The sequence below is a fragment of the Actinomadura sp. B10D3 genome (genome assembly GCF_039871695.1).
Lineage (GTDB): Bacteria > Actinomycetota > Actinomycetes > Streptosporangiales > Streptosporangiaceae > Spirillospora > Spirillospora madurae.
In genome coordinates this window covers 1-56,430 of the sequence record NZ_JBDPLY010000024.1, presented here as the reverse complement: position 1 = coordinate 56,430, position 56,430 = coordinate 1, and the positions used below count along the sequence as shown (strand labels likewise).

Genomic DNA, 56,430 nt, shown 5'->3' with positions numbered 1-56,430 from the left:
AGGGCGCCCCACCCCCGTACGCCGGACGGGACACGGCTCGCCGCGCGGGCGACCGTCGCCCGGTTCCGCGCGGCCGCGGCCCCGTCCCCCTCACGCCCCCGGGACGGGGCCGCCTCTCGTCTCCCCGCAGGTCAGCCCGCGCCGCGGACCTCCTCCTCGACCCGCCCGGCTGACCCGGGCGCCTCCCGGCCGCTACGGTGACGGTCCATGGCCCCCCAACGCTTCGGCTTGAAGCTCACCCGCGCGCAGGACGTCTCCCGCTGCACGGCCGGGCTGCTGCGCTTCGCGACGCCCGCCGAGATGGACGTGCTGATCGGGATGCTGCCCAACCTGCACGTCCGGCGGGCGGGACGCAGCCACGGGCTGGTGAACAGGGTCGTGCTGGAGGCGCTGCTGCGGCGCGGCGGGCCCGGCGACCTGGACCTGCTCGTCCAGTACGCGCTGGAGGCCGGTGGCCCCCCGTCCCTGCTCGGCCGCCTGCTCGATCTGGACGACCCGGAGGTCAACGCGAACCTGCTGGACGCCGCGACCGCGCTCGGCGGCGTCCCGCGGAACCTGCGGCGCCAGCTCGCCCACCAGACCTCGCGCCGGGACGGCGTCACGCCGCTCCCGCTGCCCGCCGCGACGCGGCAGGGGCTCCTGTCCGGGATGGGCGCGTCGGGCGCGCTCGACCACGCGATGCTCTACTCGGCCGACCCCGACATGGCCGGGACGGCGCTGTGGTTCCTCGGCGCGGGCGCCGATCCGCACGGCGCCGTCCAGGCGTGCCGGACCCTGCTCGACGCGCACCGCGGTCACGTGATCAGGCAGCTCGTCGAGGCGGGACGGCTGCCCGCCTACCAGTGGGGGCCCGCCGAGTCGCTGCCGAGCGTGCTCGCGTACGCGCAGGCGGCGCTGGAGTCGGGGCAAGGGGAGTGGCGGCTGCGCGACCTCTCCGACCAGGCTCGCAAGGCCGAGTTCCTGCGGTCGGTGGCCGAGATCGCCGACGCGGCCGGGTGCGAGCCGTGGCGCGGCGAGCCGCTCGTCCGCACGGTGGTGCACCGCCGCCATCCCGGCATCCCGCGCGTCGGCTGGGACGACGTTCTGGCGGACGAGCCGCGCCGGCGCGCGAAGGAGGGCCCCATCCCCCGCCGCGCCGCCCGGTTCATGGCGAGACGTACCGATGCTCCGCTCGAACTGCAGCGGGCGGTCGTCGCCGACCACCCGGACCTCGCCGCCCTCGTGTGCGACCCGGATCCGGTCCTGCTCGCCGACCTGTGCGGGCACGAGTCGCGTCCGGGCTCGGACGTGCTGGCGAAGGTCGTCGGGAACGGCATGGCCGCCGGGACGCTGACCGCCGAGTTCGTGGTCGCGACCGTCCCCGGGGAGGCGCTGGCGGACGTCGCGGAGTCGCTGTGGCTGCCCGGCCTGCGCGGCACGGCGCAGATCCGGGCGAAGCTCGGCCTGGACGGGGACGTCCCGCTGGCCCCGCTGTTCGTCGACGAGACCGGCGACGGGCGCACGAGGCGCCTGCGGGAGCCGGGGACGCGGCTGCACTGGGACCCCGAGGCGATCTACGGCACGTACGCGGCCCGGGTGCTGCGCGAGGTGGAGGACCCCACCGCCGATCTGGTGCTCTCCGTCGCCGAGGCGGACATGCTGCTCGCCCCGGCCGACGGCGCCTTCCCCGACCCGCGCGTCCTGCGCCGCCTGGCCGAGCACGTCGACCGGCATCTCGGCGGGCGCCCGGACGCGTGGAGGGTGGCGCTGAAGCTGCTGGGCGAAGGGTTCGCCGGGACGCTGCCCGAACTGATCGCGACCGCCGGCGCCGTCACCAGTTGACCACGCGGTAGTCCTTCAGCAGGCAGCCGTACGGCGGGTCGCCGTCGCGCTCGCCGCGCACGATCGGGTCGTACACGCGGGCGGCGGCGTCGACGACGTCCAGCGGCGGGCGGAACCCGGCGGCGGCGCGGCGCTCCCGGTCCGCGGTCGGCTGCTGGTCGGTGAACCAGCCCGGGTCGACGCTGGTCACGTAGACGCCGTGCTCGGCCAGCTCGGACGCCACCGTGCGGGTCATCATGTTCAGCGACGCCTTCGCCATGTTGGTGTGGGGGTGCTCGGCGCCCTTGTAGAAGCGGTCGAACTGCCCCTCGACGGCCGACACGTTCACCACGTACCGCCGCGGGTGCGCGGACCGCTCCAGCAGCGGGCGCAGGCGTCCGAGCAGGAGGAACGGCGCCGTCACGTTGATGAGCTGCACCTCCAGCAGTTCGACGGGGCCGATCTCGTGCACCAGCCGCGTCCAGGAGTTGTCCGTGGACGGGTCGGGGAGCAGGCCCGCCACGTCGACCGTCCCGTCCCGCGTCGCGACCGGCAGGGGCACCGAGCCCGGCAGCGTCACCGAGCCTGGCGAGGCCGTCGAGCCGGGCGGCGTCACCGGGCCCGGCAGGGCGGCGACGCCCTCGCCCTCCAGCAACCGCGCGTACGACTCCGGCGGGTGGCGGAGCGTTTGCGCGGCGTGATTCACGAGGATGTCGAAAGGCTCGCCCTCCGCGACCAGGCCGTCACACCAGCGGACGAGACCCGGAATGTCGCGCAGGTCCATTCCGGTGATCGTGAGCCGGTCCCACCATTCCTCGCGGTCCGGCACCTCGGAGAACCGGCGGCGCGCGTCGGCCGGGAACCGGGTGAGGGCGGTGACCGCGGCGCCGTCCCGCAGCAGCTTCAGCACGAGCTCGAAGCCCGCCTTCACCCGGCCGCCCGTGACGATCGCGCGGCGTCCCGTGAGGTCGGCGCGGGCGCCGCGGCGCTCGTGGTGCTCGTCCGCGCAGGGCGGGCACAGCCGGTGGTAGAAGGCGTCCGCCTCCCGGAAGTTCGCCTTGCACACGTAGCAGCTGACCAGGCCCTTGAGCGGGATCCGCGGCCGGGCGGCCTCCCGGGGCGGCTCCACCGGGACGCCCTCCTCGCGGCCGGGGTCGCCGGTCGCCGTCCCCGCCAGCACCCGCGCGTCCGCCGCCGCGCGCCGCCGCCGGGCCGCCGCCCGCTCCCGGTCGCGGGTGCGTTTGACGAACGCGCCGGCCGCCGCCCGCACCCGTTCCAGATCGGGATGCCCGTCCGGCTCGTCCGCGAGTTCGGAGAGTTCGGCAAGGACGCGCAGGCAGGTCCGTACATCCTCTTCGCGCATACCTGCCATTAAATCGGGTGAATCCGGGCCGGAACGCCCGGCCATTGGATCGGCGGGCGGGCGCCGGGTTAAGATCAAAAAACCGGCGCGCGGATGTCCGGCCTGGCTGGAATTCGCGGGTTTGGCTCTGGCTTCCGCCAATTGTGCCCAAATGGTGGCGCTCCGTTCCCCCCGCGAGGAAGCCGCACGTTCATATCGTCATGTCTGGGGAGCGTGTGCATGCCCGTGGAATCGGAGGGGGCCGTCCTCGCGGCGAGCCCGCATATCGGGGAGGCGGAGATCGAGGCCGCGGTGCGCGTCCTGCGCAGCGGCCGGGTCGTGCAGGGGCCGGAGGTCGCGGCGTTCGAGGAGGAGTTCTCCGCGATCGTCGCGGGACGGCACTGCGTGGCCGTCAACTCGGGGACGTCCGCGTTGCAGCTGAGCCTGCTCGCGCTCGGGATCGGCCCCGGCGACGAGGTCATCGTCCCGTCGTTCACGTTCGCGGCCAGCGCGAACGCCGTCCGCCTGACCGGCGCCGAACCGGTCTTCGCCGACATCGAGCCGGGCTCGTTCTGCGCCGACCCGGACGCCGTCGCCGCCGCGGTCGGCCCGCGCACCGCGGCGATCATGCCGGTGCACCTGTACGGTCACCCGGCGGCGATGGACCGCATCGGGCCGCTCGCGGAGCGGCACGGCCTCGCCGTCGTGGAGGACGCCTGCCAGGCGCACGGCGCCGCCCTCGGCGACGTCCCGGCCGGGGCGATGGGCACGGCCGGCTGCTTCAGCTTCTACCCGACCAAGAACATGCACTCCCTCGAAGGCGGCATGGTCACCACGGCCGACGCCGGGACCGCCCGGACCCTGCGGCTGCTGCGCAACCAGGGCATGGAGCAGCGGTACGCCAACGAGATCGTCGGCGCCAACATGCGGCTCACCGACGTCGCCGCCGCCATCGGCCGCGAGCAGCTCAAGCGGCTGGCGGAGTGGACCGAGCGGCGCCGCGCCAACGCCGCCCTGCTGGACGCGAAGATCACCGCCGCGGTCACGCCGCCGGTCGCGCCCGGGGCCCGGCACGTCTACCACCAGTACACCGTCCGGGTCCACAACCGCGACGCCGTCCGGCGGCACCTGGACGAGCGCAGGGTCGGCCACGCCGTCTACTATCCGACGCCCGTCCACCGGCTGCTCCCGTACCTGAAGGACGGGCGGCCGGATCCGCGCTGGGACCTGCCCGAGACCGAGCGCGCCGCCGCGGAGGTGCTGTCGCTTCCCGTGCACCCGGCGCTCACCGGCGAGCAGCTCGCGCGCGTCGCCGACGCCGTCAACGAGACCGGGGCGGCGCTGTGAGCGCGCCGCTGCGCGCCGGAATCATCGGCTTCGGCGTGATGGGACGCAACCATGCCCGCATCCTCACCGGGCTGGAGGGCGTGGACCTCGTCGGCGTCGTCGACCCGGCCGGACGGCCGGACCGGGTCCCGCACGGTGTCCCGCTGCTGGAGTCGGTCGCCGAGCTGGTGGAGCTCGGGATCGACTACGCGGTGGTCGCCTGCCCGACGGCGCTGCACGCGGAGGTGGGGCTGGCGCTGGCCGAGGCCGGCGCCGGCGCGCTCATCGAGAAGCCGCTCGCGGAGTCGGTGGAGACCGCCGAACGGCTGGTGGCGGCGTTCGAGTCGCGCGGCCTGGTCGCGGGCGTCGGGCACATCGAGCGCTTCAACCCGGCCCTGCAGAGCATGCGCACCCGGCTGGAGGCGGGCGAGCTCGGCGAGGTGTTCCAGGTCGTCACCCGCCGCCAGGGGCCCTTCCCGCACCGGATCTCCGACGTCGGCGTGGTCAAGGACCTCGCCACCCACGACATCGACCTGACCGCGTGGGTGACCGGCCAGGACTACGTGACGATCTCCGCGCACACGGTCGCGCGCAGCGGCCGCCCGCACGAGGACATGGTCGCGGCCGTCGGGCGGCTCGCCGACGGCTCCATGGTCAGCCACCTGGTGAACTGGCTGAGCCCGCTCAAGGAGCGCACCACGGTCGTCACCGGCGACCGCGGCTGCTTCGTCGCCGACACGCTCACCGCCGACCTGACCTACTACGCCAACGGCGAGATGAGCACCGAGTGGGAGGCGCTGCGGGCCTTCCGCGGCGTGTCCGAGGGAGACATGATCCGGTACGCGATACCCAAGCGCGAGCCGCTGCTGGTCGAGCATGAGCGCTTCCGCGACGCGTTCCGCGAGGGCGCCGACGGCCACGTCGTGACGCTGCGGCAGGGCCTGCGGACGGTCGAGGTGTCGGCCGCCGTCCTGGAGTCGGCCAAGCTCGGCAGGACGGTCTCGCTCCCCTCGCAGGTAGCGCAGGAGAAGCCCGAGGAGCCCCAGGAGCCCCAGGACCAGCAGGAGGTGGCGGGTGCCGTCTAAGCCCGACGTGACGGTCATCGTCGCGGTCTACAACACGATGCCGTACCTGACCGAGTGCCTGAAGTCGCTGGCCGAGCAGACCATCGGCCCCGAACGGATGGAGGTCGTGGCGGTCGACGACGGCTCCACCGACGGCAGCGGCGCCGAGCTGGACCGGTTCGCGGAGGAGTACCCGGACGTCTTCACGGTGCTGCGGCAGGCGAACTCCGGCGGCCCGGCGGCACCCAGCAACCGCGCCCTGGACGTCGCCTCCGGCCGCTACGTCTACTTCGTCGGCGCGGACGACCACCTCGGCACCGAGGCGCTGGAGCGCATGGTGGCGGCTGCGGACGAGTGGGGCTCGGACGTCCTCGTCGGCAAGATGGAGGGCGTCAACGGCCGGGCCGTGCGGCGTCCCGAGCTGTTCGCGGAGAACCGTCCCGAGATCGACCTGTACGACTCGGTGCTCCCGTGGGTGCTGTCGAACTGCAAGCTCTTCCGCCGCGATCTCGTGGAACGGCACGGGCTGCGCTTCCCCGAGCACATGCGGATCGGAAGCGACCAGCCGTTCACCCTGGAAGCGTGCGTGCGCGCCCGGCGGATCTCCGTCCTGGCGGACTACACCTGCTACTACGCGGTGCTGCGCGAGGACGGCGGCAACATCACCCAGGGCGCCGTCGACGTCCACACCAGGCTCGAATGCGCGGAGAGCCTCTTCGGTGTCGTCGCCGGCCTGCTGGAACCGGGCCCCCGGCGGGACGCGATCCTGAAGCGCCACACCCGGTGGGAGCTGACGATGCCGACCCGGGAGGGGTTCCTCGACCTCGACCCCGAGGCCCGGCTCGACGTCTGCGCCCGCGTCGGGCGGCTCGTCGAGGAGTACGTGAGCGACGACGTCCTCTTCACGCTGCCGATCGTCCGCCGGGCCAGGCTGCGGCTCGCCCAGCTCGGCGCGGCGGACCTGCTGTGCGAGGCCATCCGGGCGGGACGGGACGGGCACCCCTACCCGATCGTCCTCAAAAACGGCCGGACCTACCTCGCCTACCAGGGCTTCGAGGACTCCGAGCTCGCCCTCCCGGACGAGCTCTACGAGATCACCAAGGGCATGCGCAAGCGGCTGGCCCAGGAACTGCGCACCGTCCGGGCCCGGCGGGACGGCGACATCGTCGAGCTCACCGTGCGGACCCCGTTCACCGGTCCCGATGCCGCGGACCCCCCGGTCGTCCGGCTCGCGCTCGCCCCGCGCGGCGGCCGGGAACTCGTCCACTTGGACGAGGCCGCCGTCACCCGCGACCCTCGCGACGACGGGCTCCACCTGACCGCGCGGATCCCGGTGGCGCTGCTCATCGGACCCGGGCCGGCGCGGCACGACCTGCGCCTGCTCCTCCGCGCGTCCGGCGAGACGCACGACGCCGCCGTCCCCGCGGACCTGCCGGAGCCGGTCGGCGGGCTGGTCTGGCACCGGGCCAGACCGCACCGGCTGTCGGTGACCGGCGACACCCGGCACGGCACGGTGCTCGACACACGTCCCGTCCGCCCGGCCCGCGCGGTCGCCACGCGGGTCCGGCGTGCGGCGTCCTCTGGAGGTGGGTAGCACATGCGGATCTGCGTGGTCGCGCTCGGCAAGATCGGTCTCCCGCTGGCGGTGCAGTTCGCCCGCAAGGGCCACCGGGTGATCGGCGCCGACGTGGACGAACGCGTCGTCGGCGACGTCAACGCCGGCCGCGAGCCGTTCCCCGGCGAGGCGGACCTCGGCGTCCACCTCGGCGAGGCGGTCCGGGCGGGGCTGCTGACGGCGACGTCCGACACGGCGGCGGCGGTCGCCGGCGCGGAGGCGGTCGTCGTGGTCGTCCCCCTGTTCGTGGACGGGACGGGCGCCCCCGACTTCGGCTGGATGGACGCGGCGACCCGGGCGATCGCCGCGGGCCTGCGCCCGGGGACGCTCGTCAGCTACGAGACGACGCTGCCCGTCGGCACCACCCGGAACCGCTGGGCGCCGATGCTGGCGGAGGGGTCCGGCCTCACCGCCGGCGAGGACTTCCACCTGGTGTTCAGCCCGGAACGCGTGCTCACCGGCCGGGTGTTCGCCGACCTGCGCCGCTACCCGAAGCTGGTCGGCGGCATCGACGAGGCGTCCGCCCGGCGCGGCGTCGCGTTCTACGAGCGGGTGCTCGACTTCGACGACCGGCCCGACCTGGACCGGCCCAACGGCGTGTGGGACCTCGGCTCCGCGGAGGCGGCCGAGCTCGCCAAGCTCGCCGAGACCACCTACCGCGACGTCAACATCGGCCTCGCCAACCAGTTCGCCCGCTACGCCGGCACCCTCGGCGTGGACGTCATCAAGGTCATCGAGGCCTGCAACACCCAGCCGTACAGCCACATCCACCGGCCCGGCATCGCGGTCGGCGGCCACTGCATCCCGGTGTATCCGCGGATGTACCTGTGGAACGACCCGTCCGCGACCGTCGTCCGCGCCGCCCGCGACGCGAACCAGGGCATGCCCGAGTACGCCGTCGGCCTCCTGGCCGGCGCCTACGGCGACCTCACCGGCGCCGAGGTCCTGGTGCTGGGCGCGGCGTATCGCGGCGGCGTCAAGGAGACGGCGTTCTCCGGCGTCTTCCCGACGGTCGAGGCGCTCAGGGCACGCGGCGCCGTCCCGTACGTGTCGGACCCGCTGTACTCGGCGGACGAGCTGGCGGCCCTCGGCCTTCCCCCGCACCGGGGCGAGCCGGTGACCGCCGCGATCGTCCAGGCCGACCACGCCGCCTACCGCGAGCTGGGCGCGTCCGACCTGCCCGGCGTCAAGGCGCTCGTGGACGGCCGCCGCATCACCGACCCCGCCCGCTGGCCCGGCGTGGAGCGCGTCGTCATCGGCGGCCCCGCCCGCGGCGCCGGCACGTCCCCGCCCGCCGGTTCCCCCGCCTTCGACGCCGGATGACCCCGGCCGAAACGAGCCCAATCCCTCGCGGAGCGAGCCGGGGGGTGTGGGGGGTCGTCCCCCCTCGAACAACGGAGGAGAAGACCGCATGCAGACCGAAGGCGAGAGCGCGCCGGAGAAGTCGCGCGGCCGCATCGTCATGCTCGTCGACAACGATGTGGTGCGCGACTCCCGGGTGCAGAAGGCGGCGAAGTCGGCCGCCGAGGCGGGCTGGGAGGTGCATCTCCTCGGCTGCACCGCGGCGAAGAAGGGGCGCTCCTGGACGCTCGGAGGCGCCCGCGTCCGGCTCCTGCCGCTCCAGCACACACTGCAGAGGAGGAGGAGGCACAGCGCCCTGCGGGCCACGCTCCGCCGGCCGCTCGCGTACGCGCACCCCGACGTGGCGGACTACCGGCGCCGGCTCGTCCAGTCCCGGCGGGCCGACCTCGCCGCCACCCGCCTCGCGCCCGGGGCCGGCGGGCCGCTGCGCAAGGCGTGGCTGCTGGTGCGGCGCGTCGCGGCGAAGGCCCAGTCGCGATGGGTGGCGCTGCGCGCCCGGCGGACCGACGCGCTGGCCGAGGCCCGCAGGGACCCGCAGGCCCTTGCGGAACGGCTGGCGATCAAGTTCTGGCTGACGGTCCTCGGCGACCGCGCGTGGCGCGTCCTCGACCGCAACCTGTGGGACTGGGAGAGCGCCTACGGGAAGGTCATCGACAGGCTGGGACCCGACATCGTCCACGCCAACGACTTCCGGATGCTCGGCGTCGGCGCGCGCGCCGTGCGGCGGGCGCGCGCCAAGGGCCGGCGGACGAAGCTCGTCTGGGACGCCCACGAGTTCCTGCCGGGCATCCGGCCCTGGGCGATCGAGCCGCGCTGGCACCCCGCCATGTGCGCGTACGAGCGCGAGTACGCCGGCACGGCCGACGCCGTCATGACCGTCTCGGAGGCCCTGGGCGACCGGCTCGTCGAGCGCCACGGCCTGCGGCACCGGCCGACGGTCGTGCTGAACGCCCCGCTGACCGGCGGCGAGCCGTCGACCGGCGACCCGGTCCCGGACATGCGGGAGCTGTGCGGCGTCGGCCCGGACACCCCGATCGCCGTCTACAGCGGCAGCGCCTCCGTGCAGCGGGGCCTGGACATCATGATCGAAGCGCTTCCCCGGCTGCCCCGGCTGCACGTCGCCCTGGTCGTCTCCTCGGCGCGGTCGGACTACGTCCGGGGCCTGCTTTCCCGCGCCAAGGAACTGGACGTCGCCGACCGGGTCCACACGCTGCCGTACGTGCCGTTCGACCAGGTCGTCCCGTTCCTGGCGGCGGCCGACATCGGCGTCATCCCGATCCACCACTGGCCGAACCACGAGATCGCGCTGATCACGAAGTTCTTCGAGTACTCGCACGCACGGCTGCCGATCGTCGTCAGCGACGTGCAGGCGATGGGCGACATGGTGAAGTCCACCGGGCAGGGCGAGGTCTTCCACGCGGAGGATCTCGACGACTACGTGCGGGCGGTCGAGACGGTGCTCGCCGATCCGCGGCGGTACCGGGCCGTGTACGACGACCGGCCCGACCTGCTCCGCGGGTGGACGTGGGAGGCGCAGGCCGAGATCCTCGACGGGGTCTACACCCGGCTGCTGAACGACGCCCGATGACGGCCGGCCGAGCGGGGGACCGGGACGTCGCCGTCGTCACCCCCTGGTATCCCAATCCGACGCAGGTGTGGGCGGGGTCCTTCGTCCAGGCGATGGTCGAGGCGACGGCGCCGGGCTGCGGCGAGGTCACCGTCTACCACACCGAGGCGTGGCTGATGAACCGGCCGCGGGAGGAGGTGGAGGCGGCGCGGGAGGCGCACCGGCGGCTCCTGCCGGTCGCGCTGCACCCCGCACCGGCCGCCGCGGGCGCTCGGCTGCTGCGCGTGCCGGTGCCGACGGTGCCGGACCACACGTTCGCCGAGCTCGCCCGGGAGCATGCGTCCTGGCTGCGCGAGGCGCTCGGCGGCGAGCCGATCCCGGCACCCGTCGTCCATGCGCACGTGGGGTTGCGCGGCGGCTGGACCGCCCTGGAGAACGCGCGCCCGGACGCCCGGGTGTTCGTCACCGAGCACGCGTCCTTCCTCGACAAGGTCCTCGACCAGCCGGACTCGCTGGAGCTGTACGAGCAGGTCCTGGAACGGTGCACCGGTTTCTTCGTGGTGACCGACGTGCTGCGGGACAGGCTCGCCGAGGCCTTCCCGGCGCTCGCCGGCAAGATCGAGATGATCTCCAACCCGATCTCGTTCGCGGTGGCCCGGCCGCGTCCCGTCACCGAGCTGCGCCGCTGGCTGTACGTCGGCACGCTCGTCGAGCGCAAGGGGGTCGGCCTGCTGGTCGAGGCGTTCGCCGCGTGCCACGCCGAGGACCCCCGGCTGACGCTGACCGTCGCCGGGGCGGGCGGGCTGGCCGGCCGGCTCGCGGAGCGGGCGGCCGAGCTCGGGATCGGCCACGCGGTGTCGTTCCTCGGCGAGGTCGCCCCCGACGAGGCCGTGCGGCTCATGCGGGAGCACGATCTCCTCGTCCACGCGGCCCGGTGGGAGACCTTCGGAGTGTCGATCGTCGAGGCGGTGGCGGCGGGGATGCCGGTGCTCGTCACCCGGTGCGGTGGTCCGGAACGGACACTCGCAGGAATAGAGAGCGCCGCCGGGGAAATGACCGAGGTCGAGGAGGACCCGGAATCGATCGTCGCGGGGTACCGCCGGCTGCGCGATCGCTTCCCGGACGGCCTCGACCTCGTGAAGGCGCGCGCGGTCCTGGACGAGCGCTTCGGCTACCGCACGGTCGCCGAGGCGCACCACCGGCACTGGTTCCGGGATGCCGGCACGGGGGACGCCGGCAAGGGGGGAGATGCGTGAACGTGCTGTTCGTGGCGCTCGGGGCCACCCGCCGGCCCGCGGTCGTCAGGGAGTCGGCCCGGGTCGTCGCCGACGGCGGCAGCGCCATCGTCCTCGTCCGCAAGCCGTCCGCGTGGGCGCGGGATCCGCTCGCGGACGGGGTCGACACCGTCGAGCTGCCCGAGCTCGAACGCCGCTACCGTCCCGCCGCGGCGCGGATCCTGCTGTACCGGATCCCGCGGCTGCTGCTGCGCGCGTGCCTTCCGGGGCCGCTGCGAGGGGTGCGCCTGCGGCTCGACTCCGCGTACCGCCGGCGCGTCGCCGGCCCCGTCGACCGCCGGCTGCTCCGCTTCTACCGGCGCGACCCCGCCGCGGTCCGGCGGCGGGTGGTCCGCCGCGAGCTGCTGCGCGGCCGGTCCATCGACCTGGTCGTCGTCGCGGACCCGCAGTCCATGGTGACCGTCTCCGAGCTGGTGGGCGTCATCGCGGACGCGGGAGCGCGCCCCGCCTACTCCATCGACCACGAGGTGCCCCCGGCCCGTTCCGCCAGAGGATGAGCCAATGACCGGACACCGTCCGCGCCTGCTGTATCTCGCCTTCTACTTCCCGCCGTCCCGCGCCAGCGGGGTGTACCGCCCGCGGGCGACCGCCAACCGGCTGACCGAGCTCGGCTGGGACGTGACCGTCTTCGCGGCGCCGCCGGCCTTCCTGTACGGCACGCTGGACTCCGTCGACGACGAGCTGCTGAAGACCGTCGACCCGCGGATCACGCTGGTGCGGCCGGAGCTGAACCGGTTCGCCTGGCAGACGGACCTGCGCGAGTACAGCAGGTTCCGCGGGACGTTCCCCCAGCTCGCCCAGTCGCTGTACACGTGGGGTCAGAAGCACGTCTTCCCCGAGCACTACGCGTCCTGGGCGCGGGCCAGTGTGCGGCAGGCGTTGAGGATGCACGCGCGGTGCAGGTTCGACGTCGTCCTGGCGACAGGGAACCCGTTCGCCTCGTTCGCAGCGGCCTGGCTCTTCCACCGGCTGACCCGCACCTCCTACGTCATCGACTACCGGGACTCCTGGACCCTCGACCAGTTCACCGAGGAGCGGAGGTTCGAGGACGGGCATCCCGCGTGGCGCTGGGAGCGCCGGGTGCTGAGGTCGGCGGCGGCGGCGCTGTTCGTCAACGACGCGCAGCGCGCCTGGCACGCCGAGCACCATCCCCCGGCGGCCGGGCGCATGATGACCGTCCTGAACGGCTGGGACGCCGACACGCTCCCGCGGACCGCCGAGCCGCCCCCGGCCGCGCGGGCGGTCGAGCGGGCGCCCCGGTTCGCCTACGTCGGGACGGTGACCGACCAGCAGCCCATCGAGGCGCTGGTCGAGGGCTTCGCCCGCGCCCGGGAGCTTCCCGGCATGACGGACGCCGTCCTGGACTTCCACGGGTACTTCGGGTTCTTCAAGAACACCGACCGGCGGCTCCGCAAGCGGTTCGCCGCCGCGGCGGACGGTGCCGAGGAGGGCGACGACCGGGTCCTCGCCCCGGGAGTGCACTACCGGGGCCCGGTGTCCAAGACCGCGCTCGCCGGCGTCTACCAGGATTCCGACGTGCTGGTGTTCCTCAACGGGGGCGGGCGGTACGTGACGTCCGGGAAGATCTTCGAGTACATGGCGGCGGGACGGCCCGTCGTGTCGGTGCACACGCCCGGATCGGCGGCCGAGGAGCTCCTGCGGGACTACCCGCTGTGGTTCAACCCGGGCGGGCTCGACCCGGGGGACATCGCCGCCTCGATGGCCGCGGCGGCGAAGGCGGCCGCGGGCCTGGACGAGCGGCAGGTGGCGGAGGCCCGCGCCTACGCCGGCCGCTTCGAGCGGAACGTGACCCTGGAGCCGCTCGTGGAGCGACTCACCGACCTGGCCGCCCGCGGGCGCGCCGCGGTCAGGTGACCGCCATGGCAGGCACGGGAGCACCGCGGGTGCTGGTCCTGGCCATGGACCCCGGGCTGACCATGGACCCCGATCGCACCGTGCCCGCGAAGCGCCAGTACGCGCGCATCATCGCGCTGGCCGGCCACTTCGCTGAGGAGGAGGGCGCCGAGGTCCATCTGGTGACGGCCGAGGGGGACGGCTGGCAGGACCTGGACGAGCGGGTGCGCCTGCACCGGCTCGACCGGGTGGAGGGCAGGCATCCTCTGCCCTGGCTGGAGCACGCCCTCGTGTACCGGGTGCCGCGCCTCGTCCTGCGTCCGGTGACGCGGCTCGGCGCCCCCGGCGCCCGGCTGAGCCACGTGCGGAGCAGCGCCTCCCATGGCGTCCACCGGCGGCTGTTCGTGCCGTTCTACCGGCATGTCCGGCCGCTCCTGCTGGCCCGGATCGCGCGGCGCCGGCTCCTGCGCGACATCGGCACCGGCCGGCTCGCCCGCGTCATCGTGATGGACCGGACGTCGGTACCGCTCGGGTGGCGGCTGGCGCGCCTGCATCCGCACCTCGCCGTGACGACGCGGCAGGACCGGAGCCTCGACGGCAGGCCTTAGCGGATCAGCGCTTCTCGATGAGCAGCGTCGTGCCGGGGGCGCCGTCCGCGGGCACCTCGGCGTAGCGCTCGCCGGTCCGCGGGCACACCCACGTCCCGTCCGGGCCCTCGGTGAGGCGGGCGCCCGCGCGGCCCACCCAGCCGATCCGGCGGGCGGGGACCCCCGCGACCAGGGCGAAGTCGGGGACGTCGCGGGTGACGACCGCGCCCGCGGCGACCATCGCCCAGCGGCCGACGCGGACCGGTGCGACGCACACGCTGCGGGCGCCGAGCGACGCCCCCTCGGCGACGTGCACGCCGACGGCCTCCCAGTCGGCGCCGCGCTTCAGCCTGCCGTCCGGGTCCACCGAGCGGGGCTCCCGGTCGTTGGTGAGGACGACGGCGGGGCCGACGAACACGCCGTCCTCCAGCACGGCGGGCTCGTAGACGAGGGCGTGGTTCTGCAGCTTGACGTTGTCGCCCACGCGCACGCCCGCGCCGACGTAGGCGCCGCGTCCCACGATGCAGCCCGCGCCCAGCCGGGCGCCCTCGCGGATCTGCGCGAGGTCCCAGACGGTCGTGCCGTCGCCGAGCTCGGCGCTCGGGTCGACCTGGGCGCTCGGTGTGATCCGGTGGGTCATGGGCCGCCTTCCTGGACGTCGTGATCATTGTCCCGTGTCCGGAGCCGGATCGCGAGGCCCCGGCGGGCGCGTCGCAGCCGTGCCCGCAGCGGCACCGTGACGTGCACGGTCAGCGGGCTCCGGTCGAGCCGGACGTGCATGCGGCGCGGCGGCACCAGCGACGCGCCCATCGGCCCGAGCGTCCCGGCGGCGTCCCCGAGGCGGACCGGCACGGGCGTCCCCACGCCGTCGATCTCGAAGGACGCCCGCCAGGGACCGGGCCGGGCACCGGCGAGCGAGACGTCGGCGTGGCGGCGGGCCGGCTCGTCCGGATCGGCGACCAGCGGGGCGCGGAGCACGGTCTCGTCGCCGGACCGCCGGAGCAGCAGGCTCATGCGCGGCGGCGGTCCGGACGCCAGAACCGGCGGCGGTTCGGCGAGCACCCGGAGGCGCAGCCCGGGGCCCCGGCGCAGCTCCACGCCCTCCAGGTCGGCAGAGGTGAGGTCGGCGCCGACCTCCAGCGCGAGCGTGCCGCGCCCCCGGCCGGGCAGCGGGCGGACGAGACGCCGGCGGCCGTCCGCTTCGACCAGGCAGGCGCGCGGGACGCTCATCCACCGCGGCTTGACCAGCTCGACCGTGAGGATGTGCCCGTCGAGGACGGCTTCCAGGCCCATCGTCCAGCGGCCGTCGGCCCAGGACCCGGGCGCGGGCGCGAACGTCGCGGTGAAGGCCGTCGTCCGCCCCTCTCCGGTCAGGTCGCCGGGGGTGGCCGTGCAGCCGATGCGGTGGCGGACACCGCCGCTCTCCACGACCAGATGGATTTCCGGGGACCCCTGGTCCACGTCCCGGATCACGACCGTCCCGTCGATCCTCAGCCCGGAGCCGTTCCAGGCGACGCCGGTCAGCGCGGACTTCAGCCTCGGTGACGTCTCGTAGCACGCGTCGGGGATGCCCGCGGCGCCGTCCCGGAAGAAGGGGTACCGGGCGTACGCGCGCCCCGCCTCCAGCAGCACGGGCGGGCGGGCCCCGCTCCGGTGGAACCGCAGGACCTCCTCCAGCTCCTCGACGAGGTCGTGCCGCAGGCAGTGGGCGAGCACCCGGCGCATCGGGTTGTAACGGGCCAGGAGGCCGGGGGTGAGCCAGGTGTCCAGCAGGTCGCGGCTCCCGGTGAGGGCCGCCTTGCGTTCTTCGGCGGAGGAGTCGAGGTAGAGGCGTTCGAGCCGGCCGAACACCTCCAGCTGGAGGTAGCGGTGGTGCAGGCGCTCCCGCAGCTCGCCCGGTTCGGCGTGCTCGGCGACCAGCGCCATCGCGCGGTGGGCGATCGCGTGGACGTCGGCGGTGGGCGCGCCGCCGACCTGGGTGCTGCTCGTCCCGTCCGCCCTGGCGGCCCAGAGATAGCAGTCATGGTCGGCGAGGACGGAGACGCCGCCGGCGTTCAGGTAGGCGCCGGCGGTGAAGAGCTGGTCCTCGTGGGAGAGCAGCCCCTCGGTGAACCGCAGCCCGGCCCGCTCGATCAGCGACCGGCGGAACAGCTGCAGGGCGGCCATGGACATGCGGGGGAACAGGTCGCAGTCCGGGTCGAGCACGTGGGTGCGCTCGATGGTGCGGTCGAACACCTTCGGCACCCTGCGCCCGCCCGTCCCGACCTGCTTGCCGAGGACGATGTCGGTGCCGTTGCGCTCCGCCATCGCCGTCATCCGCTCCAGCGCCTCCGGGCCCAGCCGGTCGTCGGCGTCCAGGAAGAACACGAACGTCCCGGACGCCAGCTCCAGCCCTCGGTTGCGCGGCGCGCCCGCGCCCCCGGAGTTCGGCTGGTGGACGACCGTGAGCCGGTCGCGGGCGCGGGCGAGCCCGTCCAGCAGCTCGCCGCCGCCGTCGGTCGAGCCGTCGTCGACCGCGATGATCTCGATCCGCTCCGCCGGCAGGGTCTGGGCGAACACCGACTCCAGGGCGCCCTCCACGGTGTCCCGGCAGTCGAAGACCGGCACGATCACGCTGACCAGGGGATGCGCCATGGGCCCTCTGCCGTCGGAGTCCGGATGTGGCCACCACTCTAGGCCGGGCCCGGGGCCCCGGTGATCGCCGGGTCGGCCGTGGCGTACAGGGTCGCGCGGGGCCCGGACTCCGCCAGCGCCTCGACGGCGGCGGCGAACCGCGTCATCGCGTCCGGGTGCTCGGGGCCGAGCAGGTAGTCGCGCAGCGTGCGCCGCTCCGCGGCGAGGGGGTCCGCGCCGGGCGTCGTCGCGACGGCGAGGATGTCGGCCAGGTCGGCGCAGGCCGGGCCGAGCAGGTAGGCCGCCGACGCTGACGGGAATTCGGCCCGGAAGACCGTCTCGTCCATGCCCTCGGGGTTGGTGACCACGTACGGCTTCAGGCTCGGGATGTAGTCGGAGATGACGCTGGAGATGTCGGTGACGAGCATGTCGGAGCGGTTGAAGCATTCGTAGAGGGAGGCGTCCGCGCCGGTCACCACCTGGTGCGCGCCGCCGTCCCGGTTCGCTTCCTCGATCATCCGCACGAGCCGGTCGTGCACCTTGCCCGCCTGCGGCAGCCGCCGGCCCGTGTAGGGGTGCGGCCGGTAGATCACGCGAATCCGCGGGCCCTGGTCCAGCAGGGCGCGGACGATCCGCTCGCCCATGGAGAGCAGCGAGCTGTAGCCGTCCTCGTTGTCCCAGCCCTCCCAGGTGGGGGCGTACAGCACGGTCGGGACGGGCCCGCCGGACGGCTCGGTGGTGATCTCGCCGAGCTGCGGGCGGCCCACCTCGACGATGGCCTCGTCGCGGACTCCGGCGTCGGAGTTGCGGTAGCGGTCGCGGCCCGCGGGCCCGGCCACCCAGACCTCGTCGAAGACCTTGCTGACCGGGTTGGAGCTCGGCCCCTTGTCGCTGTCGCCGTGCCCGACGAACACGTGCTTGATGTGCTCCTCGCGGAGCAGGTGCAGGTTCTTGCCGGTGTTGCCCGGGTACAGCGCGACCTTCACGGTGCCGAGGTCGAAGTTCATCATGTCCTCGGCCTTCGTGACGCACAGCACCGGCAGCCTCGTCGGGGCGAGCGCCCCGACGACCTCCGCGGACCGGACGAGCACCAGCGCCTTGCGGTCGAGCCGCTCCAGGGCGTCCAGCCACATGTTGGCCTGGTAGACGGTCGCGGGCGGGCCGGTGAAGTACAGGACGACCTCGGGCCGGTAGCGGTCCACGAGATCCTGGACGTCGCGGCCGACGTGGTCGGCGCTGAGCAGCGTGCGCATCCGGCGCAGCCGCCCCGCCTGGCCCGCGTGGGCGGCCACCGCCGCCGCCGTGGTGGCGAGCAGCCCGGCGGCCACCAGCGCGGGAACGCCGGTCAGCAGGCCGGCGATGCCGAACAGGAGGGGAAGGAAGTCGGCCCGGCTCTCCAGGAGGCCGGTGAGGCGCGTCCGCCACTCGGGCAGCTCGCGAGGGAGCGCCGGTTCGTTCGGGCCGAGGTTGCGGGAGACGAACGGCAGCCGGTTGACGCGGCGGGCGGCGACCGCGCCCGCGAGCGCCACGGCCCTGACCCAGTCGAGGAGCACGAATCCGGCCGCCGTCAGCGTGACCGTCGGGGTGCCGGCGTCCTCGTCCTGGACGAGCAGCAGCACGAAGGCGGCCTGCCGGGCCAGCACCCGTGCGCCCGCGGGCATCTGCCCCCAGCGCAGTGCGCGGGCCGCGTCCGGCGTCACCCGCAGGACGGCCTGCTCGGCCAGGTAGCACAGGACCATGGCGCCGAGGAAGAAGGCGGGGGAGCCGGACGCCCCCGCCACGGTCAGCAGGACGAGCGTGACGGGAAGGGAGAACACCGTCGAGTAGTGCAGGAGCGTCGAGTACCGGGAGACGAGTCGCCGCACGGCACACCTCCGTCTGGTAGGCACGGCCTGTCGAGGCCGGGAAGGTGGGAGAAAGGAGGGCCGGCCGGGCGCGCCCGCGTGCCGGGCGCCGCCCACCGGGCGGGGGAGCGGGCTCAGCCGGCGCGCACGCCGGCGAGCGGGTCCTCGCGGCGCACGTCGATGACCTGCCCGGTCAGGTCGGACAGCAGGACGTTCAGCGACGTCCTCGCGACCTGGCCGGCGCTGAGCAGGGTGTGCGGGGGCTCCTGCCCGAACGCGGCCGTCCGCATGGGGGTGCTGGTCCGTTCCGGGTTGATGCAGTTGATCCGTACCCCGTCGGCGGACCACTCGTCCGCGAGGGCCTGGGTCAGGTTGACCGTGGCCGCCTTCGCGGACGAGTAGAGGCTGTAGTCGGCGCGGCCGCGCGTGTACGAGCTGGACGTGTAGAGCAGCAGCCGGCCGCCGGTCTTGGCGAGGTACGGGAACGCCGCGCGCGCGATGTGGATCGGCGCGAGGTAGTTGACCCGCAGCGCCTCCTCGACCGCCTCGGAGCTGATCGTGTCGAGCCGGCCGATCCGCAGCACGCCCGCCGTGTTGACCACGTGGTCGACGCGCCCGGTCGCCGCGTACGCCTGCGCCAGCGCCCCGGCGACGTCGTCCGGCCGCTCCACGTGGGTGCGGGTGGCGCCGCGGCTGTAGCCGAAGACGCGGGCGCCGTACTTCCGGGCCAGCTCGGAGACGGCGGCGCCGATGCCCTGGCTGGCGCCGAACACGACCATCGTCTTGCCGGCGAGCGCCTCGGCGTACTCCTCCTCGGACAGGTCGGGGGCGTCGGACGAGGCGAGCTGGAACAGCTTGTCCGCGACGAACATGTCGACCGGCGCGGTGACCTTCATGTTGTGCTCGTCACCGGGGACGACGTGGATCGGCGTGCCGGGCAGGTAGCGCAGCACCACCGAGCAGTCGTCGGTGGCCTCGAACGCCTCGTCCCGCCACGCCTTCTCGTAGGCGGCGCGGATGGTGGCGAGCCGGAACCCCTGCGGGGTCTGCCCGCGCCGCAGGTTCGACCGGCGCGGCACGTCGACGATGACGCCGTCCTCGACCTGGATGATCGTGTCGGCGGAGGGGATGGCGACGTCCACGGCCCGGTGCTCGCGCAGGGCGGTGACGCAGTCGTGGATGATGCGCTGCGACAGCAGGGGGCGCACCGCGTCGTGGAAGAGCACGCTGGTGGTCTCGCCCGGGTGGTCGGCGAGGGCGTCGAGGGCGAGCTGCGTCGTCGCGTTCCTGGACGTCCCGCCGGGGAGAACGGCCGTGACCTTGGTGCAGCCGGCCTTCCGGACGCACTCGGCCGCGTCCTGGAGGAATCCGGGATTCATCAGGACGAGGATCTCGTCGATGTCCGAAGCTTCCTCGAACACGCCGAGCGTGTGCTCCAGAATCGTTTTTCCTGCGATTTTCAGGAGCTGCTTGGGGGTGCTGAGCCCCATCCGCTGACCGCTGCCGCCCGCCAGTATGACGGCGACGGTGCGATGTTCGCCCTGCGATGCCTTAGCCAATGCGACCGTCCTTCTTCCCCAATGGCATGCCAGAACGGCGTACCAATCGAACGTGTTGCAGTCGACCTGTGGGATCCGAAGGGGCGCGAGTAGCGCAGTGGTCGCAGGGCTAACGACCCACACAGGGAGAGAACTGCCGTCCACAGTACCCCGGGGCTGTGGGAATTTGCGCAGAATTCAGTGATCTTGGAGTTTGCCGTGATCTTTTCGTTATCTAGCGGAACGGTCAGTGACCTACTGGTCACATCCTGCTGAACAATGGCCGCAGATCGGGCTCGACGGCCCAGCGCGTCACCCGCCGGACCGGTTTCGTGCTCAGCAGCGTGACCGCGGCGAAGCAGACGGCCACCGCCGACAGGACACCGGGGACGGTGTCGAACCAGCCGAGGTCGTTCCACCCCTGGAAGGTGAAGAGCCTCGTCAGGAACCCGTGCAGCAGGTAGCCGTACAGGGTCGCGGCGCCCAGGTCGCTGTACCAGGTGCGGCGGGACGGGATGACCGCGAGGAACGCCGCGATCAGCACCGCCGCGGTGGCGAGCAGCGCCATCCGCATCAGCGTGCCGGTCAGCTCGTCCACCCCGAGCTCGGCGTTGGAGGTGTCCCAGTTCAGCCAGCGCGCGTTCATGCGGTCGTGGGTGAGAAAGGCGAGGCCGAATCCGGCCACAAGGGCAACCGCCCCGGCGACGCGCACGGACGGCCGGCGCAGGCGCGCCAGCAGCTCGGGCGACAGCGTCAGCCCGAGGACATAGAACGGCACCAGCCCCAGGATCCGGTACATGTCCAGCGTGCTGCCGATGTCGGTCATATAGCCGAGGAGGCAGACGAGCACGGCCGTGGCCAGCGGGTACCTCAGCCTCCGCCACACCGAGGTGAGCAGCCGCCACACGAACAGCGCCAGCAGGAACCAGGTCAGGTAGTACGGGTCCAGGACGTCGACCTTGAACTCCCGGCCGCCCACCGCCCAGGCGAACAGGCTGTAGGCGCACTGGAAGACCAGGTACGGCGCGAGCGTCGAGCCGACGAGCCGGGCGACCTTGTCATCGGTGAGCGTGAACCTCTTGGACAGGTAGCCGCTGATCATGACGAAGAGCGGCATGTGGAACAGGTAGAAGAAGTTCCAGATCGCCGCGGCGAGCGGGACGTCCCGCAGGCCGGAGAGGCCGTGCCCGCCCGCGACCAGCAGGATCGCCAAGAACTTGGCGTTGTCCAGATGTGGATCGCGGCCCCGCGGTGCCGGAGCGCCCCCCGGCGGCTTCTCCTCCGGGCGCCCGGAGGGGCGTTCCACCGCCGGGACGGCCTCGGCGGACGCCTCAGATGTCTGTGTCATGGAGGAAGTCGGTCAATGGAGAACTCGAATCCGCGGGGTGGGCTGGGAGCATATCGCGCGATCTAGACCTAGCGTTGAAACCGCAGGGGCGTGCGCGGGGTACGGACCTGCCTGGACGGAGGACGCGCATTGGGGTACGGGAGGAGCACCAAGCGCGGCTTGGTGCTGGTCGGCGGGGGCGCCGTACTGCTGACGGGGATCGCGCTGCTGGTACTGCCCGGGCCCGGGCTACTGCTCGTGCTGGCGGGGCTGCTGATCTTGGCGCGCGAGTTCCCGACCTTGGACCGGTACGTCGAGCCCGTCCAGGAGCGGGCGATCCAGGCGGCCGAGGAGAGCGTGACCTCGTGGTGGCGGCTCACGGGGTCGATCCTGACCGGGCTGGCGCTGATCGGGGCGGGCGTGGCCTGGGGCCTCGTCCCCGAACTGCCGCTGAGCGGGTGGAGCACCGGGTCGGGCCTCATCCTGTCCGGGCTCATCCTCTACGGGCTGCTGCTGTGGAGCTACCGGCGGGTCAGGGCCCGCCGAGGCCGTGACCCGGTCGTGTGATGGCCGGGTCTTGCCGAAATGTTCCGGACGGTTGATCCGGCGAGCGGGTATCACCGTGCAATGGGTATGGGCATTCTTCTTCGACTTCTCGTGGCCGCGGGACTGGCGGCCGACGCGATCGTGCACTGGCGGTTCGCGCCCGACATGGCCCCCGGGCCCAACACGCCGGACGACGTGATCCCCGGGGACGACCTGTTCCGCGCGCAGGCCATCGCGGCGGCCGTGGCGGCGGTGCTCGTCCTCGTGTGGGCGAGCAAGTGGACGTACGCGATCGCGTTCGTCGTGGCGGCCAGCGCGGCGGGCGCCGTGCTGCTCTACTACTTCGTCGACTTCGGGCAGCTCGGCCCGATCCCGCGGATGTACGACCCGTCGTGGTACGCGGACAAGACGATCAGTTTCGCCGGGGAGGCGATAGCGACGATCGCCGCGCTGGTCGGCTTCTTCACGGTCGGACGGAAGGAGCGCGCGGAACCTCGGTCGGGCGCCCACGTCGGATGACCTCGGACGGGTCGCCGAACTCGTCCGGCCCGGCGGGCCACGGGCCGGCGAGGTCGGCGGTCCCTTACCAGCCGACCCGTTCCGGCGCGGGCTCGCCGTGCGCCTCCTCCCAGGAGACGACGGGGTTGCGAAGCGTCCCGACGCCCTCGACCCACGCCTCGACGACGTCGCCGGGACGCAGGTAGAAGTCGAACGGGTCCGGCTGGACGGCGGCGACGCCCGAGACCGTGCCGGTCGTGAGGAGGTCGCCCGCGCTGTAGGTCTGCGGTGAGTGGTAGGCGACCAGGTGCGGGATCGACACCCGCATCTGCCGGGTGTGCCCCGTCTGCCGGGTCTCCCCGTTCACCCGCAGCTCCATGGCGAGGTCCTGCATGTCGTCGATCTCGTCGGCGGTGACGATCCACGGGCCGATCGGGCAGAACGTCTCGATGGCCTTGCTGAACGAGAACACCCCCGACTCCATCTCGCGGCGCTGGATGTCGCGGGCCGTGACGTCGTTGAAGACGGTGAACCCGGCGATGTGCTCCAGCGCCTGCTCCGGGCCGAAGAACCTGCCGGGCTTTCCGATGACGACGGCCAGTTCGAGCTCGTAGTCCAGCTCCCGGGTGAGGTGCTCGGGGTGGACGATCGGGTCGTCCGGGCCGATGATCGCGTCCACGTTCTGGAAGAAGACGATGCCCTTGTGCACCGGGTGCGACCAGTTGACCGCCTGGAGCTCCTCGTGGTGGTCGGCGAAGTTGCCCGCGGTGTGGAAGAACTTCTTCGGGCGGATGGGCGGGCGGAGCCGGACGTCCGCCAGCCTGAGCCGCTCCCCGGTCTCCCCGGCCGTCCCGCCGCGCTCGAAGAACGCCCGCGTGGACGGCACGTCCAGCTCGATGACGTCGTCGCCGTCCAGCCGGCCGACCCGCCCCTCGTCGAAGGTGATCAGCTTCATCAGGCGCCGACCATGTTGAAGCCGCCGTCGGCGAGCATGTAGGCGCCGGTGATGTGCGCGGCGTCCTCGGTGGCCAGGAACAGGGCGGTGCCCGCGACCGCCTCGGGCGGCGGGATGGTGCCCATGGGCGTCTGCGCGATCAGCTTCTCGCGGCGCCCGGACTTCCAGTCCTCGCGCTCCAGCGTGGCGCCGGTCTCCATGAAGCCCGGCGCGAAGGTGTTCACGCGGACGGACGGGGCGAACGCCGCCGCGTACGACTTGGTGATGCCGAGCAGCCCGTACTTGGCGGCGGCGTACTGCGGGGCCCGCGCGCTTCCCCGCACGACGACCGTCGACCCGATGTTCACGATCGCGCCGTGGCCCTGGTCGAGCATCCGCGAACCGAACTCGTGCGTCATGAGCAGGGTGCCCTTGACGTCCACGTCGATGACGCGGTCGAGCGACTCCTGGGTCAGCGCGCGCCACGACATCTGCTCGGTCGCCACGTCCCCGACGTTGTTGACCAGGACGTCCAGGGTGCCCGCCTGCGCGAAGACCTCGTCGGCCAGCCCGCGGATCGCGTCCCAGGACGAGATGTCCGCCTGCACGACGAAGGCCTCGCCGCCCGCCTCCCGCACGCGGTCCGCCGTCCGCGCGGCGCCCTGCCCGGAGCTGTTGTAGTGCACCCCCACCCGGGCGCCCTCCCGCGCCGCGCGGACGGCGATCTCCGCGCCGAAGCCGGTGCCGGCCCCCGTGACCAGCACCGTCTTCCCGGCGAACCGGGGGAAGATCTTCTGCTCCGTGCTCATACGCCTTCTCCCTGTCGTGTCATGCCGCGCCGAACGCGGTGGACAGGTTGGTGCGCAGCACCCGGTCCCACTCGGCCTCGGTGAACTCCAGGATCGGCCGGCGGTCGTTGACGCCGACGCAGTGCAGGAGCACGTCCAGGCCGCCCATAGCGTCCACCGAGCAGGAACGAGAAGAAGGTGGAGACTTGCGGTCCCCCACCTTCGCCGCTACTTTCACTCTATGAAAGTGACTTTCGGCAAATAAGAGTATGGAGGGGGGCATCGTGGCGTCAAGCGATCGGGGCGCGGGCGACCGGTCGCGCTACCACATCGCGGCCCTCGCCAAGGGGCTCCAGGTGCTGAGCCTGTTCGAGGGGTCGACGCTGTCCCTGCGCACCAGCGACATCGCCGCGCTGACCGGCATCCCGATGCCCACCGCGTTCCGCATCGTCTCCACGCTGGAGGACCTCGGGTATCTGGAGCGGCGGCACGACGGGTCCGTCCAGCCCGGGGTCAAGGTGCTCACGCTCGGCTCGGCGGCCATCCGGGGATCGAGCCTGGTGCAGCTCAGCGACCGCCCCCTGCGGCTGCTGGCGGAGGCGACCGGCGAGACCGTCAACCTCGGCGTCCTGGTGGAGGACCGCGTCCTCTACCTCGCCCGGCTGCGCAACGCCGACCTGGTCACCGCCAACGTGCACGTGGGCTCGACCCTGCCCGCGACCTACACGTCCATGGGCAAGGTCCTGCTCGCCCACCTGCCTCGCGAGGACCTGGAGCGCCGCATCACGGAGGCGTCGTTCACGCCCGGCGCGGGGCCCAACGCCGTCGGGGGCCCGGACGAGCTCTACCGGCAACTGGACGAGGTCCGCCGCAACGGGTACGCCGTCCAGGACGAGGAGCTCGCGCAGGGCCTGCGGTCGATCGCCGTCCCGGTGTTCGGCGCCGGGGACGTCCCGGAGGCCGCGGTCAACGTCGCCGTGTCCGCGCAGCGGCGCTCGGAGCACGACCTGCGCGGGGACATCCTGGACCGGCTGCGCGAGACCGCCGCCGGCATCACGACGAGACTGAGGACGCGATGACACGCCGCCACGCCTTCACGCCCGCCGAACTGGAAGGGGACCGGCTGGCCCTCTACTCCATGCTCGCCCTCCAGATGCGGGCGTTCCGCGTCTGAGGCGCACCCTTGACCCATCAAATGAACGGTCGTTTAATTCCCGTATGGGACGCATCGCGGGCGTTACCCGGGCGGAGACGCGCGAGCGGCTGCTGAGCGCGGCGGCCGACGCGTTCGCCGCGCGCGGCTACGACGGGACGCGCGTCGCCGACATCGCGCGGGCCGCGGGTGTGAGCAACGGCGCCCTCTACGCGCACTTCGGCTCCAAGGCGGAACTGCTGGTGGCCGCGCTGCGCGTGCACGGGAAGCGGCTGCTCGCCGAGCTGTTCGCCGCCGACCCCGACCGTCCGGTCATCGACCTGCTGCTCACCATCGGTCGGGGCCTGCCCCACCGGCAGGAGCCCCGCGCCCACCTCGTCGTCGAGGCGCTCGCCGCGGCCCGCCGGGACGAGGACGTCGCCCGGCCCATGCGCGACTACGTGGGCGAGCGCGCCGGCTGGCTCGCCGGCCTGATGGACATCGCCCAGGCGGGCGAGGAGATCGACCCGGCGCTGTCGCCGAACGCCCTCGCCCATTTCTGCCTGCTGCTCGCGCTGGGCGCGGCGCTCGTCCCGGCGGACATGCACGAGGTCGGCGACGAGGAGTGGGCCGCGCTGCTCACCCGGATCGTGGCGGCGTTCGCGCCGCCCGGCCCCACACCCCAGGCGGGAGGACCACAGTGAAGGTGCGGATCGATCCAGAGCGCTGCCAGGGCCACGGCCGCTGCTACGACCTGGCCCCCGCCGTGTTCGGAGAGGACGAGGAGGGCTACGGGACGGTCCTCGGCGACGGCGTCGTCCCCGAGGGCGGCGAGCGCGACGCCCGGCTCGCCGTCGCGAACTGCCCGGAACGGGCGATCGACGTCCTCGGGGAGGGCTGAGATGGCCGCCGACGACCGCTTCGCCAAGAGCTTCGAGGAGCAGCGGGAGAGCCGCCCGGAGGGCACCCGCAACGAGGTCGTCACCGGCCCGGTGGCCGACTGGGCGACCGACTTCTCCCACCTGGAACCGGAATGGGCGGCCGACCCGTACCCCATCCAGGACGACCTGCGGTCCCGCTGCCCGGTCGCGCACACCGGGCGGTTCGGCGGCGGCTGGCTGCCGACCCGGTACGAGGACGTCGCGGCGATCGCCTACGACACCGAGCGCTTCACCTCCCGCTCGGTCGTGATGAGCAACTTCCGCCCCCCGCGCGAGGTGGAGCCGGTCGGCGTCACGCCGCCGATCTCGTCCGACCCGCCGTTCCACCACGACGCGCGCAAGCTGCTGCTGCCCGCGTTCACCAAGTCGGCCGTGCGGCGCCTGGAGCCGGCGACCCGGGCCTTCTGCCACTCCCTCATCGACTCCTTCGAGGGCCGCGACACCGTCGACGCCGCCCAGGAGTACGCCCAGCACATCCCGATCCGGGTCATCGCCGACATGCTCGGCTTCCCGCCGGAGGACGGCCCGAAGTTCCGCGAGTTCGTCGAGAACACCCTCGAAGGCGTCAACCTCCCGCCGGACGAGCGCATCGCCCGCATGGACACGCTCTTCGACTACCTCCTCGACCAGATCCGCGACCACGTCGACCACCCGCGCGACGACCTGACCGGCTACCTGATCGACGCCGAGCTGTACGGGCGCAAGCTCGACCCGTCCCACGTCTCCGGGACGATGGCGCTGCTGCTCATCGCCGGGATCGACACGACGTGGAGCGCGATCGGCGCGTCCCTGTGGCACCTGGCGAAGACCCCGGCCGACCGGGAGCGCCTCGTCGCCGAGCCGTCGCTGCTGCCCACCGCGATGGAGGAGTTCCTGCGCGCCTACGCCCCGGTGACGATGGCGCGCCTGGTGCGCGAGGACACGCGCTTCGGCGGCGTCCACATGAAGGCCGAGGACTGGGTCCTGCTGTCGTTCCCCGCGGCCAACCGCGACCCCGCCCAGTTCGACCGGGCGGGCGAGGTCGTCATCGACCGGGAGGTCAACCGGCACGCCGCGTTCGGCCTCGGCATCCACCGCTGCCTCGGCTCCCACCTGGCCCGCATGGAGCTGCGGGTGGCCCTGGAGGTGTGGCTCGAACGCCTTCCGTCCTTCACCCTGGACGACCCGTCCGCGGTGACCTGGTCCGGCGGGCAGGTCCGCGGCCCCCGCACCCTCCCCATCCGCCTCGACCCGGGACCGGACGCCTAGCCGGCCGCCACCCGGACGAGGGCGGCGAGGGGCCGGGAGCGACTGTGCGGGGGCCAGGCGATCACCGTGGTCACCCGCGGGGCGTCCAGCAGCGGGACGGTGGTGAGGCCCTCGTGCAGATGGGTCCGGACCGACTCCGGCAGGACCGCCGAGGCCCGGCCGAGGGCGATCAGTTGCAGCAGTTGCGCGTGGTCCCGCACCTCCGGGCCGGGGCCGTCCGGGTACGTGCCGTCGAGGCGGGGCCAGCGGGGCAGCGGCAGGCCGGGCAGCGCGGTGACGTCGGCCATGCGCAGGTGGGGCTCGGTGCTGAGCGGGTGCCCGGACGGCAGGACGACCACCTGGCCCTCCGTGTGGAGCTCCTCGGTGTCGAAGCCGGCCACCGAGTCGAACGGGCGGTGCAGCAGCGCGACGTCCGCGCGGCCGTCGCGGAGCAGCCGTTCCTGCTCGCCGGGGCCGCACAGGAGCACCTCCACGGTGACCGAGCCGGGCTCCGCGGCGTACGCGTCGAGCAGTTTCAGCAGCAGCTCGCTGGTCGCTCCGGCCTTGGAGACCAGGACCAGACCGGGTCCGGCGCGGGCGGCGCGGCGGGTGCGGCGGTCGGCGGCGGCGATCGCGTCGAGGGCGGCCCGCCCCTCGCGGAGCAGCACCGATCCGGCCTCGGTGAGCGCGACGGTGCGGTTGGTCCGCTCCAGCAGCGTGACCCCGAGCCGCCGTTCGAGCTGCCGGATCGCCCGCGACAGCGGCGGCTGCGCGATCCCGAGACGCTCCGCCGCGCGGCCGAAGTGCAGTTCCTCGGCGACGGCGACGAAGTACCGCAGCTCCCGCGTCTCCATGGTCATCACGATACCCGCCGGGTATCGCGGCCTACTCAGACGGTGTTGGAGCCCTCGTCCCGGGTGCGCGCAGGATGAACCCATGAGCGAGAAGACGATCGCGCTGGTGACCGGCGCGAACAAGGGGATCGGGTACGAGATCGCGGCCGGGCTGGGCGCCCTCGGCTGGAGCGTCGGCGTCGGCGCCCGGGACGGCGGGCGCCGGGAGGCCGCCGTGGAGAAGCTGCGCGCGGGCGGTGCCGACGCCTTCGGGGTCCCGCTGGACGTGACCGACGACGCGAGCGTGACCGCCGCCGCGGAGCTGGTCCGGGAGCGGGCCGGGCGCCTCGACGTGCTGGTCAACAACGCCGGCGTGACCGGCGCCGCGCCGCAGGAGCCCACCCGGATCGCCCCCGAGACCATGCGGACGGTCGTGGAGACCAACGTGATCGGCGTCATCCGCGTCACGAACGCGATGCTGCCGCTGCTGCGCCGGTCGTCGTCACCACGGATCGTGAACATGTCCAGCACCGTCGGCTCCCTGGCCCGGCAGAACGATCCCGGCGCCCAGACGGGCCCGATCTCGGCCGGCTACTCGGCGTCGAAGACGTTCCTCAACGCCGTCACCGTCCAGTACGCGAAGGAGCTGGCGGACACGAACATCCTGATCAACGCGGGGTGCCCCGGCTTCTGCGCGACCGACCTCAACGGCTTCCGCGGCCACCGCACCCCGGAGCAGGGCGCGGCGATCGGAATCCACCTGGCCACCCTCCCCGACGGCGGCCCCACCGGCGGGTTCTTCGACGACGACGGCCCGATCCCCTGGTGAGACCCGGCGGCCCGCTCCTGGACGCGGGACGGTCCCGGCGGCTATGAGAGAACGCATGACTCTCGTTTTCGTGGGGCCGTCATGAGCGGCGATGCCTCGATCTCCGTCCACGAGACGCTTCCGGTGCGTGTCGTGATCGGGCCGGGGGCGGTCGAGCACGTCGGCGCGGAGGTCGCGCGGCTCGGGGAGCGGCGGGTGCTGCTCGTCGCCACCCCGTCCGCCGCCGGCGGCGCCGACCGGGTCGCGGCGGCGCTGGGGCGGCGGCTGGTGGCGCGGTTCGACCGGCCGGCGCCGCACACGCCGGTCGCCGTGACCGCGGAGGCCATGGACGTCGCCGGGGACGCGGACTGCGTCGTCGCGATCGGCGGTGGGTCCGCGATCGGGCTGGGCAAGGCGCTGTCGGCGCGGACCGGGATGCCGCAGGTCGCCGTCCCGACCACCTACGCGGGCTCGGAGATGACGCCCGTCCTCGGGGAGACCGAGGACAAGGTGATGACCACCCGCCGCGACCCCGCCCTGGCGCCCGGCACGGTCGTCTACGACCCCGGCCTCACCCTGGGCATGCCGCCCGGACTGACCCGGACCAGCGCCATGAACGCGCTCGCCCACGCCGTCGAGGCCCTGTGGGCGCCGGACGCCACCCCGGTCAGCGACGCGCTCGCCACGGAGGCCGTCGCCGGCATCCTGGGCGCGCTGCCCGGCGTCCTGGACGACCCGTCCGGCCTCGAAGGCCGGGCGCGCCTCCAGTCGGCGGCGTGGCCGGCCGGGATCTGCCTCGCACAGACCCGGATGGGCCTGCACCACCAGCTCGCCCACGTCCTCGGCGGCGCGTTCGGCCTTCCGCACGCCGAGCTGCACACGATGCTGCTGCCGCACGTGATGGCGTTCAACCTGCCGTCGGCGCCCGCCGCGTCCGCCCGGCTGGCGCGGGTGACCGGGCCCGACCCGGTCGCCGCCGTCGCCGAGCTCGCCCGCGCCCACCAGGGGCCGACGCGCCTCTCCCAGCTCGGCGTGCCCCGGGAGAGGCTGCCGCGGATCGCCGAACGGGTGGTGGCCGAGCCGTACCCGAATCCCCGGCCTCTCGACGTCGCCGCGGTCACCGAGCTTCTCGACGCCATGTGGTGACCCATACCGTTCGCGCCGTTCCGCTGTGTTGGTGTTGATCAATGCCCTACGATCGCTCCCCATGCGTGGACCACTGGTGCGAATCACGTCCGTCCTGCTCGCCGGATCGTCGGTGCTCGCCGCGCCGGCGGCACACGCCCAGGTCACCGCCGCACCGGCCGCGGCGCCGGTCGCGGCCCCGGGGGATCTGGCCAAGGATCTCGACGCCATCCTCGCCGACGAGCGGCTGAAGGGCGCCACCGTAGGCGCCGTGGTCCGCGACGCGAAGACCGGTGCCGTCCGGTACGCGCGGGGCCCGAAGAACGCGGTGCTGCCCGCCTCGAACAACAAGATCTACACCTCCGGCGCGGCGCTGTCGCTGCTCGGCACCGGCTACCGGTTCCGGACGGGCGTGTACGCCGGGAAGGTGGCGGGCTCGTCCGTCAAGGGCGACCTGTACCTCAAGGGCACCGGCGACCCGACGACGCGGGCCGCCGACTACGACCGGCTCGCCGCCGAGGTCGCGGCCCGGGGCGTCAAGCGCGTCGAGGGCGACCTGGTCGCGGACGACTCGTGGTTCGACGCCGTCCGCGTCCCCTCGCACTGGGACCCGACCGACCTGCAGTACGCCTACGCCGGCCAGACGTCCGCGCTGACCGTCTCGCCGAACGACGACTTCGACGCCGGCTCCGTCAACGTGTCGGTGTCGCCGGGTGCCGAGGGCCGGCCGGTGAAGGTCGCGCTCGCTCCCGCCACCCACGTCGTCAAGATCGACAACCGGGCGGTGACCGGCGCGCCGGGCTCGCCGTCCACGCTGTCGGTCAACCGGGACAACGGGACCAACACCATCGTGGTCAGCGGCGCCTACCCGGCCGACGGCTCGACGTACACCACGCTGCGCACGGTCGAGAACCCCACCATGTACGCGGCGGACGTCTTCCGCACCGCGCTGAAGGCGCACGGCGTCCAGGTCAGCGGCACGACCGAGCGCGGCCGGACGCCCAAGGGCGTCACGCCGCTCGCCTTCCGCTCATCGGCCCCGCTGTCGCAGCTGATGGTGCCGTTCCTCAAGCTCAGCAACAACATGATCGCCGAGACGCTGGTCAAGGCGATCGGCAAGGAGAAGAAGCGCAGCGGCAGCTGGACGGCGGGCCTGCCGGTGATCGAGAAGTACATCGCCGGCCAGGGCGTCCCCGCCGCGCGGCTCGACATGGCCGACGGGTCGGGCCTGTCCCGCGAGAACCGCACCACGTCGCAGGACATCAGCACCGTGCTGACGAAGGCGCAGAAGGCGCCCTGGTACTCCACCTGGTACGCCGCGCTGCCGATCGCCGGCCGGCCCGACCCGCTCGTCGGCGGGACCCTCGCCGCGCGGATGCGCGACACCCCGGCCGCGGGCAACGTGCACGCCAAGACCGGCACGCTGACCGGCGCCACCGCGCTGTCGGGCTACGTCACCGGCCAGAACGGGCGCAAGCTCGTCTTCTCCGTCGTCCTCAACGGCTACCAGGGCGCCGCGCCCAAGGACATCGAGGACAAGATCGCCGTGCGGCTGGCCGGGGGAGGCTCCGCCGCCGCGACCCGGACGCTGCGCACCGCCCAGACCGGCCCGCAGCTGGAGTGCTCCTGGATCAAGCGCTGCTGAGCCGCCGCCCCTGACTACTTCTCGTTGCGGGGGACGTACAGGCGGATGTCGTCCACGTACGCCTCCCCCTCGTAGTAGTTCAGGTGAGGGTCGCCGATGATGAACGAGTCCGGGTAGGCCGAGCCCTTCGGCCACGCGTGCTGCGTCGTGTACGTCCCGGCGGGGCCCTTGTGGACGAGCCGGCGGTCGAACCGCCCGTCGTATTCGCCGGGCGTCTGGTTGTAGTGCCAGATCGGGCGGCCGTTCTCCACGAAGTCGTGGTGGACGCGCAGCGTCCGCTGCCCGGAGTGCAGGAACGGCCCGCTCATCTCCAGCGTGTACCCGGTGCGGTCGCGCTCGATGGCGAACCGGTAGGCGGCCTTGGGCAGCAGTTCCGGGCGGATCTCGGCACTGGTCAGATGGCCCTCGTACTTGCCGCCCGGCCCGTACCGCTCGTCCATCGACGCGTTCCCGCAGGCGGTCTTGGCGTAGTACTCGTTGCTGATGTTGTTGTTGGCGGCCTCGCGGAACCGGTCCCCGCGGGGGAACAGCGCGTTGATGCCGTTGAAGGTGCCGTCGAACGTCCGGTACATCCGGCGGGTCTTCGGGTTGCAGGTCGCGGCGTTCTTCCAGCGGGCGTCGTCGCTGTAGTAGCCGTCCATGATGACCTTGCGGCGGAAGTGGATGCCGGGGTTGCCGTGCGGCGCGGGCGTCGCGTAGTCGAGGATCGTCAGGTAGTAGAAGCCGTTCTCCCTGGTCACGTCCGGGTACTCGCAGCGCTTCTTGCCGGGGATCGCGCCCTGGAACGTCCACGGGTACCGGGTCTTGCAGGGCTCCCGGGTGTAGCCGTTGTGCCGGCCGTTGTAGTCGAACGTGCCGTGCCGCTTGCCGCCGAAGTCGATGCCGCGCAGCGTCATCTCCACGCGGTAGTGGCGGGGGAGCGGGCGGGTGGGCCGGATCAGCACCCCGGCGTCCCAGCTCGGCTCGGAGATCCGCGCGACCTTCTGGCCGCCGGGCAGCGAGGCCCGGGAGACCCCGGGACGGGAGTCGGGGCGCCCGTCCCCGTCCTTGTCGACGGCCGCGACCTCGGCGGTGAGCCATCCCTTCCGCCCGAACGCGACGCGCTTGCGGAACACGTTCAGCGTGTCGAGCTGCCGCTGGAACCGCGGGCCGCTGATCTTCTTCCAGGCCTCGCCGTCGTCGTCGAACGCGTCGACGTGCCACGGGCTGCGCGGCCCCTGCGGGTCCAGGCGCCATGCCGCGCCGTCCACCCCCGGTGGGCGGTCGAACCCCTCGTGGGCGACCAGGACCCATCCGCCCTCCGCCGCCCTCGCCGGCCATCCGGCGGAGACGGCCGCCACCGCGACCGCCCCGACCGCGGCCGTCACCTTCCCGCATGCCCTCATGGCGGGCCTCCCCCCGAACGCGACCGCACCGCGCCCGGCCGGCGCGGCTCGCACGGACCCTACGGCCGCCCGGCCGCCGGCGGCGGCGCCCCGGCCCGTCCGAGACGACCTCTTGCCCGCGCCCTTAACCGGCCCATGCGCGTCCGGGCGGGCCATTGACCCGGGAACTCCGGCATGCCTAGCGTGTCACTGGCGTAATCGGCTATGTCAGTGACGACAGGGAGGGTGAGGCGATGATCCTGCGCGCCGCACGGCAGGACGACGTGCCGCGGCTGGCTCCGCTCTGGCGGGCGGCCTGGCTCGACGGGCACGCCGGCCATGTGCCGGACGAGCTGATGGAGGTCCGCGGGCCGGAGCACTTCGAGGTCCACGCGGAGAAGTACGCGCCGTCGACGATCGTCGCGGTCGACGAGGAGGACCGGCTGCTCGGGCTGATCATCCTCGGGGACGACGACGGCGAGGTCATCCAGCTGGCCGTCGACCGGTCCGTCCGCGGGGGAGGCGTCGGCGGGGCTCTGCTGCGCAGCGCGGAGGAGCGGTTCGCGGGGCGGCACTCCGAGGCGTGGCTCGCAGTCGTTCCGGGCAACACCCGGGCGCGCCGGTTCTACGAGTTCCACGGATGGCGCGACATGGGGCCGATGACCTACTCGGCGCCCACGGCGACGGGCAGCGTGGACGTTCCCGTGCACCGGTACGTCAAGCCCCTCGAATGACGCGGACGCTGCCCTATTGACGATGTCGCCGAAATTGTTAACTATCTCGGCATCAGCCATGGCGACATAAGGGACAGGGATGACCGAGCATCCGAAGCCGTCCGTCCGCGCCAGGGAAGTCGTCCGGGGCGGGTACGACGTGCACATTCACGTGGCCCCGGACGTGATGCGGCGCCGCATCGACGACCTCTCGCTCGCGCCGAGGTTCGCCGAGGTGGGACTCGGCGGATTCGTGCTGAAGTCGCACTACTTCCCCACCGCGGAGCGTGCCGCCGTGGTCCGCGCCGTCCACCCCGGGTTCGGCGCGGTCGGGGCGATCACGCTCAACGGGTCCGTCGGGGGCATGAACCCCGTCGCGGTCGAGCTGGCCGGGCGCGCCGGCGCGCGGTTCGTGTGGCTGCCGACCGTCGACAGCGCCAACCAGCGCGAATGCACGGCGCGCGACCCCGAGGGAGCCCGCCCGCCGATGTGGGCGCGGCTGCAGGACGAGCTGCGCGCCGACGGCATGGCCGCCGACCCGGTGGACGTCGTCGACGCGGTCGGGAAGGTCACCGACGCCACCCGGCAGGTGCTCCGGGTGATCGCCAAGCACGACATGACGCTCGCCACCGGCCACCTCGGCACCGCCGAGATCGGCACCGTCGTGGACGCGGCCGTCGAGGAGGGCGTGCGGCGCATCGTCGTCACCCACCCCGAGTTCACCTCCCAGCGGGTCGGCGTCGAGCGGCAGCGGGACCTCGCCGCCAAGGGCGCCCTGATGGAGCGCTGCTTCACCACGCCCTACACGGGCAAGGTCTCCTGGGACGTCTGGGTGGAGAACATCAGGACGGTCGGGCCAGAGCACTCCGTCCTGTCCAGCGACCTCGGCCAGCCGTTCAACCCGCCGGTGGAGGACGGCCTGGCGCTCATGGCGGACCGGCTCCTCGCCGAGGGATTCACCGAGGACGAGGTGCGGACCATGGCGGTCCGCAACAGCCGCCACCTGGCCGGTGCCGATGATGCCGAGGGGGCCCGGCGATGACCGAGGTCCTGAAGATCAAGAATCCGAGCAAGCAGTTCGTCTAGCGGGACGTCCGGCGCAACATCGAGATGCCGGTGGAGCTGCGGAAGGCGGGTCCGGCCCGCGCGGCGCGGCGCGAGCCGGACCGTCCAATTCCCGCCCCGGGTGTCGGTGGTTGCTCCTAGGATGCGCCGGATGGAGGTAGGTGATCTTGAACGTCCGCCGGCGGGGGTGACCGTCCTGCGGCACCGGGACGGGGCCGCCACGAAGGTCGCCGTCGAATGGTCGGACGCGGCGCCCGCGCTGATCGGGCGGGTCCTGCGCGGACCGTCCGTCACCGCACTGCGGATCACGGCGCCGAAGGGCGGGGAGGACGACCACCTGTACTGGGAGGACGACCTCGACCCGGACGGCGAGCCGACCCCCGCCCTGACCGTCGCGACGGGCGCGCTCGCGACGCTTGACCTCGGACGGCTCACCGAACTCGACCTGTCGTACATGCGTATCGGCGCGCTGGGCGCCAAGACGCTCGCCGTGTCGGCCTACCTGCGCGCCGAGGCCGCCGACCTCGGGACCGACGCAGGTCACCGGCTGGAGACGCTTGACCTGCGGTACTGCCGCATCGGCAACACCGGCCTGGAGGCCCTCGCCGCGTCCCCCCTCTTCAACGGCGTCCGCCGCCTGCGCCTCCAGAGCAACGTGATCACCGCGAAGGGGGTGCGCGCGCTGCACCGCTTCACCGGCCTGACCGACCTCGACCTGCGCTACAACGAGATCGGCGCGGACGGCGTGCGGGCCTTGCTCGCGGCGCCGTTCGTCCCGTCCCTTGAACGGCTTCTCATGTATCGCTCGGACGTCGGTGACGAAGGAGCGGCGCTGCTCGCGCGGGCTCCGCAGCTCTCGCCCGTACTGCGCAGCTTCTGGAGAAGCGCATGAGCCTCGAACTCCGCGACCGGTTCTTCGCCCTGTCGACCGGCGACGCCCCCGCCGGCGAGGTCGCCGAATACCGCGGCCGGGTCGACGCGACCGACGCCGAACCCGCCGCGACCGTGGACGGGCTCGCCGTCTCCTGGCATCCGACGGCCCGGTTCAAGCAGGTGCGTTTCGTCGATGCGGACCGCATCGACGCCGAGGTACGGGACCTGTTCGCTCGTCCCATCGAGGCCATGCCGGATCTCGCCGCCGTCTTCGCCGACCCGCGCGAACTCTCGTTCCGGACGTTCGAGAACATCCTCCCGCTCGACCGCCTTTTCTCGGACGTCCCCTTGGAATTGGATCTTACCGAACGCGATGAGTTCGCGAAAAGCGCGTACACGTTCTCGCTCGGGCTCCCGGCGCCCGCCAGGGCATGCTTGGAAAGCCTCGACGAGCTGAACTTGTACGTCCCGCCGCTTAACGCCTCGTCCCGGGGCGGTGAGCGCTTCATCTTCCATTCGGGGCTGCTCGCCGAGGCGCTCACCGAGGCGGTGCGCAAGGCGATGCCGGACTCCCTGCTCGACGGTTTCTCGCACGTGAACCCCGTCTTCCGCTGCAACCGTTTCGAGCCCGGCGACGCCAACTTCCATCCCCACCTCGACACGCCCTACTACGACGCGTCGCGGAGTCACGTCTCCCGCTACACCGTGCTGCTCTACCTCACCGGCGGAGAAGGAGAACCTGCGCTCCACCTCGCCGAAGGCGGCGCGCTCACCGCGATCGAGCCCTTCACCTGTGTCGTCTTCGACCAGCGTTACGAGCACACGGGCAAGCCCTACCGCGATGGCCGCAAGGTGTTCCTGCGCACCGAACTCGTCTTCACCGACGAAAACTTCAAGCACGACCCGGAGATCGGTGCGCTGTTCGCCAAGGCGTGTTACTGGACGGGCGAGAGCGTCTTCGCACCGGAACTCGCCCGCCACGCCGACAGCTACTACAACCGGGTCGCCGCCGCGCACTGGAACGGCTTGACGCCCGCGTCCGGGAGCGAACCGTTCGTCCACAGGAACTTCCGCGGCGTGCACTATGTCGCGAACGGCTACGACTTCTGGTTCGAGGCAAAGGAGGGGCTCTCCCCGGCCGAATGCGCCGCCATCGCGCTCCTGGACTACTTCAACTGCAAGATCGGTGACGACGCCTTCCGCACCCTCTGCGACACCGAGGTGATCGAGGCCGACGGCACGGATTGGATCCCGGGGTTCCTCAAGGGCAAGAGCGGCAAATCGCCCGTCATGCCGTTCGACAAGTCCACGCTCTTCCCCGAGCCGGAGGACGCCGACACCGGCACCCTTCCCGACTGCGCCTGCGGGATCTGCGCCGGGGACGTCCTCGGCCGCGAATTCGACACCACCCGCAACGCCGACATCATCGAGCACTACGCCCGCGCCCAGGACGCCGCCAAGGCCGACGTCATGCCCGCGCCGATCCTGATGCTCGGCGAGGACGTCCTGCTCGACCCGGACATGTTCGTCGTCGAGGGAAACCGCATCCACGTCCTCGGCAAGCGGTCGCCGACACCGGTGAACTTCGCCGCCTGTCTGGGCGGCCCACCGTTCCCCCCGCCTGAGACATGGATCTCCACGGCCGTCACCGTTGAGGCCGCGCATTTCCTCGTCCCGCCGATCCTGTTCGCCGAGGCCGACGGCTGCCGGCACCTGAAGTTCGACTTCTTCCGCAACACCTGGACGGTCGACCACGAGCGGTCCACCGTGCCCATCCCGATGATCCGCCAGTTCGACGACGAGAACGACCTCATCTGGCCTGACGATTATGAGGAGGATGAGGAAGACGACGAGGACTACGACGAAGACTTCGAGGACGAGGACGAGGACGAGGACGAGGACGAGGACGACGAGGACTAGGACTAGGACGCCTCGGCCATCTTGGCGAGGGCCTCCACCCAGAAGCGCTGCCGCTCCGGGGTCTGCCCGACCAGGTACGTGGCCCGCAGCTTCGGCGGCAGGTACCGCAGGAGCCGCGCCACGGCGTCGAGGTGCCGTTCGAGCTGGGACACCTCGGCGTTGGAGAACACCTGGTGCACCAGGTCGGTGTCGTCGGTGCCCTCGGCGGACGCCTCGGCCGCGGCGGCGAGCCGGGCCTCCCAGCTCGCGCGGTTGCGGGCGAGCTCGGCCAGGCCGATCTGGGGGCGGCCGGCCAGCCGCGCCTCCAGCGCGGACAGCGGCACCGGGGCGTACTCGCCGTCACCGAGGTAGATCAGCCCCGGCTCCAGCGGCATGCCCGCCTCGTGCAGTTTGATCAGCCGCTCCAGGGTGCGCTTGGTGATCCAGTCGCGGCCCTCGTCGTCGATGTCGTTCTTCCACCACTCCAGGACGATCTCGGCCGTCTCCCCGTACGTGGAGATGAGCCACTCGTTGGCCGGGATGTCGTCCGGGAGCACCTCGTAGCTGATCGTGAACCGGCTCGCCTGGGCCACGTTGTTGCTCGCGACCAGCATCTTGCGGCCGAGGTAGTACGGCGGGTTCTGCAACGCCACCTGCGCGCGGAGGTTCGGGATGCGGCGCCCGGCGAGCGTCCACTCCTGCGTGACCTCCATCAGCTTGGCGAAGGTCGCCTTGTCCTTCGGCCGGTTGTACTCGTCCCAGACGAGCACCTTGGGCTCCGGGTCGAGCAGCGACCGGGCGAGCATCGCGGTCAGCGAGCCGTCCGGGGCGGGCACCGGCACGCACAGGTCCTCGACGTTGGTCACCGGCAGCGAGAAGTAGACCGGGTCGCGGCCCGTCTCCTCCCGGGCGATCTGCTTGGTGATCTCCGTCTTGCCGCAGCCCGGCGGACCCTGGAGCAGCACCGCCCAGCGGTTGGTCATCGCGGCCCGCAGGATGCGGCGGACCGGGTCGGCGACGGTCGCGGGATTGCTCACCCCGACCGCGGCGGCGATGGCGTCCAGCACCTCCGCCGTCCGGTCGGGACCGGGCCCGCCGTCCTTGCCCTCCTCGGTCAGCGCCAGCCGGGAGCCGTTCAGCAGCGGCAGCCCCCAGGCGAGCGGGAAGCCGGCGCGGGCGCAGTCCAGGACGTGCTCCAGGGTGCGCGGCGAGAGCAGGTACCGCAGGCGCGGGCTCAGCGCGCCCCACTCCCGGAACACCTCCCGCAGGTCCCACTCGGGGAACCGCGCGGCGAGCGCCTGCCGCCACGCCGTGTCGTTCGGCGTCAGGCGGATCGTGACCATCCGGTCGAGGATCGCGAGGTCGGAGCGCCGGACGCTGGTCTCGGCCAGCGACTCGTTGTCGGTGAGGAACACGCCGACGCAGCCCAGTTCCCGCAGGTCGTGCTCGCCCAGCGTCCAGTTGCAGGCGATCTGCATCAGCTGCGACTGGACGGTGCTGCCCGCCTGCAGCGAGTCGTCGATGAGCAGGACGAACGGCTTGCCCGGGACGAGCTGCCGCATGACGAGCTGGCGGAGCACCAGCTCGCCGCTGTCGTCGTCCCGGACCGGGGCGTTGACCAGCAGGTCGTCGGGGGTGAGGTTCGCCGCGGGGATGACGACGAGGGTCGTGCCGGGGAACCGCCTCGGGATGTACGACACGAACGTGGACGTCTTGCCGATGCCGTGCTCGCCGAAGATCTGCCCGGTCTGGCCGGTCGCCACCATGGCGTCGATGAACTTCTCGAGCTTGGCGGTCGGGCCGTCGTCCGGGGGCTGCGGGTAGGTGGCGTTCCGCCTCCACCGGCGGCGGCCCACCTTGCGCTTCGCCTCGGACGGCTCCGTCACGGTCACTGGTCTGTCTCCTCGCTCCTCATCCGGGCGTGACGCGATGGCAGGCCATCGGGGGATCGTGCCGGTCCGGCCAGTCGTCGCCGCCGTCGGTGATGAGCCAGATCCACCGATCGGGGTGGGCGGGGGTGACGGCGGGCGCGTACCCGTCGGTCACCATGATGATCGCGTCGGGCTCGACGTCCAACCGTTTTCCGTTCACCTCGGCCCGGCCCTCGGCGTAGTCGACGACGTTCTGGAAGTTGGTGCCGCCACCGCCGACCACCCGCTCGCCCGGCGAGAACGGCGTCACGACGCCGTCGAAGCTGAGCCAGTGGCTCTCCACACCGTCGGTCTGCCCGACCAGGGTGGTGAGCCACTCGACCACGGCGTCCGGCATCGACCCGGACGTGTCGAGCGCGATGACCACGACCTTCGTCCGCTCGGGCCCGCGCCGGGCCAGCATCGGGTCGTGGCCCAGGGCCAGCAGGACCGCGCCGTGCTTCTTCGGGTAGATCAGCCGGTCGCTCTCGGTCAGCTTCGAGGCGAGCACGTCGACCAGCCACCGCTGCCACCAGTCGACGCGGCGGGTCGGCGGGGTGGTGCCGCGCAGCCTGGCCAGGCCGAGGTCGCCCCAGAGGCGGGTCAGCCGCTCCCCGCCGTCGGCGGTCCGGTCGGCCAGGGCGAGCAGCTCGGCGCGCGCCGCCGGGTCGCCCCGGAGCGCGGCCTGCATCACCTGGTGCAGCACCTCGTCGCCCAGCTGTTCCACGGTCTCGGGGTCCAGCGGCACCGCGTCGCCCTCGTGACCGTCCAGGTGGATGCAGAACCCCGGCGCGGATTCGTCGAACGCCCTCATCCGCCGCAACTCGCCGTAGACGGTGAGGTCGGTGTGGATGAAGTCCGCGTAGGGCAGCGGGGACAGGCCCTGCTGCCGCAGATCCTCTTCGTACGCCTCGTAGACCTCGGTCGGATTGACGCCGACCGGCTTCCGCTCGTCCTCGCCGTCCTCCGACGGGACGGTGGGCAGGCCCGACCACTGCAGCCGCTCCAGGGCGACGTGGTTGATGGCGACCTCGGCCGCCAGCGTGAACGCCGGGTCGGACCGCAGGTCCTCGTCCACGTGCAGGTGGCGGTGCATCAGGTGGCGGGCCTCGTGGAACAGGACGAACTTGACGCCGTCGAAGTCCAGGTCCGTGAAGAAGCGCGGGTTGTAGAGCAGGGCGCGGGACCCGTCGCCGAAGGCCACGACCGCGGCGGTGGGGACCGCGGTCGTCGGGATGTGGTGGTGGCATTTGGCGTAGAGCCAGGACGCCACCGTGCTCTGCCCGACCCCGAAGTCCAGGAGCGCGGACTCCTTGCGCTGCCGGGCCTGCTCCACCAGGTCCGGGTCGGCCGGCTCCTCCGCCAGCAGCCGGCGCAGGTCGGGCAGCCGGCGCGCGGGACGGCGCCGGCGGCGACCGGGCCGGACGGGCCCGCCGCCGGCCGGGTGGTGGTCACCCGCGCCGGTGCCCGCGGTGGCGTTCATCGGTGCCCCCTCCGATGCCTGCTGATCGCTGGCACGATAGCGGGTCGATCCGTCAGAACGCCCCCGAAATAACCGGCGGCCGGTGGGTCCTCGGGGTCAGTGGCCGAGTGATCAGTGGCCCAGGCGGGCCGACAGGTCGCGGGCGCCCGCGGTGACCTCCTCGATGATCTCCAGGAGGCGGCTGCCGCGGAAGCCGGCGTTCACGCCGCCGAGGCTGAGGGTGGCGACGATGTCGCCCTGCGCGTCGAAGACGGGCGCGGCGACGGCGCCGACGCCGTAGAGGTAGTCCTCCTCGCTGATGGCGTAGCCGTCGCGGATGACCTTCTCCAGGCGGTCGGTGAGCGCCGGCACGTCGGTCACCGTGTGGGACGTGTACTGGTCGAGCCCCGTGGACAGCCAGCGTTCCCGCAGCTCGCGCGAGTAGGCGAGGATGACGACCGGCCCGGCGGCGGCGTGGTAGGGCAGGACGGTCCCGACGCCCACCGTGTTGACGCTGACCGGGTTCTTGCCCTGGAGCATGTCGACGCAGATCGCGCCCTCCTCGCCCGGGATCATCAGGTAGGCGGTGTCGCCGAACCGGTCGGCCAGCCGGCGCAGGAACGGGGCCGCCTCGTCGCGCAGGCTGAGCTCGGCGAGCGCGACGGCGCCGACCCGGAACGGGCGCATGGTGAGCCGGTAGGTGGCGCCGTCGCCGCGAGTGAGCCAGCCGGCGCGGATCAGCGTGGCCGCCAGCCGGTGCACCGTGGTCTTGTTCATCCCGGTGGCCGCGGTCAGATCGGTCAGGGTCAGGGTCGGCCGCTCCCGGGTGAAGCACTCCATGAGCTGGCAGGCCTTGAGGACCGAGATCACCAGGTTCTTCGGGTCCACGTCCTCGTCGGGGGTCATCGGACCGCTCCCGGGCGAGGTTCCGTATTCCGGTACATGTTCCGGATCCTATCGGCTCGTCGGTGGCCGCGCGTCCAGGGCGTGCGAGGCGGCGGCGTAGGCGTAGGTGTGGTTGCGCGCGTTGGCGAGGCCGGTGACATACCCCTTGAGCTCCCTCGTCGCCGCCGCGTTGCCGGTGGCGTACAGGCCGGGGATCGCGTGGCCGTCGCGGCGCAGGACGCGCCCGTCCGCGTCGATCCACAGCCCGAGGGTGCCCATGCCGAACCCCACGATCGACAGCGGCAGAGCGTAGTACGGCGGCGTGTCCAGCGGGCCCAGATTCGGGTTCGGAGCATGGGCGGGGTCGCCATAGGCGCGCCGGACGAACGGCAGCGTGCCGCGGCCGAACTCCGGGTCCTCGCCGCGCACCGCGCCGGCGTTGAACTGCGCGACGGTCACGACCAGGCCGTCCGGGTCGATGCCGGCCGCCTCGGCCAGTCTCCGCGGGGAATCGGCGCGGACGAACGTGTCCGGCCACGCGTCGCCGGGGGAGTACGGCCCCAGCCGGTAGCGGCGGCGGAACTCGTCGTCGGCGAGGAACCAGGACGGGTGGTTGGCCCACCGCTTGTTGCGGCCGTCGTAGCGCCGGATCGCGCCGATGAGCGCGCCGTAGTAGCTCTCGTCGCCGAACCGCCGCCCCTCCCGGTTGACGATCATCGAGTGCGGGAGCCCGAGGTGCTCCAGCAGGGGCCGGCACAGCGGCACGTCGCCACCGGGGTGCGTCTCGCCGGGGAAGTGGTGGCCGACGCTGAAGAACGGGTCGGCGCCCCGGACCATGGCCGCGCCCGCCCGCTGGGCCAGCAGCAGGCTGTCGCCGTCCACGACGGGCGGCGCCGACTCGACGAGCGCGGGGACGTCCTCCAGCTCGGCGCCGTCCGGTGCCCCGCCGTAGCCGCCGGCGGCGATCAGCACGCCGCGCCGGGCCCGCACCGTCACGGGGCCCTCCGGTCCTTGCAGGACGGCGCCGGTGACGGTGTCGCCGTCCGTGAGCAGCGCGGTGGCGCGGTGGTGCAGCAGGCAGGGGACGCCGCGCTCGGTCAGCGCGGCCCGGACGAACGCGCCCGACAGCCCCGAGCCGTGGGTGAGGAGGTCGCGCTCGGAGCCTTCCCGCCGCAGCCGCTCCCGCACGGCCGGGTCGAGGGCGTGCTCGGAGTACAGGTCGTCGCGGGCCACGCCCGTCTCGTAGTAGGGGCTCGGCCGCAGCCGGTCGCGCCACGGGCCGAGGCTCGCGCCCGGGACGGCGCATTCGAGCAGCCGCCCCTCCTCGGTCGAGCCGGGGGCCGGATGGTAGAGGTCCGGGCAGTTCCGGATCACCTCGAACGGGACGCCGGCCCCGCGAAACCAGGCCGTCGCCTCGATGGCGCGAAGCAGGTAGGCGCGGCGGGCCGCGCGGTCGACCGGGCGGCCCTCTCCCTGGACGTGGTCGAGGTAGGACTCCGTCGCGGCGAGCGTGTCGGGGGCCCCGAGCGTGTCGGGGGCCAGGCGGTTCGCGCCGACCCAGACGAAACCGCCGCTGTAGGCGGCGACCCCGCCGACCATGCCGGAGCGTTCCGCGACGAGGACGTCGGCGCCGAGGTCGTGCGCCCGGACGGCGGCGGCCAGCCCGCCGAGCCCGCCGCCGATGCACAGGAAGTCGACGTCACGGTCCATGGATGTTCCTCCTCTGGGGGGCGGGCGGCGTGCCGGGGAAGGGCTTCACAGCACGGCGACGGGTGTGAGGGGCGAGCCGGTCCCGCCGGGGACGGCCAGCGGGGCGAGCGTGAGTATGAAGGCGGTGCGGTCGTCGGCGGCCAGCGCCTCGGCCAGCTCGTCCAGCGCCATGCTGTGGACGAGGTGGACGCCCAGGTAGACGAGTGCGAGCACGTGCACCGGCAGGCGGCACTCAGTCACCGGGACGGGGAAGGTGTCCCCGGGCCCGTCGGTGCCGACCACGGCGGCGTCCCTCTCCTGGACGAACCGCAGCGCGTCGGGATGCAGCCCGGACAGCCGCCCGTAGCGGTCGCCCTCCTCGCCCTCCTCGCGCGGGGCGGGCGCGCTCCAGCGGCCGGTGCGGACGAGCAGCGCGTCGCCCGGTTCGAGGCCGGGTGCCGCCGCGGCCAGGTCGTCGTAGCCGACCGCGGTCCCGGCCGGGAGGTGGTCCACGCCGTGCAGCCGGGGGATGTCGGCGAGGACGGCCCGGGTCACGACCGGCGCGGCGGAGGTGATGTCGCAGCCGGCGACCCCGTCCGGCCCGGCCGTCTCCGCGAACTCCCGGCCGCCGTAGCCGCGGCCCCGGTGGGCGATGTGGCTGAGCGCGTCCATGTGGGTGATCTCCAGGCCGTGGCACTCGGAGCTGACGCGGTCGCTGGCCGCCTGCACGTCCCCGCCGGCGTTGGAGCCCCACCAGGTGATCATCCGGTGCTCGAAGGCGGTGTCGCCCGCCTGCGGGTAGTAGGCCGGCGTGCCGTTGCGGAACGGGCGGGCGAGCGACAGCGCCCGGCCGCTGCGGACGGTCGCCGCGGCGGCGCGGACGCGCTCGGGCCCGGCGAGGTTCAGCGTCCCGCGCTCGTCCCCGCGGCCCCAGCGCTCCCAGTTGGCCGTGATGCCCGGCCAGAAGGTCTCCATCGTGTCCTCCATCCGCATCCGCTGGAAGATATTCCGGATTACGAACTCGCGTTGGCGTCGGGGTGCAGAACCCCCTACTGTCCAGATGCACGGCCTTGACCAGCAACTCTTCCAGAGAAGTCGGCACATGGGAACCCGTTGACAATCGCGCCGAACCGAACTTATCGTCAGCTCCCGGAATCTATTCCGTAATCCGGAAGGATGAAGATGACAGCGCAGCGCCTCCGTGAACTGATGGCCGAGGACGTCGTCTACGCCCCCGGCGTGTGGGACGGCCTCACCGCGCGTCTCGCCGACCAGGCCGGCTTCTCCGCCCTCTGCGCCTCCGGGTTCGCGATCTCCGCCGCGCTCGGCCTGCCCGACGCGGAGCTGTACACGATGTCGGAGAACCTCGACGCGGTCCGCCGCATCGTCGAGGCCAGCGACCTGCCGGTGATCGCCGACATCGACACCGGCTACGGCAACGCCGTCAACGCCGCCCGCACCGCCCGCAAGTTCGCCGACGCGGGCGTCGCCGCGGTGTTCATGGAGGACCAGGAGGCGCCCAAGCGCTGCCCGATCTGCGTCGGGGACCCGGTGCCGGTCATCGGCGCCGACGAGGCGGCCGGCAAGCTCCGCGCGGTCCGGGACGCGGTCGGCGACCGGCTGGTGGTGATCGCCCGCACCGACACCGCGGGCGAGGAGGCGATGGACCGGGCGGCCGCCTACGCCGCCGCCGGCGCCGAGATGATCATGCCGGTGACCAAGACGTTCGGCTCGGTGGACGAGTGGGCCGAGTGCCGCCGCCGCGCCGGCGTCCCGCTGATGGCCACGCTCACCGCGTCCACCTGGGTCGAGCGCGACCTGTCGGCGGACGTGCTGCGCGAGGTCGGGGTGCGGCTGGCGCTGCTGCCGACGCAGATCCTGCTGTCGGCGACCGGCGCGATGCGCGAGACGCTGCGCCGGCTGCGCTCCGGCGAGCCGCCCGCGCAGGTCAGCGCGGACGCGCTGCCGCACATGGACTTCGTGAAGCTGATCGGCTTCCCCGAGGTGGAGCGCGCGCAGGAGAAGTACCTGCCCGCGGCCCAGGCCTGAGGGGGACCGGACGATGACCTCCGCCGGCGCCGCCCGTCCCGCCCGGACGATCACCGAGAAGATCCTGGCCCGCGCGGCCGGCCTCGACGACGTCCGGGCCGGCGAGAACCACCCCTTCCGGCCGGACTACATGGTCGCCTACGACTTCCCCGGCTACACCGACCTGATGTTCAAGCAGATGCACGACGACTTCGGCATCACCGAGGTCGACGACCCCGAGCGCTACCTCATCTTCATCGACCACATGCTCTCCAAGGGCGACGGCCGGGAGAAGGAGGTGCACGACGTCACCCGGCGGTGGGGCGAGTTCTACGGCATCACCGTCCACGAGGGCCGCGGCATCGGCCACCAGGTGGCGGCGGAGATGGGGTACGCGCCGCCCGGCAACTTCCTCATCCACTTCGACGGGCACATCAGCGGCCTCGGCGCGTTCGGCGCGCTCGGCTGGGGCGTGCGCCGCGACCTGCTGGAGGCCTGGGTCAGCGGGCGGATCTTCCTGGACGTGCCCGCCTCCACCCGCTTCGAGCTGACCGGGTCGTTCGCGCCCGGCGTCGACAACCGCGACCTCATCCACGAGATCATCGCCCGGGTCGGCGCGGACGGCTGCGCCCACCAGGTCATGGAGTTCACCGGGCCCGGCGCCGACGCGATGAGCATCGGGCGCCGCCAGGGCCTGTGCGGGATGGCCATGTTCACCGGCGCCGTCTCCGCCATCTTCAACCCCGACGACCTGGCGCTGGAGTACGCGAACCGGGTCGCACGCACCGGGTTCGAGCCGCTCTCCAGCGACGCGGGCGCGACGTACGCCGCGACCCACGCCATCGACCTCGACGAGCTGCGGCCGCGGGTCGTCCTGCCCGGGTCCGCGCGGGCGGCCAACACGATCGGCGTGGACGAGGCCGCGGGGACGTCCATCACCAAGGCGTTCATCGGGTCGTGCGCGAGCGGCCGGATCGAGGACATCCGGGCCGCCGCCGAGGTGCTGCGGGGCCGCCGGGTCGCGCCGGGCGTGCAGCTCAACGTGGTGCCGACCTCGCAGTCGATCCACCGGCAGGCCGAGGAGGAGGGGCTGCTGGACGTCCTGCGCGAGGCGGGCGCCGACGTCGCCATCTCCAGCTGCGACTTCTGCTTCGGGTACGCCCGGCCGCTCCAGGAGGGCGAGAACTGCATCTCCACGGGGGTGCTGAACATCTCCGGCCGGATGGGCAGCACCGCCGCCGACATCTACATGGGCTCGGCCTACACCGTCGCGGCCAGCGCGGTGGCCGGGCGCATCGCCGACCCGCGGGAGGTCACCTCATGAGCGAAGCGGATCGGGGGGTGCGGGGGGTCGTCCCCTCTCGAGGGGAAGGCCCCATGACGGAGTCCGTTCTGCCGGACGTGCTGCGCGGGCGCGTCGCCTGGATCTTCGGCGACGACTTCGACGTCGACCTGATCATCGGCGTGGAGAACATCAAGTACTACGACGCGGACAAGCTCCGCTCGGTCTGTATGAAGGCCTACGACCCCGACTTCGCGGACAAGGTCCAGCCCGGTGACGTCGTGGTCGGCGGGCGCAACTTCGGCTACGGCCACCCCCACTACCCGCCGCTCGTCGCGCTGCGGAACCTCGGGATCACCGCCGTCCTCGCCGAGTCGTTCTCCCCCGGCTTCTGGCGCGGCGAGACCTACAACGGGATGCCGCTCGTGGCCGTGCCGGGCATCGCCTCGGCGGTGCGCCGCTTCGACGCCGTCGAGGTCGACTGGCGGCGGGCCGCGGTCCGGCTGCCGGACGGCACCGAGGTGCGCGGCGACCCGCCCAGCGACCGGGTGATCAAGGTGCTGGAGGCCGGCGGGAACCTGAACCTGCTGCTGCGTGAGCACGGCCGCCGCCGCCCCTCCGCGGTGACCTGACATGAGGGGCCGCCACGTCGACACGAGCCATGGCCAGATCCGGGTGTGGCTCACCGCCGACCGCCCGGGGGTCCTGGTGCTCCCGGGGATCCGCTGGTCGGGACGGCCGCTCGCCGAGGAGATCGTCCTCGGCGCGCCCGAGCGCCCCGTCGCGGTCGCCGACCTCCCCGGCACCGGCGGGTCGGCGCCCGCGGCCGCGGCCGGCCCCGGACCGGCCGCCGACGCGCTCGCCGAGGTGGCGGGTGCCCTCGGCGTCCACACCGTGGTCGGCCTGGACATGAGCTGCGACCTGGCCGCCGCCGTCGCCGGACGGGCGGAGGGCTGCCGGGAGCTCGTCCAGGTCGACCGCGGCCACCTCGCCGCCGCCCGCGAGCTGCCGCCGCCGGACCTCGCGCCGCGTCCGGACGGCACCCATCTGGCCGCCCTCTGGCAGCTGGTCCGGGACGCGCACCTCTTCCCGCCCGGAGCGCCGCGGTCCGCGGTGCCCGGACGGGCCGAGCTGCCCGGCCCGTCCGCCCTCGACCGGACGGTCGTCGCGTTCGCCGAGCACCCGGAGCACTTCGCGGCGCTGTGGCAGACCTGGTGCCGCGCGTCCGAGGACCCCTACGCCGGGACGCGGCCGGTGACGCACGCCGTCAACGCCGGCGGCCACGGCCCGACGCCGGTGCGGCGGTGGCTGGACCGGCTCTCCCGCGCCCACGGGCGGGTGGCGGCCGCCGTCCCCCCGGTGCCAGAGCGCCGCATGCTCCCGCTCGCCGGCGCCCCGCCGGTCGGGACGGCGCCCGACGGTCGGGGCACCCGGATCCGCCGCGAGTTCGTGGAGACCAGCGTGGGGCAGGTCCACGTCCGCGTCGCCGGCGACCCGGACGCGCCGCCCCTGGTGGCGCTGCACTCGGCGCCGGGCTCCGCCGGGCTGCTCGAACCGCTGATGCGCGGGCTGGCCGCGGACTTCCACGTCCTCGCGCCCGACTACCCGGGCAACGGGGAGTCCGACAAGCCCTGGCGGGACGAACCCGGCATCGAGCGGTTCGCGGACGTGATCGCGGAGGTCGCCGAAGCCCGCGCCGCCGGGCCCGTCCACCTCTGGGGCACCCACACCGGAGCGCTGATCGCGCTCGAACTGTGCCTGCGCCGCCCCGACCTGGTGCGCCGCGCCGTCCTGGAGGCGCCGCCGCTCCTGCCGCCGGACTTCACCGCCGACATCCTGGAGCACTACCTGCCGCCGCTGCGCGCGGACCGGTTCGGGTCCCACCTGGCCCGGGCCTGGGGGATGCGGCGCGACATGTTCCTGTTCTGGCCGTGGTACCGGGACCGCACCGCCGCCGACCGCCCGCTGCGCGTCCCGCGCGCCCGCGAACTCCATGACTGGACGGTCGGGCTGCTGCAGAGCGGGCCGACCTACCACCTCAGCTACGCCGCCGCGTTCCGCTACCCCACGCGGGAGCGGCTGCCCAAGCTCGCGGTCCCCGCACTGATCTGCGCGGGACCGGACGACATGCTGGCCGACAACCTGCCGGCCCTGCGCGCCGCGGCACCGGACGGCGTCACCTTCGCCGAGATGCCCGCGACCTGCTGGTACCCAGACCAGGATCCCGCCGCCGTGGCCGAGACCGTGCGGCGCTACCGGGACTTCCTCGGCGCCCCCTCCTGACGGCCCACCCGATCGGATCCGTCCCCGGATCGGATCTTCCTTCTCTGAGGAGACGCAATGGCACCACGAATCGCCCGCAGCGGCCGGCTGGCCACGACGGCCGCGGCCATGGCCGCCGTCCTGGCCGCCGCGGCGTGCAACGGCGCCGCGCAGAACGACGGCGAAGTCAAGATCGGCTTCATCACCGCGCTGACCGGTCCCGTCGCCTTCGCCGGCCAGACCTTCGCCAACGGCACCGAGCTCGCCGTCGAGCAGCTCAACCAGGAGGGCTACCTCGGCCAGGGACGCAAGATCAAGCTGGTGAAGAAGGAGGGGGCCGAGAAGCCCGCGCAGGCCGTCGACCAGGCCAAGCAGCTCTCCGCCGACCAGGACGTGGTCGGCGCCGTCTGCTGCATCCTGTCGCCGGTCGCCGGGGCGGTGAAGCCCATCACCTCGGCGTCCAAGCTGCCGCTGGACATCTACGGCGCCACCGACGAGGGACTGGAGGACCCGCCCTACGTCGTCCGCACCACCACCATGCCGCAGGACGCCAACCGCGCCCTCGCGCAGAAGGTCGCGCAGGAGGCCAAGCCGGCGTCCGTCGCCTACGCGGTGACGCAGGACAACTCCGGCTGGGTCTCCCAGCTCAAGAGCTTCCAGCAGGGCTTCGCCGGGACGCCGGTCAAGGACCTCGGGACGGTCAACACGCTCGCCGCGCAGACCGACTTCAGCGGCGCGGCCGGGCAGCTCATGGCCAAGAACCCCGAGGCGATCGTCATCGCGGCGCTCCAGCAGTCGTCCATCTCGCTCATCAAGGCGCTGAAGAGCCGCGGGTACAAGGGCCTCATCGTCACGGCCGAGACGATCGGCAGCCCCGGCGCGTTCAAGGCCGCCGGCGCGACCCTCGCGGACGTCCCCTTCCCGGTGTACTTCTACGCGGGGAAGGCGTCCCCGGCGGGCCAGAAGTTCGCGCAGAGCTACAAGGCGAAGTACGGCACCGACCCCGACTCCTACGCCGCCCAGGGCTACATGGCCGGCTACACCATGGCGACCGCCGTGAAGAACGCCGGCAAGGAGGTCACCCGGGAGAGCGTGACCAAGGCCCTGTCCGGCATCAAGCGGATCGACGGCACGATCTACGGCTCGGTCCAGTTCCAGGACGGCCAGCTGCGCGCCCCGAACAGCATCGTCCACATCACGTGGACCAAGGACGGGCGGCTCGCCGAGTGGAAGCCGTCCGGCACCGGATCGGCATGACGGGACAGGTGGTCTGACCGATGCTGTTCGTCCAGCAGCTCGTCAACGGGATCGCGCTCGGCGCCGTGTACGCGCTGTTCGCGGTCGGGTTCGGCGTGGTGTTCTCCACGATGCGGATCCTGAACCTCGCGCAGGGCGTGTACGCCACGTGGGGCGCGCTCACCGCCTACTGGGCGGTCGCGAACCTCGGGCTGCCGTTCGCGGTGGCCTGCCTGGCCGGGACGGCGGCCGGCGCGCTCGCCGCGGTCGCCGTCGACCAGGTGGCGTTCCAGCCGCTGCGCTCGCGCGGCGGGGAGCAGCTCCTCGGCACCATCATCACCAGCGTGGCGCTGTGGATCTCGCTGCGGGAGGCGGCGAGCCTCGCCACCGGCGCCGCGCCGCTCGGCTTCCCGCCCGGCACGGTGCCGGACGGCCTGCTGCACGTCGGCGGCGTCCGGGTGCTCACGTCCCAGCTCATCGCGGTCGTGTGCGCGGTCGTGGTGACCGCGGCGATCCACCTGATCCTGCACCGCACCCGGCTCGGCTCGGCGATCCGCGCGGTCGGGCACGACCGCGGCGCCGCGATGCTCGGCGGCGTGGACCCGCGCGTCGCGATCCTCACCGCCGCGGCGCTGGCCGGCGCGGCGACCGGGCTCGCCGGGGTGCTGTACGCCGACAACCAGACGTTCACGTTCGCCCTCGGCGACGGGCTGCTGCTGCAGGGTTTCGCCGCGGTCGTCATCGGCGGCATGGGCGACGTGCGCGGCGCCGCCCTCGGCGGGTTGCTCATCGGCGTCGTCCAGGTGCTGTCGGCGCAGTACATCTCCAACTCCTTCCAGGACGCGATCACGTTCGGCCTCCTGCTGGTCGTCCTGGTCGCCCGCCCGCGCGGCCTGTTCCGCACCGTCGAACTCGGAAGGGCCTAGCCATGGGGCAACAACTCACGCTCCTGACCAGCGCGACCGGGTTCGCGCTCGTCGGCGCGCTGCTCGCGCTGAGCACGTACGTGACGCTGTGGGCGGGGCTGCTCAGCTTCGCCACGGTCAGCTTCGCCGCGGTGGGCGCGTTCACCGCGACGCACCTGATGGCCGCGGAGGGCCTCGGGCTGTGGCCGGCGCTCGCCGCCGGCGGGGTCGGCGGCGGCGTGCTCGCCGCCGTCGCGGGCCTCCTGCTGATCCGGCTGGCCGACCACTGGCTGGCCCTCGCGACCGTCGCGCTGATCCTGGTCACCCGGGTGATCGTGGTGAACGCCGGGGACCTGACCGGCGGGTCGATGGGCGAGGTCGTGCCGGTCGAGGTGCACCTGTGGCAGTGCGTGCTCGTCCTCGGGCTGGCGTGCCTGTTCCTCGCCCGGCTCGCCCGGTCCCGGTTCGGCACCGCCGCGGTCGCCACCCGCGAGGACCCCACGGCCGCCAAGACCATGGGCGTCCCGGTGCGCCGGATCCAGGTGGCGGCCTTCGTGATCAGCGGCGTCCTCGGCGGGCTCGGCGGTGTCCTGCAGGCCGGCCTGCTGCGCTACATCGACCCCGACACGTTCTACATCGACCTGGCGGTGACCGTCATCGCGTGCGTCGTCCTCGGCGGCGCCTACCACTGGTTCGGCTCCGTCATCGGCGCGGTGGTGTTCACCGGGCTGCCGGTGTACGTCAACCAGTTCATCGGGCAGGGCCAGTCGATCATCAACGGGATCCTGCTGCTGGTCATCATGATCTGGGTGCCCGGCGGCCTGATCGACCCGCTGCGCTGGCGGCGGCTGCGCGAGCGCCGGCGCGCGACGGCCCCCGCGCCCGAGAAGTCGCGCGAGGTTGCGGAGGCGCGCTCATGACCGGGAATGCGCTCGTCGTGGACGGGCTGGCCAAGCGGTTCGGCGGGCTGAGCGTGCTCGGCTCCGTCGCGCTCACCGTGCCGAGCGGCACCATCTTCGGCATCGCCGGGCCGAACGGCGCCGGGAAGACGACCCTGCTCAACATCATCAGCGGGCTGCTGCCCGCGGACGGCGGCTCGATCAGGCTGTTCGGCGAGCCGTGCCACCACCTGAACGCCACCGCGCTCGCCCGGCTCGGCATCGCCCGCACGTTCCAGAACATCCGGCTCCTGCGCGGGCTCACCGTCGTCGAGCAGGTGATGGCGGGCGCCTACCGGAACCGGCGCGTCGGCAGCGTCCGCGGCCTCGCCGGGACGCCCGGGGCCCGCGCCGAGCTGCGCGAGGTCCGGGAGCGGGCGATCGAGTGCCTCGGCGCGGTCGGCCTGCGCGGCACCGCCGACCGGCTGGCCGAGACCCTGCCGTACGGCGACCAGCGGCGGCTGGAGATCGCCCGCGCGCTGGTGTCCCGGCCGCGGCTGCTGCTGCTGGACGAGCCGACCGCCGGCATGAACGCGGCCGACTGGACGGGGATCGGCGAGCTCGTGTCCGGGCTCCGCGGGGACGGCACGACGGTCGTCGTCGTGGAGCACAACATGCGCATGATCGAGACGGTCTGCGACCAGGTCGCGGTGCTGGCCTCGGGCGAGGTCATCGCCTGCGACGAGCCCGTCCGCTGCCTGCGCCGCCCCGAAGTCCGCAGAGCATACTTCGGCAAGTGACGTCCTCCCCCGCCTGAAATCGGGGGATTCTAACCCGTTCCTACACAGGCAGGAGGTCAGGTTGAGGTTCACGGTTCGTGGCCCCGCCCGGTGGCTGGAGGGCTCCCCCCCGGGCGTGCAGGAGTTCGCCGGTGGACGGTGCCGCCGACACCGTCACGCCTCGGTCCACCCCGACCGCGTTACCGTTGCCCGGTGCCGGCACCGGGCCGGGGATCGCGGCGAACGCCAAGCCACCGACAAAACCAGGAGACCACCGTGCCGCATCGTTGTGCGCTTCCTGCCCGCCCTCAAGGACGGAACATCCATGCTGTAGATATCAAGTGAAGGGACCCACCATGCTTACGGTCGAGTCACTTGAGGTGACGTACGGGTCGGTGCGCGCCGTGGCGAAGCTCGACATCGCCCTCGGCAAGGGGCGGGCCACCGCGCTGCTCGGCGCGAACGGCGCGGGCAAGTCCAGCACGATGCGGGCGATCGGCGGGCTGCTGCGCCCGTCCGGCGGGCGGGTCGTCTTCGACGGGGAGGACATCACCGGGATGCCCGCGCACAAGGTCGCGCGCCGCGGGCTGGCGCTCGTCCCCGAGGGGCGGATGGTCGTCGGCTGCCTGACCGTCCGGGAGAACCTCGCCCTGTCGGCCTACGCCCGCGGCCGGCGCCGCACGGCCCTGGCCGACGACGTGTACGACCTGTTCCCGAGGCTGGCCGAGCGGCGCGGCCAGACGGCGGCGCTGATGTCGGGCGGCGAGCAGCAGATGCTGGCCATCGGCCGCGCGCTGATGACCGCGCCGTCGCTGCTGCTGCTGGACGAGCCGTCCATGGGCCTGTCGCCCGCGCTGGTCGAGACCGTCTTCTCGGCGATCTCGCAGATCCGGTCGGCCGGGATGACGATGCTCCTCGTCGAGCAGAACGCCGCCCTGGCCTTCCCGATGGCCGACCATGCCTGCCTCATCCAGCGCGGCGCCATCGTCGCCGAGGGCACGCCCGCCGAGCTGGAGAAGGATCCCGCGACCATCGCCCGCCACCTGGGCATCGACGAGGAGCCGGGCCGCGAGCCGGCGTCGAAGGGAGCCGCGAAATGACGCGCTGGCGCAGCCTCTACGGCGAGGGCGTGCCCGGTGAGATCGAGATCGAGGGCGGCAGCGTGGTCGAGCTGTTCCGCCGCCGTGCCGCGGAACGCCCGGACGCCCCGCAGCTCCACTACTTCGGCGCGACCCTTGACCGCGCGGCGACCGACCGCCTCAGCGACGCCTTGGCGGCCGGCCTGGAGAAGCGCGGCGTGGGCTCCGGTGACCGGGTCGCGATCTCGCTGCAGAACACCCCCGTCTGCGTGCTGGCGGTGCTCGCCGCGTGGAAGCTCGGCGCGACGGTCGTCCCGGTCAACCCGATGTACAAGGAACGGGAGCTGGCCCACCTGCTCGCGGACTCCGGCGCCCGCGTCCTCATCGCCCACCCCGACGCCCGCGCCACCATCGAGGCGCTCCCGTCCGCGCCCGAGCACGTCCTCTACTCGGCCGGAGGCGCGCTGGCCGGCGACACGAGCGGTCCCTGGCCGGCCGGGGACGCAGACGACGTCCTGCCCCTGCTGGAATCCGGGGACGCGCCGCGGGCCGCCGCAGCTCCGGGGCCCGGCGACCCGGCGCTGCTCAGTTACACGTCCGGCACCACCGGCCCCGCCAAGGGCGCGGTCAACACCCACCGCAACCTCGCCTACCAGGTCGCCGCGTGCCGCACCTGGATCGGCCTCGGCGACGGCGACTCGATCCTCACCATCGCCCCGCTGTTCCACATCACCGGGCTGGCCATGCACCTCGCGCTCGGCCTCGGCGGCGGGCTGCCGCTCGTGCTGACCTACCGGTTCGACGCCGCGACGACGTCCGCACTGGTGGAGCGGCACCGTCCGACGTTCACCATCGGCTCCATCACCGCGTTCATCGCGTTCCTCAACGACACCGCCACCCGCGAGCGCGGCCTCGCGTCGCTGACGAAGGTGCTGAGCGGCGGCGCACCCGTCCCGGCCGCGACGGTCCGGGCCTTCGCCGACGCCTTCGGCGTCTACGTCCACAACGCCTACGGGCTGACCGAGACGACGTCGGCCACGGTCGCCGTCCCGCTCGGCGCGGCCGCCCCGGTGGACGAGGCGTCCGGCGCCCTCGCGATCGGCGTCCCCTTCCCGAACGTGGACGTCGAGATCCGCGGCGAGAACGGCGAGCCGCTCCCGCCCGGCGAGATCGGCGAGCTGGCGATCACCGGCCCGCAGGTCGCCGCCGGCTACTGGCGCAACCCCGAGCAGACGCGCGCCTCGTTCCCCGGCGGCACCCTGATCACCGGCGACGTCGGCTTCATGGACGAGGCGGGCTGGATCTACCTCGTCGACCGCAAGAAGGACATGATCGTCGCCTCCGGCTTCAAGATCTGGCCCCGCGAGGTGGAGGACGTCCTGTACGAGCACCCGTCCGTCCGCGAGGCGGCGGTGGTCGGTGCCCCCGACCCCTACCGCGGCGAGACCGTGCACGCCTTCGTCAGCATCCGCCCCGGCACCGCCACCACGCCGGACGACCTGCGCGCCTTCTGCCGCGACCGCCTGGCCGCCTACAAGACCCCGGCCCAGGTCGAGATCAAGGACGACCTCCCGAAGAGCGTCACCGGCAAGATCCTCCGCCGCGAACTCCGCACATAGGGGTATTAGCGGCTTGTGCTAAAGCCCCCACCTGCGCCCCGCCACGCCGGCGGCGCGGTGGGCACGCCGCCGAGCACGCGCCCGTCCGTGAAAGCTTTCACGCCCCGAATGACGCGTGCCGCGCGGCGGGTTACGATCCGCTCTGGGAGCGCTCCCAATCCGGCCTACCCCCCGCCACCGGAACGGAGAAGGCGCCATGCGTCACACCCGACTACGCCGCCGCGTCCTGACGGTCCTCTGCGCCGCGACGCTGCTGCCGGCCCTGTGGGTCGACACGGCCTCGGCCCACGGATCGGTCATCGACCCCGCGTCCCGCAACTACGGCTGCTGGGAGCGCTGGGGCGACGACTTCCAGAATCCCGCGATGGAGCAGGAAGACCCGATGTGCTGGCAGGCGTGGCAGGACAACCCCAACGCCATGTGGAACTGGAACGGGCTCTACCGCAACAACGTCGGCGGCGACCATCAGGCCGCGGTGCCCGACGGGCAGCTGTGCAGCGGCGGCCACGCGGAAGGCGGGCGCTACCGCTCGATGGACGCCGTCGGCCCGTGGACGACCACCGACATCGGCACCACCTTCACGATCAACCTGTACGACCAGGCCAGCCACGGCGCCGACTACATCCGCGTCTACGTCACCCGCCAGGGGTACGACGCGCTGACCCAGCCGCTGCGCTGGGGCGACCTGGAACTGGTCCGCGAGACCGGCCGGTACGCGCCGAGCAACAACTACGTGATCGAGAACGTCGACGCGTCCGGGCGCACCGGCCGCCACGTGGTGTACACGGTCTGGCAGGCGTCCCACATGGACCAGGTGTACTACATCTGCAGCGACGTGAACTTCGGCTGACCGGTGGCGTGGTGCGCGTTCCGGTAGTCCGGAACGCGCAC

50 protein-coding genes are annotated in these 56,430 nt (G+C 73.0%); 34 read left to right on the top strand and 16 right to left on the bottom strand.

Annotated elements, in window-relative coordinates:
• Positions 1-207 precede the first annotated feature (207 nt).
• Positions 208-1,821, top strand: a complete 1,614-nt coding sequence (locus ABGB11_RS29695; RefSeq protein ID WP_347638102.1) for a hypothetical protein — start codon at positions 208-210, stop codon at positions 1,819-1,821.
• On the opposite strand, the gene ABGB11_RS29690 is transcribed toward ABGB11_RS29695, so the two are convergent.
• A complete protein-coding gene (locus ABGB11_RS29690) occupies positions 1,811-3,163 on the bottom strand; it encodes an SDR family oxidoreductase (protein WP_347638100.1) in 1,353 nt (450 codons plus the stop codon). The genes ABGB11_RS29695 and ABGB11_RS29690 overlap by 11 nt on opposite strands.
• 219 nt (positions 3,164-3,382) lie before the next feature.
• Between ABGB11_RS29690 and ABGB11_RS29685 the strand changes: the two genes are divergently transcribed.
• The 9 genes from ABGB11_RS29685 to ABGB11_RS29645 all read left to right on the top strand — a co-directional run bounded on the left by ABGB11_RS29685 (position 3,383) and on the right by ABGB11_RS29645 (position 13,833).
• Positions 3,383-4,489, top strand: coding sequence for a DegT/DnrJ/EryC1/StrS family aminotransferase (locus tag ABGB11_RS29685; RefSeq protein ID WP_347638098.1), 1,107 nt, complete (start codon positions 3,383-3,385; stop codon positions 4,487-4,489).
• The gene (locus ABGB11_RS29680) at positions 4,486-5,553 is read left to right on the top strand and encodes a Gfo/Idh/MocA family oxidoreductase (protein WP_347638096.1); all 1,068 of its coding nucleotides are present in this window, start codon (positions 4,486-4,488) and stop codon (positions 5,551-5,553) included. Before ABGB11_RS29685 ends, ABGB11_RS29680 begins: the two co-directional genes overlap by 4 nt.
• Positions 5,543-7,126 (top strand): glycosyltransferase, encoded by a 1,584-nt coding sequence (locus tag ABGB11_RS29675; protein ID WP_347638094.1) that lies wholly within the window; start codon positions 5,543-5,545, stop codon positions 7,124-7,126. The genes ABGB11_RS29680 and ABGB11_RS29675 overlap by 11 nt, the downstream gene beginning before the upstream one ends.
• 3 nt (positions 7,127-7,129) lie before the next feature.
• On the top strand, positions 7,130-8,470 hold the full coding sequence (locus tag ABGB11_RS29670) for a nucleotide sugar dehydrogenase (RefSeq protein WP_347638092.1): 1,341 nt from the start codon (positions 7,130-7,132) through the stop codon (positions 8,468-8,470).
• A gap of 88 nt (positions 8,471-8,558) precedes the next feature.
• Positions 8,559-10,097 (top strand): glycosyltransferase family 4 protein, encoded by a 1,539-nt coding sequence (locus ABGB11_RS29665; RefSeq protein WP_347638090.1) that lies wholly within the window; start codon positions 8,559-8,561, stop codon positions 10,095-10,097.
• The gene (locus ABGB11_RS29660; RefSeq protein ID WP_347638089.1) at positions 10,094-11,332 is read left to right on the top strand and encodes a glycosyltransferase family 4 protein; all 1,239 of its coding nucleotides are present in this window, start codon (positions 10,094-10,096) and stop codon (positions 11,330-11,332) included. The genes ABGB11_RS29665 and ABGB11_RS29660 overlap by 4 nt, the downstream gene beginning before the upstream one ends.
• Positions 11,329-11,868, top strand: coding sequence for a hypothetical protein (locus tag ABGB11_RS29655; RefSeq protein ID WP_347638087.1), 540 nt, complete (start codon positions 11,329-11,331; stop codon positions 11,866-11,868). Before ABGB11_RS29660 ends, ABGB11_RS29655 begins: the two co-directional genes overlap by 4 nt.
• Before the next feature lie 4 nt (positions 11,869-11,872).
• Positions 11,873-13,246: a glycosyltransferase gene (locus ABGB11_RS29650; protein ID WP_347638086.1), complete on the top strand. Its 1,374-nt coding sequence runs from the start codon at positions 11,873-11,875 to the stop codon at positions 13,244-13,246.
• A 5-nt stretch (positions 13,247-13,251) separates the two neighbouring features.
• On the top strand, positions 13,252-13,833 hold the full coding sequence (locus ABGB11_RS29645; RefSeq protein ID WP_347638084.1) for a hypothetical protein: 582 nt from the start codon (positions 13,252-13,254) through the stop codon (positions 13,831-13,833).
• 4 nt (positions 13,834-13,837) lie between these two features.
• On the opposite strand, the gene ABGB11_RS29640 is transcribed toward ABGB11_RS29645, so the two are convergent.
• From ABGB11_RS29640 to ABGB11_RS29620, 5 genes are all read right to left on the bottom strand, one after another.
• Complete coding sequence (locus ABGB11_RS29640; RefSeq protein ID WP_347638082.1) at positions 13,838-14,452, bottom strand: acyltransferase; 615 nt, start codon at positions 14,450-14,452, stop codon at positions 13,838-13,840.
• The gene (locus ABGB11_RS29635; protein WP_347638080.1) at positions 14,449-16,446 is read right to left on the bottom strand and encodes a glycosyltransferase; all 1,998 of its coding nucleotides are present in this window, start codon (positions 16,444-16,446) and stop codon (positions 14,449-14,451) included. Before ABGB11_RS29635 ends, ABGB11_RS29640 begins: the two co-directional genes overlap by 4 nt.
• A gap of 38 nt (positions 16,447-16,484) precedes the next feature.
• On the bottom strand, positions 16,485-18,290 hold the full coding sequence (locus ABGB11_RS29630; protein ID WP_347638078.1) for a CDP-glycerol glycerophosphotransferase family protein: 1,806 nt from the start codon (positions 18,288-18,290) through the stop codon (positions 16,485-16,487).
• A 113-nt stretch (positions 18,291-18,403) separates the two neighbouring features.
• Positions 18,404-19,828, bottom strand: a complete 1,425-nt coding sequence (locus tag ABGB11_RS29625; protein WP_347638076.1) for a bifunctional cytidylyltransferase/SDR family oxidoreductase — start codon at positions 19,826-19,828, stop codon at positions 18,404-18,406.
• A 241-nt stretch (positions 19,829-20,069) separates the two neighbouring features.
• The gene (locus ABGB11_RS29620; RefSeq protein ID WP_347638074.1) at positions 20,070-21,155 is read right to left on the bottom strand and encodes an acyltransferase family protein; all 1,086 of its coding nucleotides are present in this window, start codon (positions 21,153-21,155) and stop codon (positions 20,070-20,072) included.
• Between the two features lie 129 nt (positions 21,156-21,284).
• Here ABGB11_RS29620 and ABGB11_RS29615 point away from each other — a divergent pair, with 129 nt between their 5' ends.
• Both ABGB11_RS29615 and ABGB11_RS29610 read left to right on the top strand, forming a co-directional pair.
• Positions 21,285-21,701, top strand: coding sequence for a PGPGW domain-containing protein (locus ABGB11_RS29615; protein ID WP_347638072.1), 417 nt, complete (start codon positions 21,285-21,287; stop codon positions 21,699-21,701).
• 66 nt (positions 21,702-21,767) lie between these two features.
• Positions 21,768-22,199 (top strand): hypothetical protein, encoded by a 432-nt coding sequence (locus ABGB11_RS29610; protein WP_347638070.1) that lies wholly within the window; start codon positions 21,768-21,770, stop codon positions 22,197-22,199.
• Positions 22,200-22,263: 64 nt separating this feature from the next.
• Here ABGB11_RS29610 and ABGB11_RS29605 read toward each other — a convergent pair whose 3' ends face one another.
• From ABGB11_RS29605 to ABGB11_RS29595, 3 genes are read right to left on the bottom strand one after another with little or no spacing between them, the layout of a single operon-like run.
• The gene (locus ABGB11_RS29605; RefSeq protein ID WP_347638068.1) at positions 22,264-23,133 is read right to left on the bottom strand and encodes a fumarylacetoacetate hydrolase family protein; all 870 of its coding nucleotides are present in this window, start codon (positions 23,131-23,133) and stop codon (positions 22,264-22,266) included.
• Positions 23,133-23,921, bottom strand: coding sequence for an SDR family oxidoreductase (locus ABGB11_RS29600; protein WP_347638066.1), 789 nt, complete (start codon positions 23,919-23,921; stop codon positions 23,133-23,135). Before ABGB11_RS29600 ends, ABGB11_RS29605 begins: the two co-directional genes overlap by 1 nt.
• 19 nt (positions 23,922-23,940) lie before the next feature.
• Positions 23,941-24,069, bottom strand: coding sequence for an SDR family NAD(P)-dependent oxidoreductase (locus tag ABGB11_RS29595; protein WP_347638265.1), 129 nt, complete (start codon positions 24,067-24,069; stop codon positions 23,941-23,943).
• 115 nt (positions 24,070-24,184) lie between these two features.
• Here ABGB11_RS29595 and ABGB11_RS29590 point away from each other — a divergent pair, with 115 nt between their 5' ends.
• The 4 genes from ABGB11_RS29590 (at position 24,185) to ABGB11_RS29575 (ending at position 27,221) form a co-directional block, all read left to right on the top strand.
• Complete coding sequence (locus ABGB11_RS29590) at positions 24,185-24,979, top strand: IclR family transcriptional regulator (protein ID WP_347638064.1); 795 nt, start codon at positions 24,185-24,187, stop codon at positions 24,977-24,979.
• A gap of 139 nt (positions 24,980-25,118) precedes the next feature.
• Positions 25,119-25,736: a TetR/AcrR family transcriptional regulator gene (locus tag ABGB11_RS29585; RefSeq protein ID WP_347638062.1), complete on the top strand. Its 618-nt coding sequence runs from the start codon at positions 25,119-25,121 to the stop codon at positions 25,734-25,736.
• 2 nt (positions 25,737-25,738) lie between these two features.
• Positions 25,739-25,933, top strand: a complete 195-nt coding sequence (locus tag ABGB11_RS29580) for a ferredoxin (RefSeq protein WP_347638060.1) — start codon at positions 25,739-25,741, stop codon at positions 25,931-25,933.
• A gap of 1 nt (position 25,934) precedes the next feature.
• The gene (locus ABGB11_RS29575) at positions 25,935-27,221 is read left to right on the top strand and encodes a cytochrome P450 (RefSeq protein ID WP_347638058.1); all 1,287 of its coding nucleotides are present in this window, start codon (positions 25,935-25,937) and stop codon (positions 27,219-27,221) included.
• Here the strand turns inward: ABGB11_RS29575 and ABGB11_RS29570 are convergent.
• Entirely contained in the window at positions 27,218-28,054 is an 837-nt protein-coding gene (locus ABGB11_RS29570; protein WP_347638056.1) for a LysR family transcriptional regulator, read from the bottom strand. The two genes, ABGB11_RS29575 and ABGB11_RS29570, sit on opposite strands and share 4 nt — an antisense overlap.
• 82 nt (positions 28,055-28,136) lie before the next feature.
• Here ABGB11_RS29570 and ABGB11_RS29565 point away from each other — a divergent pair, with 82 nt between their 5' ends.
• From ABGB11_RS29565 to dacB, 3 genes are all read left to right on the top strand, one after another.
• Positions 28,137-28,862 (top strand): SDR family oxidoreductase, encoded by a 726-nt coding sequence (locus tag ABGB11_RS29565; protein WP_347638054.1) that lies wholly within the window; start codon positions 28,137-28,139, stop codon positions 28,860-28,862.
• 81 nt (positions 28,863-28,943) lie between these two features.
• Positions 28,944-29,987: a maleylacetate reductase gene (locus tag ABGB11_RS29560; RefSeq protein WP_347638052.1), complete on the top strand. Its 1,044-nt coding sequence runs from the start codon at positions 28,944-28,946 to the stop codon at positions 29,985-29,987.
• A gap of 61 nt (positions 29,988-30,048) precedes the next feature.
• On the top strand, positions 30,049-31,611 hold the full coding sequence (gene dacB / locus ABGB11_RS29555; RefSeq protein WP_347638050.1) for a D-alanyl-D-alanine carboxypeptidase/D-alanyl-D-alanine-endopeptidase: 1,563 nt from the start codon (positions 30,049-30,051) through the stop codon (positions 31,609-31,611).
• A gap of 14 nt (positions 31,612-31,625) precedes the next feature.
• Here dacB and ABGB11_RS29550 read toward each other — a convergent pair whose 3' ends face one another.
• Entirely contained in the window at positions 31,626-32,996 is a 1,371-nt protein-coding gene (locus ABGB11_RS29550) for a hypothetical protein (RefSeq protein ID WP_347638048.1), read from the bottom strand.
• 233 nt (positions 32,997-33,229) lie between these two features.
• On the opposite strand from ABGB11_RS29550, the gene ABGB11_RS29545 reads away from it, so the two are divergent.
• From ABGB11_RS29545 to ABGB11_RS29530, 4 genes are all read left to right on the top strand, one after another.
• Complete coding sequence (locus ABGB11_RS29545; RefSeq protein WP_347638046.1) at positions 33,230-33,709, top strand: GNAT family N-acetyltransferase; 480 nt, start codon at positions 33,230-33,232, stop codon at positions 33,707-33,709.
• A gap of 79 nt (positions 33,710-33,788) precedes the next feature.
• Positions 33,789-34,730, top strand: coding sequence for a DUF6282 family protein (locus ABGB11_RS29540; protein ID WP_347638044.1), 942 nt, complete (start codon positions 33,789-33,791; stop codon positions 34,728-34,730).
• A gap of 174 nt (positions 34,731-34,904) precedes the next feature.
• Positions 34,905-35,645: a hypothetical protein gene (locus tag ABGB11_RS29535; protein ID WP_347638042.1), complete on the top strand. Its 741-nt coding sequence runs from the start codon at positions 34,905-34,907 to the stop codon at positions 35,643-35,645.
• Entirely contained in the window at positions 35,642-37,546 is a 1,905-nt protein-coding gene (locus tag ABGB11_RS29530; protein ID WP_347638040.1) for a hypothetical protein, read from the top strand. The genes ABGB11_RS29535 and ABGB11_RS29530 overlap by 4 nt, the downstream gene beginning before the upstream one ends.
• Before the next feature lie 2 nt (positions 37,547-37,548).
• On the opposite strand, the gene ABGB11_RS29525 is transcribed toward ABGB11_RS29530, so the two are convergent.
• The 5 genes from ABGB11_RS29525 to ABGB11_RS29505 form a co-directional block, all read right to left on the bottom strand.
• The gene (locus tag ABGB11_RS29525) at positions 37,549-39,417 is read right to left on the bottom strand and encodes an AAA family ATPase (protein ID WP_347638038.1); all 1,869 of its coding nucleotides are present in this window, start codon (positions 39,415-39,417) and stop codon (positions 37,549-37,551) included.
• A 19-nt stretch (positions 39,418-39,436) separates the two neighbouring features.
• Positions 39,437-40,918, bottom strand: a complete 1,482-nt coding sequence (locus ABGB11_RS29520) for a hypothetical protein (RefSeq protein WP_347638036.1) — start codon at positions 40,916-40,918, stop codon at positions 39,437-39,439.
• Positions 40,919-41,029: 111 nt separating this feature from the next.
• Entirely contained in the window at positions 41,030-41,803 is a 774-nt protein-coding gene (locus tag ABGB11_RS29515) for an IclR family transcriptional regulator (protein ID WP_347638034.1), read from the bottom strand.
• Positions 41,804-41,851: 48 nt separating this feature from the next.
• A complete protein-coding gene (locus ABGB11_RS29510) occupies positions 41,852-43,492 on the bottom strand; it encodes an FAD-binding protein (protein WP_347638032.1) in 1,641 nt (546 codons plus the stop codon).
• 45 nt (positions 43,493-43,537) lie between these two features.
• A complete protein-coding gene (locus ABGB11_RS29505; RefSeq protein ID WP_347638030.1) occupies positions 43,538-44,464 on the bottom strand; it encodes a cyclase family protein in 927 nt (308 codons plus the stop codon).
• Positions 44,465-44,653: 189 nt separating this feature from the next.
• Here ABGB11_RS29505 and ABGB11_RS29500 point away from each other — a divergent pair, with 189 nt between their 5' ends.
• The 11 genes from ABGB11_RS29500 (at position 44,654) to ABGB11_RS29450 (ending at position 56,389) form a co-directional block, all read left to right on the top strand.
• Positions 44,654-45,520: an isocitrate lyase/PEP mutase family protein gene (locus ABGB11_RS29500; RefSeq protein WP_347638028.1), complete on the top strand. Its 867-nt coding sequence runs from the start codon at positions 44,654-44,656 to the stop codon at positions 45,518-45,520.
• A 13-nt stretch (positions 45,521-45,533) separates the two neighbouring features.
• Entirely contained in the window at positions 45,534-46,823 is a 1,290-nt protein-coding gene (locus ABGB11_RS29495) for an aconitase family protein (protein ID WP_347638026.1), read from the top strand.
• A 53-nt stretch (positions 46,824-46,876) separates the two neighbouring features.
• Positions 46,877-47,413 (top strand): 3-isopropylmalate dehydratase, encoded by a 537-nt coding sequence (locus tag ABGB11_RS29490; RefSeq protein ID WP_347638024.1) that lies wholly within the window; start codon positions 46,877-46,879, stop codon positions 47,411-47,413.
• 1 nt (position 47,414) lies between these two features.
• Positions 47,415-49,064 carry an alpha/beta fold hydrolase gene (locus tag ABGB11_RS29485; protein WP_347638022.1) on the top strand — a complete coding sequence of 550 codons (1,650 nt, stop codon included), beginning with the start codon at positions 47,415-47,417 and terminating at the stop codon, positions 49,062-49,064.
• 57 nt (positions 49,065-49,121) lie between these two features.
• Positions 49,122-50,300 (top strand): ABC transporter substrate-binding protein, encoded by a 1,179-nt coding sequence (locus tag ABGB11_RS29480; RefSeq protein WP_347638020.1) that lies wholly within the window; start codon positions 49,122-49,124, stop codon positions 50,298-50,300.
• Positions 50,301-50,320: 20 nt separating this feature from the next.
• The gene (locus ABGB11_RS29475) at positions 50,321-51,205 is read left to right on the top strand and encodes a branched-chain amino acid ABC transporter permease (RefSeq protein ID WP_347638018.1); all 885 of its coding nucleotides are present in this window, start codon (positions 50,321-50,323) and stop codon (positions 51,203-51,205) included.
• A 2-nt stretch (positions 51,206-51,207) separates the two neighbouring features.
• Positions 51,208-52,104 (top strand): branched-chain amino acid ABC transporter permease, encoded by an 897-nt coding sequence (locus tag ABGB11_RS29470; RefSeq protein WP_347638016.1) that lies wholly within the window; start codon positions 51,208-51,210, stop codon positions 52,102-52,104.
• A complete protein-coding gene (locus ABGB11_RS29465; RefSeq protein ID WP_347638014.1) occupies positions 52,101-52,862 on the top strand; it encodes an ABC transporter ATP-binding protein in 762 nt (253 codons plus the stop codon). Before ABGB11_RS29470 ends, ABGB11_RS29465 begins: the two co-directional genes overlap by 4 nt.
• A 335-nt stretch (positions 52,863-53,197) precedes the next feature.
• Complete coding sequence (locus ABGB11_RS29460; protein ID WP_347638013.1) at positions 53,198-53,941, top strand: ABC transporter ATP-binding protein; 744 nt, start codon at positions 53,198-53,200, stop codon at positions 53,939-53,941.
• A complete protein-coding gene (locus ABGB11_RS29455) occupies positions 53,938-55,539 on the top strand; it encodes an AMP-binding protein (RefSeq protein WP_347638011.1) in 1,602 nt (533 codons plus the stop codon). The genes ABGB11_RS29460 and ABGB11_RS29455 overlap by 4 nt, the downstream gene beginning before the upstream one ends.
• A gap of 196 nt (positions 55,540-55,735) precedes the next feature.
• Positions 55,736-56,389, top strand: a complete 654-nt coding sequence (locus ABGB11_RS29450; RefSeq protein ID WP_347638009.1) for a lytic polysaccharide monooxygenase auxiliary activity family 9 protein — start codon at positions 55,736-55,738, stop codon at positions 56,387-56,389.
• Positions 56,390-56,430 lie beyond the last annotated feature (41 nt).

Bases quoted from the DNA above. Each gene is read 5' to 3' on its own strand.
- ABGB11_RS29695 (WP_347638102.1), top strand. From the start codon at position 208: ATGGCCCCCCAACGCTTCGGCTTGAAGCTCACCCGCGCGCAGGACGTC.
- ABGB11_RS29690 (WP_347638100.1), bottom strand. From the start codon at position 3,163: ATGCGCGAAGAGGATGTACGGACCTGCCTGCGCGTCCTTGCCGAACTC.
- ABGB11_RS29585 (WP_347638062.1), top strand. From the start codon at position 25,119: ATGGGACGCATCGCGGGCGTTACCCGGGCGGAGACGCGCGAGCGGCTG.
- ABGB11_RS29565 (WP_347638054.1), top strand. From the start codon at position 28,137: ATGAGCGAGAAGACGATCGCGCTGGTGACCGGCGCGAACAAGGGGATC.
- ABGB11_RS29470 (WP_347638016.1), top strand. From the start codon at position 51,208: ATGGGGCAACAACTCACGCTCCTGACCAGCGCGACCGGGTTCGCGCTC.
- ABGB11_RS29530 (WP_347638040.1), top strand. From the start codon at position 35,642: ATGAGCCTCGAACTCCGCGACCGGTTCTTCGCCCTGTCGACCGGCGAC.
- ABGB11_RS29600 (WP_347638066.1), bottom strand. From the start codon at position 23,921: ATGAGCACGGAGCAGAAGATCTTCCCCCGGTTCGCCGGGAAGACGGTG.
- ABGB11_RS29515 (WP_347638034.1), bottom strand. From the start codon at position 41,803: ATGACCCCCGACGAGGACGTGGACCCGAAGAACCTGGTGATCTCGGTC.
- ABGB11_RS29460 (WP_347638013.1), top strand. From the start codon at position 53,198: ATGCTTACGGTCGAGTCACTTGAGGTGACGTACGGGTCGGTGCGCGCC.
- ABGB11_RS29455 (WP_347638011.1), top strand. From the start codon at position 53,938: ATGACGCGCTGGCGCAGCCTCTACGGCGAGGGCGTGCCCGGTGAGATC.
- ABGB11_RS29535 (WP_347638042.1), top strand. From the start codon at position 34,905: ATGGAGGTAGGTGATCTTGAACGTCCGCCGGCGGGGGTGACCGTCCTG.
- ABGB11_RS29650 (WP_347638086.1), top strand. From the start codon at position 11,873: ATGACCGGACACCGTCCGCGCCTGCTGTATCTCGCCTTCTACTTCCCG.
- ABGB11_RS29645 (WP_347638084.1), top strand. From the start codon at position 13,252: ATGGCAGGCACGGGAGCACCGCGGGTGCTGGTCCTGGCCATGGACCCC.
- ABGB11_RS29500 (WP_347638028.1), top strand. From the start codon at position 44,654: ATGACAGCGCAGCGCCTCCGTGAACTGATGGCCGAGGACGTCGTCTAC.
- ABGB11_RS29575 (WP_347638058.1), top strand. From the start codon at position 25,935: ATGGCCGCCGACGACCGCTTCGCCAAGAGCTTCGAGGAGCAGCGGGAG.
- ABGB11_RS29560 (WP_347638052.1), top strand. From the start codon at position 28,944: ATGAGCGGCGATGCCTCGATCTCCGTCCACGAGACGCTTCCGGTGCGT.
- ABGB11_RS29610 (WP_347638070.1), top strand. From the start codon at position 21,768: ATGGGCATTCTTCTTCGACTTCTCGTGGCCGCGGGACTGGCGGCCGAC.
- ABGB11_RS29450 (WP_347638009.1), top strand. From the start codon at position 55,736: ATGCGTCACACCCGACTACGCCGCCGCGTCCTGACGGTCCTCTGCGCC.
- ABGB11_RS29595 (WP_347638265.1), bottom strand. From the start codon at position 24,069: ATGGGCGGCCTGGACGTGCTCCTGCACTGCGTCGGCGTCAACGACCGC.
- ABGB11_RS29670 (WP_347638092.1), top strand. From the start codon at position 7,130: ATGCGGATCTGCGTGGTCGCGCTCGGCAAGATCGGTCTCCCGCTGGCG.
- ABGB11_RS29480 (WP_347638020.1), top strand. From the start codon at position 49,122: ATGGCACCACGAATCGCCCGCAGCGGCCGGCTGGCCACGACGGCCGCG.
- ABGB11_RS29485 (WP_347638022.1), top strand. From the start codon at position 47,415: ATGAGGGGCCGCCACGTCGACACGAGCCATGGCCAGATCCGGGTGTGG.
- ABGB11_RS29490 (WP_347638024.1), top strand. From the start codon at position 46,877: ATGACGGAGTCCGTTCTGCCGGACGTGCTGCGCGGGCGCGTCGCCTGG.
- ABGB11_RS29520 (WP_347638036.1), bottom strand. From the start codon at position 40,918: ATGAACGCCACCGCGGGCACCGGCGCGGGTGACCACCACCCGGCCGGC.
- dacB (WP_347638050.1), top strand. From the start codon at position 30,049: ATGCGTGGACCACTGGTGCGAATCACGTCCGTCCTGCTCGCCGGATCG.
- ABGB11_RS29495 (WP_347638026.1), top strand. From the start codon at position 45,534: ATGACCTCCGCCGGCGCCGCCCGTCCCGCCCGGACGATCACCGAGAAG.
- ABGB11_RS29620 (WP_347638074.1), bottom strand. From the start codon at position 21,155: ATGACACAGACATCTGAGGCGTCCGCCGAGGCCGTCCCGGCGGTGGAA.
- ABGB11_RS29685 (WP_347638098.1), top strand. From the start codon at position 3,383: ATGCCCGTGGAATCGGAGGGGGCCGTCCTCGCGGCGAGCCCGCATATC.
- ABGB11_RS29465 (WP_347638014.1), top strand. From the start codon at position 52,101: ATGACCGGGAATGCGCTCGTCGTGGACGGGCTGGCCAAGCGGTTCGGC.
- ABGB11_RS29660 (WP_347638089.1), top strand. From the start codon at position 10,094: ATGACGGCCGGCCGAGCGGGGGACCGGGACGTCGCCGTCGTCACCCCC.
- ABGB11_RS29545 (WP_347638046.1), top strand. From the start codon at position 33,230: ATGATCCTGCGCGCCGCACGGCAGGACGACGTGCCGCGGCTGGCTCCG.
- ABGB11_RS29665 (WP_347638090.1), top strand. From the start codon at position 8,559: ATGCAGACCGAAGGCGAGAGCGCGCCGGAGAAGTCGCGCGGCCGCATC.
- ABGB11_RS29550 (WP_347638048.1), bottom strand. From the start codon at position 32,996: ATGAGGGCATGCGGGAAGGTGACGGCCGCGGTCGGGGCGGTCGCGGTG.
- ABGB11_RS29540 (WP_347638044.1), top strand. From the start codon at position 33,789: ATGACCGAGCATCCGAAGCCGTCCGTCCGCGCCAGGGAAGTCGTCCGG.
- ABGB11_RS29635 (WP_347638080.1), bottom strand. From the start codon at position 16,446: ATGGCGCATCCCCTGGTCAGCGTGATCGTGCCGGTCTTCGACTGCCGG.
- ABGB11_RS29510 (WP_347638032.1), bottom strand. From the start codon at position 43,492: ATGGACCGTGACGTCGACTTCCTGTGCATCGGCGGCGGGCTCGGCGGG.
- ABGB11_RS29640 (WP_347638082.1), bottom strand. From the start codon at position 14,452: ATGACCCACCGGATCACACCGAGCGCCCAGGTCGACCCGAGCGCCGAG.
- ABGB11_RS29570 (WP_347638056.1), bottom strand. From the start codon at position 28,054: ATGGAGACGCGGGAGCTGCGGTACTTCGTCGCCGTCGCCGAGGAACTG.
- ABGB11_RS29605 (WP_347638068.1), bottom strand. From the start codon at position 23,133: ATGAAGCTGATCACCTTCGACGAGGGGCGGGTCGGCCGGCTGGACGGC.
- ABGB11_RS29475 (WP_347638018.1), top strand. From the start codon at position 50,321: ATGCTGTTCGTCCAGCAGCTCGTCAACGGGATCGCGCTCGGCGCCGTG.
- ABGB11_RS29505 (WP_347638030.1), bottom strand. From the start codon at position 44,464: ATGCGGATGGAGGACACGATGGAGACCTTCTGGCCGGGCATCACGGCC.